The sequence below is a fragment of the Streptomyces sp. NPDC023541 genome (genome assembly GCF_055559995.1).
Genome location: NZ_JBVHJO010000004.1, coordinates 401,544 through 453,712, shown reverse-complemented (window position 1 = coordinate 453,712; position 52,169 = coordinate 401,544). Strand labels below are relative to the sequence as shown.

The 52,169-nt window shown below is 73.9% G+C and carries 39 protein-coding genes and 1 tRNA gene (1 of these 40 only partly in view); 24 read left to right on the top strand and 16 right to left on the bottom strand.

The genetic code is table 11. From position 1 onward, the window contains the following. Positions 1-605 precede the first annotated feature (605 nt). Positions 606-791 (bottom strand): DUF6104 family protein, encoded by a 186-nt coding sequence (locus ACZ3X1_RS12540; protein ID WP_010061466.1) that lies wholly within the window; start codon positions 789-791, stop codon positions 606-608. 134 nt (positions 792-925) lie between these two features. On the opposite strand from ACZ3X1_RS12540, the gene ACZ3X1_RS12535 reads away from it, so the two are divergent. The 7 genes from ACZ3X1_RS12535 (at position 926) to fxsT (ending at position 14,391) form a co-directional block, all read left to right on the top strand. Further along, the gene (locus tag ACZ3X1_RS12535; protein WP_467279149.1) at positions 926-3,100 is read left to right on the top strand and encodes a VMAP-C domain-containing protein; all 2,175 of its coding nucleotides are present in this window, start codon (positions 926-928) and stop codon (positions 3,098-3,100) included. 40 nt (positions 3,101-3,140) lie between these two features. Further along, on the top strand, positions 3,141-4,181 hold the full coding sequence (locus tag ACZ3X1_RS12530) for an AAA family ATPase (protein ID WP_467279147.1): 1,041 nt from the start codon (positions 3,141-3,143) through the stop codon (positions 4,179-4,181). Between the two features lie 6 nt (positions 4,182-4,187). Next, positions 4,188-7,547 (top strand): SAV_2336 N-terminal domain-related protein, encoded by a 3,360-nt coding sequence (locus tag ACZ3X1_RS12525; RefSeq protein ID WP_467279144.1) that lies wholly within the window; start codon positions 4,188-4,190, stop codon positions 7,545-7,547. A 77-nt stretch (positions 7,548-7,624) separates the two neighbouring features. Beyond that, positions 7,625-7,822 (top strand): FxSxx-COOH cyclophane-containing RiPP peptide, encoded by a 198-nt coding sequence (gene fxsA, locus ACZ3X1_RS12520; RefSeq protein WP_030658913.1) that lies wholly within the window; start codon positions 7,625-7,627, stop codon positions 7,820-7,822. 695 nt (positions 7,823-8,517) lie between these two features. After that, positions 8,518-9,999, top strand: coding sequence for an FxsB family cyclophane-forming radical SAM/SPASM peptide maturase (locus tag ACZ3X1_RS12515; protein WP_467279137.1), 1,482 nt, complete (start codon positions 8,518-8,520; stop codon positions 9,997-9,999). Then, positions 9,996-11,252, top strand: a complete 1,257-nt coding sequence (locus ACZ3X1_RS12510; RefSeq protein ID WP_467279135.1) for an HEXXH motif domain-containing protein — start codon at positions 9,996-9,998, stop codon at positions 11,250-11,252. The genes ACZ3X1_RS12515 and ACZ3X1_RS12510 overlap by 4 nt, the downstream gene beginning before the upstream one ends. Before the next feature lie 64 nt (positions 11,253-11,316). Continuing rightward, complete coding sequence (gene fxsT / locus ACZ3X1_RS12505; RefSeq protein ID WP_356815516.1) at positions 11,317-14,391, top strand: FxSxx-COOH system tetratricopeptide repeat protein; 3,075 nt, start codon at positions 11,317-11,319, stop codon at positions 14,389-14,391. Between the two features lie 228 nt (positions 14,392-14,619). Here the strand turns inward: fxsT and ACZ3X1_RS12500 are convergent. The 5 genes from ACZ3X1_RS12500 to ACZ3X1_RS12480 all read right to left on the bottom strand — a co-directional run bounded on the left by ACZ3X1_RS12500 (position 14,620) and on the right by ACZ3X1_RS12480 (position 22,440). Next, positions 14,620-14,738: transfer RNA gene (locus tag ACZ3X1_RS12500), tRNA-Gly, on the bottom strand. Between the two features lie 639 nt (positions 14,739-15,377). Continuing rightward, a complete protein-coding gene (locus ACZ3X1_RS12495; RefSeq protein ID WP_467279130.1) occupies positions 15,378-19,247 on the bottom strand; it encodes a multifunctional oxoglutarate decarboxylase/oxoglutarate dehydrogenase thiamine pyrophosphate-binding subunit/dihydrolipoyllysine-residue succinyltransferase subunit in 3,870 nt (1,289 codons plus the stop codon). 271 nt (positions 19,248-19,518) lie between these two features. Next, on the bottom strand, positions 19,519-20,559 hold the full coding sequence (locus ACZ3X1_RS12490) for a HAMP domain-containing sensor histidine kinase (RefSeq protein WP_356815250.1): 1,041 nt from the start codon (positions 20,557-20,559) through the stop codon (positions 19,519-19,521). A gap of 47 nt (positions 20,560-20,606) precedes the next feature. Continuing rightward, entirely contained in the window at positions 20,607-21,347 is a 741-nt protein-coding gene (locus ACZ3X1_RS12485) for a response regulator transcription factor (protein WP_030028984.1), read from the bottom strand. Positions 21,348-21,864: 517 nt separating this feature from the next. Further along, positions 21,865-22,440 (bottom strand): hypothetical protein, encoded by a 576-nt coding sequence (locus ACZ3X1_RS12480; RefSeq protein ID WP_467279123.1) that lies wholly within the window; start codon positions 22,438-22,440, stop codon positions 21,865-21,867. Positions 22,441-22,458: 18 nt separating this feature from the next. Between ACZ3X1_RS12480 and ACZ3X1_RS12475 the strand changes: the two genes are divergently transcribed. Continuing rightward, complete coding sequence (locus ACZ3X1_RS12475) at positions 22,459-23,847, top strand: glycosyltransferase family 39 protein (RefSeq protein WP_467279121.1); 1,389 nt, start codon at positions 22,459-22,461, stop codon at positions 23,845-23,847. A gap of 150 nt (positions 23,848-23,997) precedes the next feature. Continuing rightward, the gene (locus ACZ3X1_RS12470) at positions 23,998-24,933 is read left to right on the top strand and encodes a sulfurtransferase (RefSeq protein ID WP_467279118.1); all 936 of its coding nucleotides are present in this window, start codon (positions 23,998-24,000) and stop codon (positions 24,931-24,933) included. On the opposite strand, the gene ACZ3X1_RS12465 is transcribed toward ACZ3X1_RS12470, so the two are convergent. Continuing rightward, positions 24,895-25,239 carry a hypothetical protein gene (locus ACZ3X1_RS12465; RefSeq protein WP_362624892.1) on the bottom strand — a complete coding sequence of 115 codons (345 nt, stop codon included), beginning with the start codon at positions 25,237-25,239 and terminating at the stop codon, positions 24,895-24,897. The genes ACZ3X1_RS12470 and ACZ3X1_RS12465 overlap by 39 nt on opposite strands. A 226-nt stretch (positions 25,240-25,465) precedes the next feature. On the opposite strand from ACZ3X1_RS12465, the gene ACZ3X1_RS12460 reads away from it, so the two are divergent. The 3 genes from ACZ3X1_RS12460 to ACZ3X1_RS12450 all read left to right on the top strand — a co-directional run bounded on the left by ACZ3X1_RS12460 (position 25,466) and on the right by ACZ3X1_RS12450 (position 29,526). After that, positions 25,466-26,224 carry a DUF4097 family beta strand repeat-containing protein gene (locus ACZ3X1_RS12460; protein ID WP_467279113.1) on the top strand — a complete coding sequence of 253 codons (759 nt, stop codon included), beginning with the start codon at positions 25,466-25,468 and terminating at the stop codon, positions 26,222-26,224. A gap of 326 nt (positions 26,225-26,550) precedes the next feature. Continuing rightward, positions 26,551-28,947: an endopeptidase La gene (gene lon / locus ACZ3X1_RS12455; RefSeq protein ID WP_467279109.1), complete on the top strand. Its 2,397-nt coding sequence runs from the start codon at positions 26,551-26,553 to the stop codon at positions 28,945-28,947. Positions 28,948-29,085: 138 nt separating this feature from the next. Beyond that, entirely contained in the window at positions 29,086-29,526 is a 441-nt protein-coding gene (locus ACZ3X1_RS12450) for a MarR family winged helix-turn-helix transcriptional regulator (protein WP_356815241.1), read from the top strand. A 29-nt stretch (positions 29,527-29,555) separates the two neighbouring features. Here ACZ3X1_RS12450 and ACZ3X1_RS12445 read toward each other — a convergent pair whose 3' ends face one another. Continuing rightward, positions 29,556-30,329 (bottom strand): hypothetical protein, encoded by a 774-nt coding sequence (locus ACZ3X1_RS12445; protein WP_356815240.1) that lies wholly within the window; start codon positions 30,327-30,329, stop codon positions 29,556-29,558. A 399-nt stretch (positions 30,330-30,728) separates the two neighbouring features. Here ACZ3X1_RS12445 and ACZ3X1_RS12440 point away from each other — a divergent pair, with 399 nt between their 5' ends. From ACZ3X1_RS12440 to ACZ3X1_RS12420, 5 genes are read left to right on the top strand one after another with little or no spacing between them, the layout of a single operon-like run. Further along, positions 30,729-33,836 carry a sensor histidine kinase gene (locus ACZ3X1_RS12440; protein ID WP_467279104.1) on the top strand — a complete coding sequence of 1,036 codons (3,108 nt, stop codon included), beginning with the start codon at positions 30,729-30,731 and terminating at the stop codon, positions 33,834-33,836. Beyond that, complete coding sequence (locus ACZ3X1_RS12435) at positions 33,833-34,321, top strand: roadblock/LC7 domain-containing protein (protein ID WP_356815238.1); 489 nt, start codon at positions 33,833-33,835, stop codon at positions 34,319-34,321. Before ACZ3X1_RS12440 ends, ACZ3X1_RS12435 begins: the two co-directional genes overlap by 4 nt. After that, entirely contained in the window at positions 34,318-34,707 is a 390-nt protein-coding gene (locus tag ACZ3X1_RS12430; protein ID WP_356815237.1) for a DUF742 domain-containing protein, read from the top strand. The genes ACZ3X1_RS12435 and ACZ3X1_RS12430 overlap by 4 nt, the downstream gene beginning before the upstream one ends. Beyond that, positions 34,688-35,317 (top strand): GTP-binding protein, encoded by a 630-nt coding sequence (locus tag ACZ3X1_RS12425; RefSeq protein ID WP_356815236.1) that lies wholly within the window; start codon positions 34,688-34,690, stop codon positions 35,315-35,317. Before ACZ3X1_RS12430 ends, ACZ3X1_RS12425 begins: the two co-directional genes overlap by 20 nt. Before the next feature lie 3 nt (positions 35,318-35,320). Further along, positions 35,321-36,580, top strand: a complete 1,260-nt coding sequence (locus ACZ3X1_RS12420) for a styrene monooxygenase/indole monooxygenase family protein (protein WP_467279100.1) — start codon at positions 35,321-35,323, stop codon at positions 36,578-36,580. Here ACZ3X1_RS12420 and ACZ3X1_RS12415 read toward each other — a convergent pair. From ACZ3X1_RS12415 to ACZ3X1_RS12405, 3 genes are all read right to left on the bottom strand, one after another. After that, positions 36,532-37,689 carry a C40 family peptidase gene (locus ACZ3X1_RS12415; protein ID WP_467279098.1) on the bottom strand — a complete coding sequence of 386 codons (1,158 nt, stop codon included), beginning with the start codon at positions 37,687-37,689 and terminating at the stop codon, positions 36,532-36,534. The genes ACZ3X1_RS12420 and ACZ3X1_RS12415 overlap by 49 nt on opposite strands. Positions 37,690-39,268: 1,579 nt before the next feature. Beyond that, the gene (locus tag ACZ3X1_RS12410) at positions 39,269-39,658 is read right to left on the bottom strand and encodes an SHOCT domain-containing protein (protein ID WP_356812426.1); all 390 of its coding nucleotides are present in this window, start codon (positions 39,656-39,658) and stop codon (positions 39,269-39,271) included. After that, the gene (locus ACZ3X1_RS12405; RefSeq protein WP_356812425.1) at positions 39,658-40,065 is read right to left on the bottom strand and encodes a DUF6325 family protein; all 408 of its coding nucleotides are present in this window, start codon (positions 40,063-40,065) and stop codon (positions 39,658-39,660) included. The genes ACZ3X1_RS12410 and ACZ3X1_RS12405 overlap by 1 nt, the downstream gene beginning before the upstream one ends. A gap of 106 nt (positions 40,066-40,171) precedes the next feature. Between ACZ3X1_RS12405 and ACZ3X1_RS12400 the strand changes: the two genes are divergently transcribed. Further along, positions 40,172-41,542, top strand: a complete 1,371-nt coding sequence (locus ACZ3X1_RS12400; protein ID WP_362624874.1) for an FtsW/RodA/SpoVE family cell cycle protein — start codon at positions 40,172-40,174, stop codon at positions 41,540-41,542. Beyond that, entirely contained in the window at positions 41,539-42,999 is a 1,461-nt protein-coding gene (locus tag ACZ3X1_RS12395; protein WP_356812423.1) for a penicillin-binding transpeptidase domain-containing protein, read from the top strand. Before ACZ3X1_RS12400 ends, ACZ3X1_RS12395 begins: the two co-directional genes overlap by 4 nt. Before the next feature lie 96 nt (positions 43,000-43,095). Here the strand turns inward: ACZ3X1_RS12395 and ACZ3X1_RS12390 are convergent, their stop codons facing one another. Further along, positions 43,096-44,211, bottom strand: a complete 1,116-nt coding sequence (locus tag ACZ3X1_RS12390; RefSeq protein ID WP_467279089.1) for a ferritin-like domain-containing protein — start codon at positions 44,209-44,211, stop codon at positions 43,096-43,098. Positions 44,212-44,379: 168 nt separating this feature from the next. On the opposite strand from ACZ3X1_RS12390, the gene ACZ3X1_RS12385 reads away from it, so the two are divergent. From ACZ3X1_RS12385 to ACZ3X1_RS12375, 3 genes are all read left to right on the top strand, one after another. Further along, positions 44,380-45,309, top strand: a complete 930-nt coding sequence (locus ACZ3X1_RS12385; RefSeq protein WP_467279087.1) for an AurF N-oxygenase family protein — start codon at positions 44,380-44,382, stop codon at positions 45,307-45,309. 132 nt (positions 45,310-45,441) lie between these two features. Beyond that, positions 45,442-46,155: a TetR/AcrR family transcriptional regulator gene (locus ACZ3X1_RS12380; protein WP_030834079.1), complete on the top strand. Its 714-nt coding sequence runs from the start codon at positions 45,442-45,444 to the stop codon at positions 46,153-46,155. A gap of 10 nt (positions 46,156-46,165) precedes the next feature. Next, positions 46,166-46,432 carry a hypothetical protein gene (locus tag ACZ3X1_RS12375; RefSeq protein WP_356812420.1) on the top strand — a complete coding sequence of 89 codons (267 nt, stop codon included), beginning with the start codon at positions 46,166-46,168 and terminating at the stop codon, positions 46,430-46,432. Positions 46,433-46,672: 240 nt separating this feature from the next. On the opposite strand, the gene ACZ3X1_RS12370 is transcribed toward ACZ3X1_RS12375, so the two are convergent. From ACZ3X1_RS12370 to ACZ3X1_RS12360, 3 genes are all read right to left on the bottom strand, one after another. Beyond that, positions 46,673-47,959, bottom strand: coding sequence for a HAMP domain-containing sensor histidine kinase (locus tag ACZ3X1_RS12370; protein ID WP_362624865.1), 1,287 nt, complete (start codon positions 47,957-47,959; stop codon positions 46,673-46,675). After that, positions 47,956-48,837 carry a hypothetical protein gene (locus ACZ3X1_RS12365; protein WP_467279077.1) on the bottom strand — a complete coding sequence of 294 codons (882 nt, stop codon included), beginning with the start codon at positions 48,835-48,837 and terminating at the stop codon, positions 47,956-47,958. Before ACZ3X1_RS12365 ends, ACZ3X1_RS12370 begins: the two co-directional genes overlap by 4 nt. A 161-nt stretch (positions 48,838-48,998) precedes the next feature. Next, positions 48,999-49,643 carry a hypothetical protein gene (locus ACZ3X1_RS12360; RefSeq protein WP_467279073.1) on the bottom strand — a complete coding sequence of 215 codons (645 nt, stop codon included), beginning with the start codon at positions 49,641-49,643 and terminating at the stop codon, positions 48,999-49,001. A 186-nt stretch (positions 49,644-49,829) separates the two neighbouring features. Between ACZ3X1_RS12360 and ACZ3X1_RS12355 the strand changes: the two genes are divergently transcribed. Continuing rightward, positions 49,830-50,669 carry a nuclease-related domain-containing protein gene (locus ACZ3X1_RS12355; RefSeq protein WP_356812417.1) on the top strand — a complete coding sequence of 280 codons (840 nt, stop codon included), beginning with the start codon at positions 49,830-49,832 and terminating at the stop codon, positions 50,667-50,669. A 230-nt stretch (positions 50,670-50,899) separates the two neighbouring features. Here ACZ3X1_RS12355 and ku read toward each other — a convergent pair whose 3' ends face one another. Beyond that, a complete protein-coding gene (ku, locus tag ACZ3X1_RS12350) occupies positions 50,900-52,036 on the bottom strand; it encodes a non-homologous end joining protein Ku (RefSeq protein ID WP_467279067.1) in 1,137 nt (378 codons plus the stop codon). Between the two features lie 31 nt (positions 52,037-52,067). On the opposite strand from ku, the gene ligD reads away from it, so the two are divergent. Then, positions 52,068-52,169, top strand: the beginning of a protein-coding gene (gene ligD / locus ACZ3X1_RS12345; RefSeq protein WP_362624857.1) for a non-homologous end-joining DNA ligase. The gene runs 795 nt beyond the window's last position; 102 of the gene's 897 nt are visible here — the first part of the coding sequence; its start codon is at positions 52,068-52,070; its stop codon lies off the right edge, out of view.

The following is a 52,169-nucleotide window of genomic DNA, read 5'->3' as shown; positions in this document are numbered from 1 at the left end:
AACCCCCTCCACCACAGCGCCTATATCCACCCCATCTTCTGGGACACAAAGGCCGCACGAGCCACCCCGCATTGCGCTGAGGGCCCCGTCCGCGATCGCGGACGCGCCCCTCTGGCGTACTCGTACTCGTGCTCATCGACTGGCTGCCGGCCGCGGCATCCGGGCAGCTCGTCTCCGACGCGGCCCGGATGCGGCCCGTCCCCGACGTCCTGGCAGTCGGTGCCCATCCGGGTGCCGCCGATTCGGCCAAAAACCAGACCGCCCTCATCGAAGGGCCGGCGGCCCGGCGGTCACCGGGCGAGCCGGCGCGGGTATGCGGAGCACGGGCCGCTCTCCCCCGGGACGGGTCGACACTCGCCGACCGGGCCCTCGCCGCGGCCGTGCGCGCGACGAGTTCGCCGGACGCTTCCTGCCGGGGCTGCTCGACCTGGAACCCGACGCGCGGACGGCAGTGGGCCGGGCCATGGCCGCCCGCACCTCGGCTGCGAGCGAGGGGTTCGAGGGCAGGCTCCGGAGCGAGACCCACTCGACTCACCTGAGGAGGGCCGTCGCCCGATGGAGCCGCGCCCGCCCTGCGGCCCGGCCCTGATACCGGACCGCCCCGACTACTCGTCCTCGTCGTCCTCGTCGTCCAGCCGGGCCAGCCAGGTGGCCAGGCGTTCCACCGGGACCTCGAAGTCCGGGTTCAGGTCGACGAAGGTGCGCAGCTGCTCGGCGAGCCACTCGAAGGTGACCTCCTCCTCGCCGCGCCGCTTCTCCAGCTCCTCGATGCCGCGATCGGTGAAGTACAAGTCGGGCTCCGTGCCGTGATGTGGATGTGCAGGGAATGTTTCCCGCCAGGATAATCCGCGGCGCCCGCGAGACCTCCCGTCGCCGGCGCCGCCGACGCTAGCCTGGTCGTCTCACCAGCGGGCGGGGGGCGCGGATGACCGACGGGCGCACGACCGGGACGGCGCGCGCCTTCGAGCTCCTCGAACCCCTCGTCCAGGCCGCGACGGTACGCGTCCACGCCCCGCCGGGCGGGTATGACACCCCCGGCAGCCATCGGACCGGTCCCACCTGGGGGAGCGGTTTCTTCATCGCCCCCGGCTGGGTCCTGACGTGCGCGCACGTGGTCGGCGAAGGGGGTGCCGCCGTGCGTCTGACTGGTCGCGAGGTCGGCATCACCTTCCACTCCGGCAGACCCCGCCAGGGCGCCCCCGACGCGCAGGGAGCCGTCACCGGGACCGTCACCGGGCGCGTGGAGTGCGTACTGCCCGAGCGCCTGGAGGAACGGCGGCCCGGCCGGCACGCCCTGTGGGACCTGCCCGACCTGGCACTGATCAGGGTCCTGGCCCCCGTCTCGCACACCTGCGTCTGGCTCACCGACCGCTCCAGGCCGCGCTTCGACGAGGCCGCCTACTTCGGCTGCACCGAGGACCTCGGCACTCCCGAGATCACCGGCCGCACCACCCGGCTGCGCGGCACCGCCGGGAACGGCGCCGCGATCCGTCTCGCCGACGAAGACGAGATCGACCCCGGCATGTCCGGCGGGCCCGTCGTGGACCTGGCCCGCGGGGAGGTCGTCGGCGTCGTCAAGGCCCGGCGGCACACGGGAGGCGGCGGGCTCGCCGTCTCCGTCGTGCAGCTGCGCACCCTGCCGATGGCCGCGCGGGGCCAGGTCGGGCTCTACCGCCGGATCATGCAGGCCCACGACCTGTACCACTACGACCAGCACCTCAGCGACCTCGACAACCGCCGGACCTGGACCGACGTGCACGGCGAACTCCCGCCGCAGGAGCGCGACCCGTACGGCGGCCGCGGCCGGCTCACCCCCGGCGAACGCACCACCCTGTGCGGACTCCTGGCCGAACTGCCCCCGCCGAGCTCGTCCGAGGCCGTACGGGCCCTGGTCGAGGCGGTCCGCGGCGAGGAGCCGGACCCGCAGCCGCCGGCCCCGCTGAGCTGGCGCGACGGGCTGGGCCTGCTGCACGACCCGCCGGGCGGGACCGGCGAGGCCGCGGCCATGCTCCGCTACGCCACCGACGTCAGCGTCGCCGAGTACCGCGAGCCCCCGACGCCGGGCGCCGACGAGGAACTGTGGGACTGGGTACGGGCCACCGCCGAGCGGCTGTGGCGGCCCCTGCGCCGGGAACTCGGCGAGCGCCACGAGCGGGGCCTCGCGGAACGGGAGCGCCGCCGCCGGGCCTCGGCCGGGCGGGCGGCGGGCGGCCCGGCCCGGCGGGCCGGCGGACTGCCGCCCGGGACCTCGGTCCTGCTGGAGGTGTGGGCGCACGGCTGGGAACACCTCTACGACTGGCGGGTCTCCGTGCTGGCCGGCCCGGCCCACCCCGGGCGGCTGACCCCCGTGGACTCGGGCGTACGGGCCACCGTGGCGGGTCTGCCGGAGCGGTTACGGGCCCCGCTCGCCGAGGCGTTCCGGCGGTGCGACACCCACGTCGCGGCGGCCCTGCTCGAAGTGGCCGTGGCCCCCGAGCTGTTCGGGCTGGCGGTGGAGGACTGGGTGGTGGCCGGCGGAGTACCGCTGGGCGTACAGCGGCCGGTGGTGCTGCGCCACCCCGGAGGCCGCAGCACCGCCCCCGCCCCGGGCGTCGACCCGGGCGGTCCGGACATCCCCGGAGGTCCGCAGGCGCACCCGGCGGACCACGAAACCGGCCGGGCCGCCGCCCGGTGGGCCCGCGTACAGGCGGGGCCGCTGCAGGACGAACGGGCCGACTGCGCGGGGGGCCGCCCGCGCGCACCCTCCGCCGAGTGGCTGTCGGGCCTGCCGGACACCACCGTCCCCGTGCACTGCCGGGCGGCCGACCAGGAGCCCACGCTGGGGTCGCTGCACGCGGTACGGGACGCCGGCTACGGGGTGGCCGTGACCCGCAGGCCGCCGCCCGACCCCCGGGTGTCGTGCGCGCCGTTCCACCGCGGGCTGCGGGAGGAACTGGCCGACGCGGGACGGGCGGAGGTGCTGCCGGTGCGGCTGCAGACGTTGCGGGGCCGGGCGTACGGGGCGGACCCCGACGCGTACTGGGCGGCCGGGGCGGGACTGGTGTGGGAGGACCCGGCGCGGCCGCTGCCGGACGTCGAGCCCCTCCACGGCGACCTGTGACGGCGCCGGGCCCGGCGGATTCGAGGGAGGGACACGCACCATGAACGACGAGTGGCTCATCTACCGCGGGGCCGGCGAGCCCCACGACGGGATCGACGCCCTGCCCGACCCGCCGCCCTGGCGGGACTTCGACGGCGGGCCGGTCGTGGACCCGGGCCGTGCGGCCGTGGCCGTCGAGGGCAATGTCGCCCGGCGGCTCGGGGCCCACCGGCAGGCCGCCGAACTGCACCGGCCGGAAACCGAGGAACTGGAGGCCATCAACGCGGCGCTGTACCTGCGGCGGCCGCTGCTGGTGACCGGCTTCCCCGGAACGGGAAAGTCCACCCTCGCGCACTCCGTCGCCCACGAGCTGAAGCTGGGGCGGGTGCTGCGCTGGCCGGTGGTGTCGCGGACCGTGCTGCAGGACGGGCTCTACCGCTACGACGCCCTCGCCCGGCTCCAGGACGTGCAGCTCGCGGCCGGCGGCGCGGCGACGGCGGGGGCTCCGGCGCCGGGTGGAACGACCCCCACCGTCCCGGGCATCGGGAAGTACATCCGGCTCGGGCCCCTCGGCACCGCCCTGCTGCCCACCGCACGGCCCCGCGTGCTCCTGATCGACGAGCTCGACAAGAGCGACATCGACCTCCCCAACGACCTCCTGAACGTCCTGGAGGAAGGGGAGTTCGCCCTCCCCGAGCTGGAGCGGGTCACCGACACCGAGCCCGAGGTCGAGGTGCTCACCGACGACGGGACGAAGGTGACCGTACGGGGCGGCCGGATCCGCTGCCGATCCTTCCCCTTCATCATCCTGACCAGCAACGGGGAACGCGACTTCCCCGCCGCCCTGCTGCGCCGCTGTATCCAGCTCAAGCTCGGGCAGCCCGGCGAGAAGCGGCTCGCCACCATGGTCCGTGCCCACCTCGGCGAGGAGGCGGCCCGGCTCGGCGGTGACCTGATCCGCGCGTTCCTGGGCCGCTCCCAGTCCGAGCTGGTGGCCGCCGATCAGCTCCTCAACGCCGTCTACCTCACCCACTACGCCTCCCCGGCGACCCGGGAGGACCTCGCGGACCTGCTCATCCAGCGCCTCGACCGCCCGAGGTGACCGGCCGTGCCCGAACCCGCCGTGCCCGACCCGGCCGCGCCACAACCCGCCCCCCAACCCGCCGTGCCGCCGTGCTCCACCCCGCCGCCGACGCCGCCGCCCGCGCCACCCGCCGCGCCCGGAGTGCGGGAACTGGCCGCGCTGCTGCGCGCCGCCGGGCTCGACCCGTCCGCCGAGGAGCTCGCCGACGCCCTGTGGCTCGCCGGGCACATCCGCGGACCCGGACCGGCCCTGCCGGTCGCCCGGGGAGCCGGCACCGAAGCGGACCCCGAAGATCCGGCCGCGGAACCCGTGGAATCCGTACGGACGGACACGGAGACAGAGGACCCGGTACGGCTCTACGCCCCCGGGGCACACCACACGGGCGACGCCGAGGGCGGGACGCCGGACGAGTCGCCCGAGGAGTACGGAGTACCCGTACGCGTGCCCGGCGCCGCCGCCCTGCCCCGCATCCTCGACGTCCAGCGGGCCCTGCGCGCCCTCCAGCGGCACCGCCCGCCGGCCCCGCCCACCCGGCTGGTCATCGACGAAGGCGCCACCGCCGACGCCAGCGCCCGCGCCCTCGGGCTGCTCATCCCGGTGCTCCGGCCGGAGGGCCGGCGCGAGGCGACCGTACGGCTCGTCATGGACGCCTCGCCCTCGATGGCCGTCTGGCAGGACATGTTCGAAGAACTGCGGTCCGTCTGTGAGCGGTTGGGGGCCTTCCGGGACGTCCAGGTCCACTACCTGCACCGCCGCCCGGACGGCACGGCGGCGCTCGGACGCGGCCCCGTACCGGGCGCCGGGCTGCGCTCCGGGGACCAGCTGCGGGACCCGACCGGCCGCGCCCTGACCATGATGGTCTCCGACTGCGCCGGGCCGCTGTGGCGCGAGGGGGCGGCGCAGCGGCTGCTGCACCGCTGGGTCGAGTGCACGCCGTGCATGGTGGTCCAGCCCCTGCCGCAGCGGCTGTGGGGCCGCAGCTGGCTCCCGACCGAGCGCGGCACCCTCGCCCGCCTGGAGGGCGCCGGGCACAAGCTGCGGTTCCGGCCGGACCGTCCGGCGCTGCCCGGGCGGCCCACGGGCGGGCTCGCCGTGCCGGTCCTGCCGCCGAGCCCGACCGCCCTGGGGGCGTGGGCCCGGCTCGTCGCCGGCCTCGGCACCGGGCCGGTCGCCGCCGAGGTGGGCCGCGTACTGGCCGACCACCCGGCGGCCCCCCTCCCGGCGCCGGCCGCCGTCCGGCCACCGCGGGAACTCGTCGCGCGGTTCCGCTCCTCGGCCGCGCCCCGCGCCGTACAGCTGGCGGTGTACCTGTCGGCGGCTCCGCTGACCCTGCCCGTGATGCGTCTGGTGCAGCGCACCATGCTGCCCGACTCCGAACCCTCGGACCTGGCGGAGGTGCTGCTCAGCGGGCTGCTGAGACGCAGCGGACCGGGGCCGGGGCACTGGTACGAGTTCGTCCCCGGGGTACAGGACGTGCTGTTGGGGCCGCTGGGGCGGGACGAGGCGGCGCTGGTGCTCAAACACTGCTCGGAGTACGTACGGGCGCACTTCGGGTCGGGCGTACGCAACTTCCCCGCGCTCGCGGTCGCCCAGCTGACCGGCGTACCGCCGACGGCGACGACCGAGGGCCCCGGGGCTGACGACGAGGAACCCGATCCGGAGGGGCGGCTCCCACAGGCCTTCGCGCAGGTTTCGGCCAAAGTCGTACGGCGCTACCTGCCCGGGATGCCACCGGACGGGCAGCCGGTACGCGAACCCCGGGCGGCACCCCTGATCGCACGGTCCGGGGCGGTGCGCGCCGCCCGCGACCGGCTCGCCGACGCGGACGCCGACGGCGGCGCTGGAGCACGGGCCCTGCACGAGGCCGTGGCGGTCCTGCGGCGGGCCGTGCGGGCCCCGGCCGGGCCCGCGGACCCGCCGGAGGAGGCCGAGACGGAACTGGCGGGAGCACTGCTGCGGCTGTGGGCGGCCGAGCGGGACCCGGAACTCCTCGCCGAGGCGGAGCGGGCCCTGACCGGGCTGCGGACGGCCGCGGCATGGGCGGTACGCGGGCGGGTGCTGTACGAGCGGGCGCTGGCCGCCGGTCCGGACCCCGAACTGCTCGCGGCGGCGGACCGCGAGTTCGCGGCGGCCGCCGCGGCCGCCACGGCCGAACCGGAACTGCGGCGGGACTGCGCGGTGCGGCGGGCCGAGACCCTGATCCGGCTCAGCGGGCTGCGTGAGGACCCGGGCGCGCTGCGCGAGGCGCGCGCCGCCCTCGAACCCCTGGCGGGTCCGGTTCCGGGCGGTCCCGGCGGGGCCCCCGGCGCGGACCAGGAGGCGGGCCCGGTGGCTTCCACCGGGCCGTTTCCCGAGCTGCAACTCGCCCTCGGCCGGGTCCTGCTGGCGCTCCTGCCCCGCACGCCCGACCCGGCCGAGCGCGCCGCCCTGGCCGAACACGCAGCGGCCCGCCTCACGGCGGTCCTGGCCGCCACCCCGACGGGCACCGCGCAGGTGCGCGTGGAACTGGCCGACGCGCTGAGGTACCTGCCCGCGCGGCTGGAGGACGCCGCCGCCCAACTGGCCGCCGCCTTGGAGGAGACGGGCGGGGAACCGGAGCTGCGGGTGGCCGCCCTGCTGTGCCTGGCCCGCGTGCACCGCGAGCGGTACGCGCGGGACGCCGACCCGGCGGCGCTGGAGGACGCGGCCGAGGCGTACGCCCGCGCCCGGCGGCTCGTACCCCGCGACGGGGAGGCCTTCGGGGAACTCCTCCCCGAGTGGGGCGACGTACTCCTGGACCGGGCCCGGAGCGCCGGTGGACGCCGGTTCACCGGGGCGGCCGTGCGCGTCCTGCGCGAGAGCCGGGCAGCCGTCCCGCAGTCCGACCCGGGAGCCGCGCACCGGCTGATGCGGCTGGCGACCGGGTTGCGGCTGCGGCACGGCTACGAGAACGACGCGGTGGACCTGCGGGAGGCGGAGTACCTGCTGGAACTGGCCGTCCGCAACAGCCGCGGCCCGCTGGAACGGGCGCGCGCCTGGCGGGACCACGGCGACGTGCAGCAGGAGATCCACGGCCACACGCGGGCCGCGGACCGCCTCGACCGGGCGGCCGAGTCCTACCGGCTGGCCTGGCGGGCCGCCCTGGAGGCCGACCGCGAGGGCCGAGACGACCACGAGGGCCGCGAGGAGCACGACGGCCGGGCGGGCCGCGAGGACACCGCCCTCCGGCTGGCCGCGCGCGTGCAGCAGTCCCGGGGCGAGGTGCTGGAACGGCTCGCCCGGCCCAGGGCCGCCCTGGAGGAGTACCGCGCGGCACTGCAGCTCTGGAAGCGGATCGGCACCGACCCCGACGGCCGCTCCGAGGGGCTCCGCGCGCGGGTACGGGCCCTGGAGGCGGGGCAGTGAAGGACCGGCCGCTGTTTCCGCCGACCGGCCGGAGGGAAAAGGCAGTGGATGCGACGCGACAGGGGGAGCGGCGGCACATGGTGACGAAACGTCGGGACACGGCACCGGCCACCGCCCCGGGATGCCCCGGCCGGCTCCCGGACCTCTCGGGCCTCGACCTGGCCGCTCTTCGCGGGATCGACCACCCGGTACTGGCCCAGGTGATCGAGGGCCTGGTCGAACGCGTCACCCACCCGGCGGAGATCCTCAACGCCTTTGACTCCAGCGCCGCCTGACGGGCCGCGCGGCCGGGGTCCCTGCGGTTCGGTTGCGGCGGGTGGGTGGTGCTGGGGCGCTGCCCCGGGCGCCGCGCCTCAATCGCCGGCGGGGCTGGTGGTGTGGGGCGGTGCCCCGCCGGAGTGTCTCCTCGGCTCGGCGCCCGCGGGCATGTCGCGGTGGTACCCGGTGGTCGCGCCTCGTCCTGCGGGGACACTCCGCCGTGTCCCCGCCCCACGGCAGGGCTGCGACAGTGCCCCGAAAACGCCCGGGCCGACTGGGCGGTTCCCGGAGCGGGGCCCGACGCGTGGGGAGCGGGGACGGGGAGGGGTGTCCCCGCAGGACGAGCGCGCAACCACCGGGTACAGCCGAGACGCCCCGCACGCGCCGAGCCGAGGAGACACCCCTGCCCGGCCCCGCGGACCGGCCCGCACCGTGCCCGGATCCCGGTGAGGGGGCCGGTCCGCAGGACGATCCGAACCCGCCCGCCCCGCCGCAGGAAGGGCCCCGCGGACCCGCCCCCACCGCGCCCGTATCCCGACCCGCGAACCGGCCCGCAGGACGACTCGAACCTGCCCGCCCCGCTGAGGGAAGCGCAAGGGCGCCCCCGCGTGGGCGGGTTGACCACTTTCCGCCGTTAGCCGGGACCGGCGGAAGGGCAGGGATGGACCGTCCGCCGGGGCGCCCCGGCGGTGGGGCGGGGAGGGGTGCGGCGATGCGGCGAGCGATCACGAGCGGCTCCCCGCTGCCCGCGCCCGCCGGCCCCGGGCCGGACCCCGACCGGCGATCCGGCCGCATGCCGCACACGGACTCCGCTCACGGCCCGGCCCCCGACCGGCAGCCGGGCTCCGCCCAGGGCCCGGGACCGGGCCGGCCGGAGGGGGCCGCGCGACACCCCGCGGGGCACGCGCACGCGGCCCGGCACGCCCGCAACGCCCCCTGGCCGTACACCCGGCTCGACGTCGCCGCCGCGCGGGCCGCAGGCCATGCGCCCCATCCCATCCGGCAGTTCGTGCTCAAAACCCGCAGCCGCTGCAACCTCGCCTGCACCTACTGCTACGTCTACGAGATGGCCGACCAGGGCTGGCGCGACCAGCCCGTCGCCATGACCCCCGCCACCGCCGCCCGCGCCGCCCAGCGGATCGCCGAACACGCCGCCGCCCACGACCTGCCCCGCGTCGACCTGGTCCTGCACGGCGGCGAACCCCTCCTCACCGCCCCCGCCGCACTCGCCGCACCCGTCGAAGCCGTACGGGCCGCCCTCGCCGCGACCGCCCCCCGCACCCGGATCACCGCCACCGTCCAGACCAACGGCACCCTGATCACCCGCGGCCGCCTCACCGCCCTGGCCGCCGCCGGGATCCGCGTCGGCGTCAGCCTCGACGGCGGGCTGGCCGCGCACAACACCCGCCGCGTCGACCACGCCGGACACCCCGGCTTCGGCGCCGCCGCCCGCGGCCTGCACCTGCTGGCACGCCACCCGGACAGCTACGCAGGGGTGCTCTGCGTCGTCGACCTCGACCACGACCCCGTGGAGACGTACGAGTCCCTGCTCGCCTTCGCCCCGCCCACCGTCGGGCTGCTGCTCCCGCTCGCCAACTGGAGCGCCCCGCCGCCCCGCGGCCCCGGCCGGCGGCCCGGCGCGCCGGGGACCCCGTACGCCGACTGGCTCCTCGCCGTCTTCGAGCGCTGGTGGCACGACGGGGAACGACGCACCCGCATCCGGCTCTTCGAGGAGATCATCGCCCTGCTGCTCGGCCTGCCCGCCACCACCGAGACCCTCGGGCTCGCGCCCGCCGCCACCGCCGTCATCGAGACCGACGGCTCCATCGAACAGGCCGATTCACTGAAATCCGCGTACGAGGGGGCCGCCGCCACCGGCATGGCCCTCGACACCCACAGCTTCGACCAGCTCCTCGACCACCCCGGCTTCGCCGCCCGCCAGCTCGGACGCGACGCGCTCGCCGCCGACTGCCGCGCCTGCGAACTGGTCGAGGTGTGCGGCGGCGGCCACTACCCGCACCGCTACCGCGCCGGCGAGGGCTTCCGGCAGCCGTCCGTCTACTGCGCCGACCTCCAAGTCCTGATCCGGCACATCGCCACCGCCGTCCAGCACGCCGCGGCCACGGCCGCCGGCCGCCGCCGCGCCGGCGCCGCCCACCCCACGGCCGCCCACCCCCCGGCGGCCGCCTCATGACCGCCGCCCTCGCCGCCTTCACCGTGTCCTCCCACACGCTGCGCGCCCTCGCCTCCACCGAGCCCTCCCCCGAAGGCACCCGCCTGGTCCGCGACGTGCGCCGCTCCAAGCGCCTGGTCCTGCTCCGCGCCGTCCTCGACGCCGCCCCCTGCGGCCGGTCCGGCCGGACCGCCGACCACTGGGCCCTGCTGGAGGAAGCCGAACGCCACGACCCGGCCGCCGTACGGGACGTACTGCACTACCCGGCCACCGGCGTGTGGGCCGAGGAGACCCTGCGCCGGCTGCACGCCCCCTTCGGCCCGCCGCCGGACCTCGCCCACCTCGGCGCGCTCGCCGCGGCCGCCGCCCTGCGCTCCGGGATCCCCTTCACCCACACCCTGCGGCCGGTGCACGGCCGCCTCGCCCTGCCCACCCTCGGCCTGCTGCGCCCCGACCGCCCCGGCCCGGTCGTCCTCACCGAACGCTCCTGGGACCCCGACGACCCCGCCACACTGCCCCTGCACGCACTGCCCGGAGGCCGCACCGCCCTCGACGACCTCGACCCCTACCGGGCCCCCGGCCCCGCACAGCCCGCCCCCCTGCGCCCTGCCCGCCGCCTCACCCCCAAGGGCCACAAGCGGTGGGACACCCAGTGGTCCGGGGCCCTCACCCTGCTCCAGCGCTATGACACCGTCCGCGCGGAGGAGACCGTACAACTGCTGCGCTCCCTCGTACCGCTCGCCGGAGGCTCCCGCTCCAACGGCGCCACCCTCCCCGCGGCCGCCGGCTCCGTACTGGCCCGCGCGCAGGCCCCGCCCGCCCTCGCCGCGACCCTCGTCCACGAGGTCCAGCACGGCAAACTCACCGCCCTCGCCGACGTCCTGACCCTGCACACCGCCGACGCAACGCCCCGCCACTGGGCCCCCTGGCGCAGGGATCCCCGCCCGCTGGAGGGGCTCCTGCACGGCACCTACGCCCACCTGGCCCTCGCCGGCTACTGGCAGCGGGCCGCCCTCTACGGCGCCCGCGGCGCCTGGGCCCAGCACGCCCGGATCCGCGCACAGGTCGCCGCCGTCCTGCCCGCCCTGCGCGCACACGACCGACTGACCTCCGTCGGCCGGGAGTTCACCGACGCGATGGCCGCCGCAGAACGGGCCATGGACGACCTCCCGCCCCCCGGCGACCAGCACGCCGCGGCCCGCCGAGCCGTCGACCGCGAGCGCCGCGCCTGGTGCGAGGCACACCCCCAACTCGCCCCGTTCGCGCAGGTCTGACGGACCGTCCGCTGCGGTACCTTTTCAGTCCCGTCCACTGCCCGCAGCCCAGGGAGACGGCCGCATGACCACCGGTAGCCGGCAGGACCGCGAATCGGCGCAACAGCCCCAGCAGCCACTGCAGCCGTCCCAGCCCCAACAGTCACCGCAGCCGTCCCAGCCCCAGCCCCAGCGGCCGCAGCGCTTCGTCATCAGCTTCGCCGGCTTCAACCGCCCCTGGGCCGTGTGGATCGCCCACCGCCTGGAAGAACACGGCCACCGCGTCACCCTCCAGCGCTGGGACCCGCAGAACAGCCCCGGCCTCACCCAGGCCCTCGACGACCTCGCCCGATCCGGCAGCCGCGTCCTCCTCGTCCTCAGCGAACGCTACTTCTCGGCCGGCACCCACACCGACGAGGAGTGGAACACAGCCCTTCGCGCCGTCACCGACGACCACCCGGACCGGTTCGCCGCCGTCTGCCTCACCGACGCACCCCTGCCCAGTGCCGTCGCCGTCCTGGAGAAGACCGACCTGTGGGGCCTCGACGCGTACGAGGCCGAATACCGGGTACTGCGCCGCCTGGAACTCCCCACCGAGCGCATCGGCACCGAAACCGGCCGCCGCGGCCCCCGCTTCCCCAACGACCCGCCCGAGATCTGGGGCCGCGTCCCGCGCCGCAACCCCCGCTTCACCGGCCGCAACGACGTCATCGGCACCCTGCGCCAAGCCCTCGCCGAAGCCCCGCCCGGCGCGTCCACCGTCACCCTCCTCGGCCTCTCCGGCGTCGGCAAGACGCAGGTCGCCACCGAGTACGCCTACCGCTTCGCCTCCGAGTACGACGTCGTGTGGTGGGTCCCCGCCGAAGACCGGCCCACCCTCCGCGAGCGCCTCGCCGACCTGGCCCCGGCCCTCGGCCTCCCCCGCGGCGCCGGCAGCTACGGCGAGCAGATCCGGGCCGTCCTCGAAGCGCTGCGCCGCGGAGCCCCGTACGGCCGCTGGCTGATGGTCTTCGACGGCTGCGACAACCCCGACGACCTCATCGACCTGCTGCCCGCCGGCGGCGCCGGCGACGTCATCATCACCTCCCGCAACCGCGAATGGGCCGCCCGGCACACCAGCCTCGTCGAGGTCCCCCTCTACGCCCGCCCCGAATCGATCACCTTCATCCGCCGCCGCGCCCTGCGCCTCACCGCCGACGAGGCCGACCAGCTCGCCGAGGCCCTGGAGGACTACCCCCTCGCCCTCGACCAGACCGCCGGCTGGCTCGCCGACTCACCGCTGCCCGTCGGCGACTACCTCGCTCTGCTCCAGCGCCGGATGGACTCCCGCGAGGCCGTCACCCTCTCCGAGGACTACCCGCTGCCCTTCCCCACGGCCCTCGCCATACTCCTCAACAACGTCCGGGAGAACTTCCCCGACGCCCTCGCCCTGCTGCGGCTCTTCGTCTTCTTCGCCCCCGGCCCGGTGCCGCTGCGCCTGCTGCGCGAGTTCCCCGCCGACGACGTGCCCGAACAGCTCGCCGGACTCATCAACGACCAGATCCGCTGGAACGCCGCCCTCAACAAGCTCGTCCAGTTCTCCGTCGTGCGGCTGGAGTACTCCGACCTCCCCGTGGAGGAGGGCGGTGGCGGGCTGGAGACCGTACAACTGCACCGCATGGTGCACGGCATCGTCCGCGAGAACCTCTCCGAGGACGAGGCCGAACCCCTCGCCCGGGCCGTCCGCCAGGTCCTCGCCGCCGCCGACCCCGGCCGGCCCTCCGACTCCCGGCTCTGGCCCCGCTACGCCGAACTCGTCCCCCACCTCACCCCCTCCGGGGTGATCACCAGCAGCAACCCGCGCATCCAGAACTTCCTGCTGCACTGCCTGCGCTACCTGATCCTCGCCGGGGAGTACCGCACCTGCCTGCGCCTCTGCGAGGAGACCGACCAGATCTGGCGGGCCCGGCTCGGCGAGGACCACCCCAAGGTCCGCGAGCTGAGCTACCAGTACGGCAACTCGCTGCGAAACCTCGGCCTGTTCCGCCGGGCCGAGATCCTCACCAGGGCCGTCGCCGACCGGCTCACCGGCGAACGCGGCGACCAGGACCTGGAGAGCCTGCGCGCCACCAGCGCCTACGGCGGCGTCCTGCTGTGCATCGCCAAGTTCGAACCGGCCCGCGAGATCTTCGAGCACTGCCTGGCCACCTACCGCGAGCTCCTCGGCGAGGACGACTCCATCACCCTCGACGCCCAGAACAACCTCGCCGCCACCTACCGGCTGCTCGGCCGCTACCAGGACGCATACGACCTCGACCTCGACACCCTGCGCCGCCGCGAACGCGTCCTGATGCCCCTGCACATCTCCACCCTCGCCTCCGGCATCGCCTGCGCCATGGGACTGCGCCTCATGGGCCGCTACCGCGAGGCCCAGACCCGGCAGGAGCAGGGCGTCAAGCTCAACACCCAGGTCCTGGGACTCGGCCACCCGCAGACCCTGCGCGCCGAACACAACCTCGGCCTGTGCCTGCGCCGCTCCGGCGACATCCCCGGCGCGGGCCTGCGGCTGCGGACCGTCTGGGAGCGGGCGACGCGCGTCTTCGGCGTGGACTACCCCTGGACGCTGATGGTCGCCTCCGACTACGCCACGTACCTCAGGGAGTACGGGGACATCGGCGAGGCACGCCGCATCTCCGAGGACGTCGTCCGCGGCTACCAGTCGCAGCTCGGCCTCGCCCACCCGTACAGCATCGGAACCGTCGGCAACCTCGGCCTGGTCCTGCGCGCCCAAGGCGAACGCGCCGAGGGCCTGTCCCTCGGCGAACAGGCCCTCGTCGGCATGCGGGGCGCGCTCGGCGCCCGCCACCCCTGGACGCTGGGCTGCGCCCTCAACGCCACCGGCCACCGCAACATCACCGGGCGGCTGGAGGACGCTCTGGACCTGAGCCGCGAGACGCTGCGCACGGCCGAGCGCGTCCTGGGCCCCGACCACCCGATGACGCTGAGCGCCCAGATCGCCCTGGCGGCGGACCTGCGGTCCGTACGGGAGGACACGGAGGCGGGCAAACACGAGGAGGCCGGCATCAAGGGCCTGACCCGCACCCTGGGCCCGCAGCACGTCCACACGGTGTCGGCGAAACAACGTGCCCGCCCCTACTGGGACTTCGAACCGCAGCCGTAGGACGGGGAGGTAGGGGCCGCACGCGGGCAGCGCCTTCACCCCAGCGGCCCACCACCCCGGGCCGGCGGCTGCCCACCCGCCCCCTCGGGAGTGGGGCGCGAGACGACGGCACGGCATCGGGGCCGAGGATCTGACGCGCGAGCAGTACACGGCAGCAGTGAAGGCCCGCCGCCGGACGAGCGCGTGACGGATATTCACCAGAGCTCCTGGCCAAGTTCAGGTTGGTTGTGGTGCCGACGGGATTCGAACCCGTGGACAGATGGGAGCAGGTCCGCCCCGTCTCCGTCAGTCGCCGTGGAAGGGACCTCCGCCACGTCGATCGCAATGGGCCGCTCTGCCACGGCGCCGCAACCTGCGGAAATGCGCGCACTCCCGCTGCGACTCAGCGTAGAGAAGCCGCCGCATGCGGACGAATCCTTTTCCGTGCTCCTCCCAGCCCCGAACGAGGGGCGGACGCGGTCAGGGAGAAGCGCGTAGCGATCGAGGGCGGCCTATGTCCAGCCCAAGAGGCCGGCAGACGCCTTTCGGCAGGAGCGCGTGGCGATTTGGGGCGCTGCCCCGACCGCCCCGCGCATCGCTGATGTGGCCGTCTCTCTTTTGAAGGCCCGGCCCGTTCCTTTGGGGGGTTCCCGGCTGTCCTCGTATGTCCGGGGCGGGACGGTCGGTCAAGGGTGGCCGGAGGCCATCGCGTAGCGACGCGACCGCAGGGAGCGCCCTTGAGGGGCCGGCGCGAACCGGAGAGACGATGGGACTGGCGGGAAACCCCCAAGACAGCTCTGATGCCGCCCCGCACGGACACCGTCCCGGTACCGCGCCGTACTTCCTGGCTCGCCGCCATCGGCCCAGCCGCGCTCCGACCCCGCCGCGCCCCGGGGGTGGGCAGCCACCGGCCGGCAGGCCGGGGCCGCGGGGTGAAGGCCCCGGGTGCCGGGGGAAGCCGGAAGGCCCGGCCCCCTTGGGGGCCGGGCCTTCCGGGTGCTGCGGGGTTACGCCTCGAAGACCTCGTTCAGGAGGAGCTGCTGCTCCGCCTGGTGGCGCTTCGCGGAGCCCACCGCCGGGGACGAGCCGTGCGGGCGCGAGATGCGCCGCAGGCGCTCGCCCGCCGGGACGTCCGCACCGACCGCCAGGTCGAGGTGGTCGATCAGGTTCAGCGCGATGAACGGCCACGCACCCTGGTTCGCCGGCTCCTCCTGGGCCCAGATGTACTTCGCCGCGTTCGGGAACTTGGCGATCTCGGCCTGGAGCTCCGCACCCGGGAGCGGGTACAGGCGCTCGATGCGGATGATCGCGGTGTCCGTGATGCCGCGCTTCTCGCGCTCGGCCTCCAGGTCGTAGTAGACCTTGCCGGCGCAGAAGACGACCTTGCGGACCGCGCTGGGGTCCACCGTGCTGTCGCCGATGACCGGACGGAACGAACCGGTCGTGAACTCCTCCGCCTTCGACGCCGCAGCCTTCAGGCGCAGCATCGACTTCGGGGTGAAGACGATGAGCGGCTTGTGGTGCGGGTTGTGGACCTGCCAGCGCAGCAGGTGGAAGTAGTTCGACGGCAGGGTCGGCATCGCGACCGTCATGTTGTCCTGCGCGCACATCTGGAGGAAGCGCTCGGGACGCGCGGACGAGTGGTCCGGGCCCTGGCCCTCGTAGCCGTGCGGGAGGAGCAGCGTGACGCCGGAGGTCTGGCCCCACTTCTGCTCGGCCGAGGAGATGAACTCGTCGACGACGGTCTGCGCGCCGTTGACGAAGTCACCGAACTGGGCCTCCCAGAGCACCAGCGCGTCCGGGCGGGCCAGCGAGTAGCCGTACTCGAAGCCCATGGCCGCGTACTCGGAGAGCAGCGAGTCGTAGACGTTGTAGCGGGCCTGGTCGTCGGAGAGGTAGAGCAGCGGCGTGTAGTCCTCGCCGGTCTCCCGGTCGATGAGGACCGCGTGGCGCTGGCCGAAGGTGCCGCGGCGGGAGTCCTGGCCGGACAGCCGGACCGGGGTGCCCTCCATCAGCAGCGAACCGAAGGCCAGGGTCTCGCCCATGCCCCAGTCGATGGTGCCCTCGTCGATCATCGCCGCGCGGCGCTGCAGCTGGGGCAGCAGACGCGGGTGGACGGTGACGCCCTCGGGGATGGTGACCTGGGACTCGGCGATCCGCTTGACGACGTCCTGGGAGATCGCGGTGTTCACGGCGACCGGGAAGACGGCGGACGTGCCCGGGGCGGCCGGCGCGGAGACCGCGGGCTGCGTGGCGGCCTCGCGGACCTCCGCGAAGACCTTCTCCAGCTGGCCCTGGAAGTCCTGGAGCGCCTGCTCGGCCTCTTCCAGCGTGATGTCACCGCGACCGATGAGGGACTCGGTGTACAGCTTGCGCACCGAGCGCTTCTTGTCGATCAGGTCGTACATCAGCGGCTGCGTGAAGGCCGGGTTGTCGGACTCGTTGTGGCCGCGGCGGCGGTAGCAGATGAGGTCGATGACCACGTCCTTGTTGAACGCCTGGCGGAACTCGAAGGCCAGACGGGCAACGCGGACGACGGCCTCGGGGTCGTCGCCGTTCACGTGGAAGATCGGCGCCTCGATCATGCGGGCCACGTCGGTCGCGTACATCGAGGAACGCGAGGACTCCGGGGCGGCGGTGAAGCCGACCTGGTTGTTGATGACCACGTGCACGGTGCCGCCGGTGCGGTAGCCGCGCAGCTGCGACATGTTCAGCGTCTCGGCGACGACGCCCTGGCCGGCGAAGGCCGCGTCGCCGTGGAGCGCGAGCGGGAGGACCGTGAAGTCCGTGCCGCCCTTGTTGATGACGTCCTGCTTGGCGCGGGCGACACCCTCCAGGACCGGGTCGACCGCCTCCAGGTGGGAGGGGTTCGCGACGAGCGAGACCTTGATCTGCTCACCGTCGAGGCCGGTGAAGGTGCCCTCGGCGCCCAGGTGGTACTTGACGTCGCCGGAGCCGTGCATGGACTTCGGGTCGAGGTTGCCCTCGAACTCGCGGAAGATCTGCGCGTACGACTTGCCGACGATGTTCGCGAGGACGTTCAGGCGGCCGCGGTGGGCCATGCCGATGACGACCTCTTCGAGGCGGGCCTCGGCGGCCGAGTCGATGACGGCGTCGAGCAGCGGGATGACGGACTCGCCGCCCTCCAGGGAGAAGCGCTTCTGGCCGACGTACTTCGTCTGCAGGAAGGTCTCGAAGGCCTCGGCGGCGTTCAGGCGGCGCAGGATGCGCAGCTGCTCCTCGCGCTCCGGCTTGGTGTGCGGGCGCTCGATGCGGTCCTGGATCCAGCGGCGCTGCTTCGGGTCCTGGATGTGCATGAACTCGACGCCGGTGGTGCGGCAGTACGAGTCGCGCAGCACGCCGAGGATGTCGCGCAGCTTCATCATGGACTTGCCGGAGAAGCCGCCGACGGCGAACTCGCGCTCCAAGTCCCACAGGGTGAGGCCGTGCTCGGTGATGTCGAGGTCGGGGTGCTTGCGCTGCTTGTACTCCAGCGGGTCGGTGTCGGCCATGACGTGGCCGCGCACCCGGTAGGAGTGGATCAGCTCGAAGACGCGGGCGGCCTTCGTGACGTCGTCGTCGTGGCTGGCGTCGATGTCGCGGTTCCAGCGGACCGGCTCGTACGGGATGCGCAGCGACTCGAAGACGGAGTCGTAGAAGTCGTTCTCCCCGAGGAGCAGGTTCGCGACGATGCGGAGGAACTCGCCGGAGGCGGCGCCCTGGATGACCCGGTGGTCGTAGGTCGAGGTCAGGGTCATGACCTTGGAGATGCCCAGCTTGTTCAGGGTGTCCTGCGAGGTGCCCTGGAACTCGGCGGGGTAGTCCATGGAGCCGACGCCCATGATGACCGACTGTCCGGGCATCAGGCGGGGCACGGAGTGGACGGTGCCCAGGCCGCCGGGGTTGGTGAGGGAGCACGTCACGCCGGTGAAGTCGTCCATCGTCAGCTTGCCGACGCGGGCGCGGCGGACGATGTCCTCGTAGGCCTGCCAGAACTCGAAGAAGTTGAGGGTCTCGGCCTTCTTGATGCCGGCGACGACGAGCTGGCGGTCGCCGTTGGGCTTCACCAGGTCGATGGCGAGGCCGAAGTTCACGTGGTCGGGCTTGACCAGGGTCGGCTTGCCGTCCTTCTCCGCGAAGGAGTAGTTCATCGACGGCATGGCCTTGATGGCCTGCACCATCGCGTAGCCGATGAGGTGCGTGAAGGAGATCTTCCCACCCCGGGCCCGCTTGAGGTGGTTGTTGATGACGATGCGGTTGTCGAACAGCAGCTTCACCGGGACGGCGCGGACGGACGTGGCCGTCGGGACGTCGAGGGAGGCGTTCATGTTCTTCGCGACGGCAGCCGCCGGGCCGCGGAGCGTCACCAGCTCGGGGCCCGCGGGGGCCCCAGCGGTGGGCGCGGCCTTTTGCGGGGCTACGGAGGCGGGGGCGGGCGCGGCCGGTGCGGCGGCCGGGGCCTGGGAGGTGACAGTCACAGCAGGGGCACCAGAGGGGATGGCAGGAGCAGGGGCAGGAGCTGACACAGGCGGAGGAGTCGGCGTCGCGGTGGGCGCGGGCGCGGCGTCCGCCGCCCCCGTGGCGGCGTCGGCGACCTGCGGGGTCCGGGCGACGGCGGTGGCGGCCTGTGCGGAGGCGCCGTCCGTCGGCGTGGACTTCTCGGAACCGGCCGACGTCACCGGAGCGGCGGCGCCCCCCGGCTTGTAGTCGGCGAAGAAGTCCCACCAGGCCCGGTCGACCGATTGCGGGTCCTGGAGGTACTGCTGATAGATCTCGTCGACGAGCCACTCATTCGCGCCGAAGCCTGAGGCAGGGTTCTTCCCGCCCTCTGCTGCTTCGGTCGTGGTGCTCGAGTTACTGGGGGACTGTGGCGACACGGCGGCAACCGCCCTCTTCCGCTTCACAAGGTATGGACAGCGGGAATAAAGGCTACGCCTCCTGGGCCGCTGCATGCAGGCCGGGCGGGACTTACGTCGTGTAGGTCACATCGAACGGCGGGTTTCATGACGTGGAATGGCGGGAAACCAGCCTGGTTCGGGTAGGGGGCACCCAGGTTGCGGCCCCCTTGGCTTCGCACCCCTGACGGACCCCGGCTACGTGTGGCCGAGATCATGTCCTTCCCAGTCGAACCCTACGTCAACGCGGCACCTATGAGCTGCCCGGAAGGGTGACGTGGATCCGGCAGCCGCGTGACGATTCGGCCACCCCGATCCTGCCGCCGTGCAGCTCCACGGCCCAGCGGGCGATCGCCAGGCCCAGTCCGGTGCCTCCGTCGCCGCCACGGGCGCTGCCCCGGTTGAACCGCTCGAAGACCCGGTGCCGCTCGGCCTCCGGGATGCCGGGGCCCTCGTCGCGGACCTCCAGCACCAGCCCGCCCGGCGCCTCGCCCGCCCGGGCCCGGACCGTGACCCGGCCGTGCGGGGGGCTGTGCTTGACCGCGTTGTCGATCAGATTGGCCACCACCTGGTGCAGGCGTTCGGCGTCCGCGTAGGCGCACAGCTCCGGCGGGAACACGTCCAGGTGCAGGTGCACGTCGTTGCGGGTGTGCCCGCCGGAGCCGGAGAGCAGCCCGGGCCGGCCGGCGGCGGCCAGCCCCGACTCCTTCAGCACCCCGGACAGGTACGGCCACACCTCGAAGCGGCGGGCCTTCAGCGGCACCACGCCGTTGTCCACCCGGGACAGGTCCAGCAGGGTCTCCACGAGCCGGCCGAGGCGCTCGGTCTGCTTGAGCATGGTGCGCATGGTCTCCGGGTCGGCGGCCGAGACGCCGTCGACGACGTTCTCCAGCACCGCCCGCAGTGCGGCGATCGGGGTGCGCAGCTCGTGCGAGACGTTGGCGACGAGCTCCTTGCGGTGCTGGTCCACGGCCTCCAGGTCGTCCGCCATGAGGTTGATCGTGGAGGCCAGGTCGCCCAGCTCGTCGCGGCGTCCGGCGCCCCGCACCCGACGCGTGTAGTCGCCGTGGGATATCGCCCGGGCCACCGTGGTCATGTCGTCCAGCGGGGCCGTCAGGCTGTGCGCCACGAACTGGGTGATCAGCATCGAGGCGATCACCGAGAAGACGGTGATGAACCGCAGCTCGGTGTCGGTGCGCAGGGCCACCAGCAGCAGGCCGGTGGTGATGAAGACCGAGACCACCACGAGCGTGCCGAGCTTGGTCTTGATCGAGAACGGCGAGAAGGGCCGCAGCCCTCCGGTGGGCCGCTGTCGCTGGCGCTGCCCCTCCGCCCGGCCGTTCACGGCTGGGCCGGGGTCTCCAGGGCGTACCCGACGCCGTGGACCGTACGGATCCGCTCGGCGCCGATCTTGCGCCGCAGGGCCTTGATGTGGCTGTCGACCGTACGGGTCCCGGACGCGTCGGCCCAGTCCCAGACCTCCGCCAGGAGCTGCTCCCGGGAGAGCACCGCCCGCGGGGTCCCGGCCAGGCACACCAGCAGGTCGAATTCGGTGGGGGTCAGGTGGACGTCCTCGGTCTGCACCCGGACCCGGCGCTGCGCGTGGTCGATCTCCAGGTCGCCCAGGCGCAGGGTGGCGCCGCGCGGGGTGTGCGCGGCGATCGTCGCCCGCTCGACCCGCCGCAGCAGTACGTGGACCCGTGCGGCCAGCTCGCGCATGGAGAACGGCTTGGTCATGTAGTCGTCGGCGCCGACGCCCAGTCCGACCAGCATGTCCGTCTCGTCGTCCCGGGCGGTGAGCATCAGCACCGGCACCGGGCGCTGCGCCTGGACCCGGCGGCAGACCTCCAGCCCGTCGAAGCCGGGCAGCATGACGTCGAGGACCAGCAGCTCGGGCAGCCAGCTCTCCGCCGCGGCGACGGCCGCAGGACCGTCGGTGGCCGTCTGTACCTGGAAGCCCTCGGCGCGCAGCCGGGCCGCGATGGCCTCGGCGATGGTGCGGTCGTCCTCGACGACGAGCACACGCCGCTGGGCGCCGGGTGTTGCCGCGGCGCCGGTGTGGGTGGTGTGTGTCTGTTCCATGTCCGCCCCTGAAGATCCCGCTGAATGGGGTGCAGCGTAGAGGAGGCTCCGGCCTGCGGCTACGTGGGGTTCGGACACGGCATATGCGCTGGACCTGAGTAAATGGAATGGGATGTACCGGGTGTCGGACCCCCCGCGGGACCGGCACCCGGCGGGTGGGACGGTCAGCTGCCCCACCGGCTGTGACCTCGTCGGATCCTTGTTGGAGGGGACCTACAAGGCCGGTCCGCGGCCGTGCGGGAAGACCGGCTCGTGAGTGTCGTTCGGCACATCCGGCCGGGAGGCGGCGACGGCGGCCGTGGAGCGGGCAGCCCGAAGGGCAGCCGGCCCCCGCCTGCGGCCCGGCCGGAGGCCACGTCGAGCAGTGCCGTGTCCGAGGCGCCGTAGTCGGCGATCAGCGCCGCCGCCCGTTCGGCGATCTCCGCGTGTGCAGGCGCCGCGTACGAGCTCGCCGGTCAGGCGGGCGTCGGAGCCGGAGGTGCCGGACCGGCGGGGCTCGCCCGGCTGGGCCCGGAGCTCAGCGTGCCGTGAACGGCGGCAGCGCGTCCGCGACCCGCTCCAGGGCCGGCGGCAGGGACCCCTGCTCACCGGCGACCTCGTACCCGCCGTGCGCGAAGGTGTAGAAGAACCCGTCGTAGATCTTGGGACCGCCCGTCGCGATCCTGGGCAGACGGGCGAAGTCGGCCTCCCGGAGCGCCGTGCGCAGGGCCGTCAGCTCCTGCTCCGACAGTTTCCCGGTGCCCTCCGGCTGCGCCTTCCCGTCCAGCCGGGACCACGAGCCGTCGCCCTTCACGACCAGGGTGTGGGTCTCGCCGGCGAAGCCCCCGCTGCGGGTGACCCGGACCAGGGTGTCGGCGGGGGCGGGAACCGCGCTCGGGCCGGTGCTGGTGCCGGTGCCGGGGCCGGTGCTGGGGGCCGGGCTCGCAGCGGGGCCGGCGCCCGTACCCGTACTCGCGGCCGGTTCCGCGGAGCCCCTCGGCGGCGCGTCGTCGCTGCCACCGGAACCGGACGGTCCGCACCCCGCCAGGACCACCGCACCCAGAAGTACCGAAACCACCGCCCGGAACGCGCGCACACCCACCTCCGCAGCCACTCGGGTCCACCCCCGAGTATGGAGTCCGCACCCCCGATCCGACAGCTTCAGGAGGCCGCCATCCGCCGCATCGCGCCATGGCGCCTGCTCCCGCCGCTGCTCGCCGCGGTCCTCGGCCTCTGGGGCCTGGAGCGGGGCGGCGGCATGTGGCGCGACGAGTCCGTCACCTGGCAGGTGGCGCACCGGTCGCTCGGCGGGATGCGGAACCTCCTCGGCCAGGTCGACGCCGTGCACGGCCTCTACTACGTGATCATGCACGGCGTGTTCCAGGCCTGGGACGGCGGCCTGTGGGCACTGCGGCTGCCCTCCGTCGCCGCCACCGCCCTCGCCGCCGCGGGCGTGGCCGCCGTCGCGCACCGGCTCGCGGGGGATCGGGCGGCGGTCGTCGCCGGCTGCGTGTACGCCGTGCTGCCCCCCGTCCAGATGTACGCGCAGGAGGGCCGCTCGTACGCGCTGGTCGCGGCCGCCGTGGTGTGGGCGACGTACCTGATGCTGCGCGAGCGGTGGGCGGCCTACACCGCGGTGCTGCTGATCGGCTGCTGGCTGCACGAGTTCGCCGCGCTCGCGCTGCTCGCCCACGCCTTCACCGCCCGGCGCTCCCGCGGCTGGCGGCGGAGCGCCGCGACCGTCGTCGTCCTGCTGCTGCCGCTCGCCGTGGTGAGCGTGCGTCAGGCGCACCAGCAGCTCGGCTGGCTGGGCAGGCCGAGCTGGCAGGACTGGGCCGCCTACGCGGTCGTCGCCGCCGCCTCCCTGCTGCTCGCGCGGGGCGCCCCGAAGGACCTCGTACGGGTGGCGCTGCCCCTGGTCCTGCTGCCGCCCGGACTGCTGATGGCGATCTCACTGCTCAACCCCTGGTACGTCGACCGGTACGTGCTCTACGCCCTGGCCGGGACCGCCCTGCTGGCCGGTGCACGAGCGGCCGCCGCCCGCGGATGGCGGCCGTGGGCGGCGGCGGTCGCCCTCCTCCTGCCGTTCGGCCTGTGGTCGGCGTGGCTGCGCACTCCGGAGAGCCGCAAGGACGACGTCCTCGCGGTGGCCGCCGCGGTACGGGAGCGGGCCCGCCCGGGGGACGCGGTGGTGTTCATGCCCTCCCGCAGGCGCGAGTGGCTGCTGTCCTCGCCGGACGTCTACGCGGGCCTGCGCGACCCCGCCCTGGCCGCCTCCCCGGCGGCCTCGCACACCCTCCAGGGCACCGAGCTGCCCCCGGAGCGGATCCGCGCGGCCCTGCTCGCGTCGCCCCGCGTGATCGCCCTGCTGGACCCGGAGGGCGAGCCGCTGGACCCGTATCCGCGCGAGGCGGTCAAGCGGGAGGTGCTGGCGGGCTCGTTCGACCTCTGCTCGGTCACCGGGGTGCGCGGTGCCCGGGTCGCGGTCTACGCCCGCCCGGGCGGCTGCCCGGCCCCCTGACACGGACGGGGCGAACCCGCCCCGCGGCGGGGGCGGTCGCACGCCGGGCGGGGCCGCGCCGGAGGATGGGGGCGACCGCGTCGCACAGCCGGCGGGCCGCGCCGCCCAGGCGGGGCGGGTGCGGCCCGCCGAGCCTCCAGGAGGTGCCGTATGCCCACGCCCGACCGCCCCGAGTCCCGCCCGCCCGGGCCCGCGAACCCCGGACCGCTGGTCGGGGCCGACTGGCTGGCCGCCCGATTGGGCGCCCCCGGACTGGTCGTCTTCGACGCCTCCGTCGGCGCCCACCGCGCCGCAGGCCGCCGTATCCCGGGCGCCCGCCCCTTCGACCTCGACGGAGCCCTGTCCGACCACGCGGCGCCCGCCCCGCACACCATGCCCGGGCCCGCCGAGTTCACCGAGGCGCTGCGCTCCCTCGGCCTCGACGACACCGACACCGTCGTCGTCTACGACGGCGCCGGCGTCTACTCCAGCGCCCGCGCCTGGTGGATGCTGCGCGCCATGGGCTTCGACCGGGCCGCCGTCCTCGACGGGGGACTGCCCGCCTGGACGGCCGCCGGCCTGCCCGTCGAGGCCGCCGCCCCGGAGTACGGGGGTCCGCACGGCACCTTCACCGCCCGGCCCCGCGCGGGGCTGCTCGCCGACGCCGAGGACATCGCCGCGGCCCTGTCCGACCCGGCCGCTGCCGTCCTCGACGCCCGGACCCGCGAACGCTTCGAAGGCACCGCCCCCGAACCCCGTCCCGGCCTGCGCGGCGGCCACATGCCGGGCGCCGTCAGCCTGCCGTTCGGCGAACTCCAGCGCCCCGACGGCCTCATGCGCCCGGCCGGGGAACTCCGGGCGGCCTTCGCGGCGGCCGCGGGCGGACGCGAACGCCTCCGCTTCAGCTGCGGCTCCGGAGTGACCGCCTGCGTGCTGGCCCTCGGCGCCGACCTCGCCGGCTACCGGGACCTGGCGGTGTACGACGGCTCCTGGAGCGAATGGGGCCTGCCCTCACCGCTGCGCCCGGTCGCCACCGGCCCGGGCGCGGGTGTGGACACCGCCCCGGGATCAGCCGAAGACGACCGACCGCACCTTCAGGCGCTCTGACGCCCCGCCGGTGTACGGCCGCAGGCGGAAGGAGGGCCCCTCGCAATTGGTGTCGGCGAAGACCGTGGCCCAGGCGTCGGTGCGGTTCCTCGGCGAGTGACCGGGCTCGGGGTTCTCCTGACCGACGCCGGGCAAGTTGATGCACTGGCCGTCCGCCGGGTCGTTGAGGAAGCCGGAGGCGTCGTAGCCCTCGACGGTCACGTACTCGTAGCTGAACCGCCCCGAGGCGGCTGAGGCGGAGGCCGGGACGGCGACGAGGAGCAGGGCGGCGCCGAGAACGGCGGTGAAGGCGGAGCGGAGACGCATCAGCTGGTCTTTCTGCGAGGGGGAACACTGCCGCAGCCACCTCTGCCCGTACGCGTGGCCCGCATCCGCGCATCACGCGTACGGATGAGGAGGAAACGACGCTGCTCCGCCCGAACGGCCGACGCCGGCCGCACGCCGGGGGCCCGGGGGCCCGGGGGACAACCCGACACCGGATCCGGGTGCCGGCCCCATCGGCCGCGCGGCGCCGGCGCCGGAGGATCGGTGCATGACGTCCCACACCACGGCCCCCCGGGCCGCCCGCGCCGCGGCCGTCGCCCTCGCGGCCGGCCTCGTCCTCGCCGGATGCTCCTTCGTCGACGGGCCGCGCAGGACGGCGAGCGCCGACACCACGGTCACCGAGGCGGTCTCAGCCGTCGAGGTGACCGGCACCCGGGCCGGGTCGATCGAGATCACCCCGGGGGCCGGTCCCGGCGTCACGGTCCGCCGCACCGTCCACTACCGCGGCGACACCGCCCCCACGCCAGGCCATCAGGTCAGCGGGGGCGTGCTCACCTTCACCAACGGCTGCTCCGCAAGCTGCTACATCGACTACCGCCTGGAGGTCCCCGCCTCCGCGAAGGTCACGCTGGAGAGCGACAGCGGCGACATCACCGTGACGGGCGTGGCCGCCGTCGAGGTGGAGGCCGACTCCGGCGACGTCCGGGCCGAGGACATCGCCGGCCCGCTGAAGATCCGTACGACCTCCGGAGAGATCACCGCCACCGGGCTGGCCGGCCCCGCCACGTCGGTGCGCTCCGACTCGGGCGACGTCCGCCTGCACTTCGCGAAGGCCCCCTCCTCGGTGCTCGCCGAGACCACCTCCGGCGACGTCGGCCTGAAGGTGCCCGCGGCCCCCTACCGGCTCGCGGTCTCCACCACCTCCGGTGCCCGCGACGTCACCCTCCCCGACGACGCCTCGGCCCCCTCCCGCCTCTCGGCGAGAACCACCTCGGGCGACGTCCGCATCTCCCCCCTGAACCGCTGAACGGCCCCGGTGGGGGGCGCCGCCGGCCCTTGCACGCGTCCTGGCGCCCTGCGCGTCCGTGAGGCCGACGGCGACGCCCTCCCACCGCCTCCGCCGGCATCTGCCCGGTGACCCGCACACCGGCGAGACGCTCGGTCAGTGCGAATACCGCCGCCTTCCCGTCGAGGCCGGGAGCCTCGTCACCCATCGGGTGAACGCCCTGTGCGGAAGGACGAATCCGGCTGTCCCGAAGTGCGTTCGCCCCGGGCGAACGGGGGTTGGGGAACATCGGCAGGCGCACATGCATTGAGTCGGCATAGCTCAACTTCACTGCCGAAGGGAAGATCATGGCTTCGACGTCTCTAACGCTCACCCTGCCCGTGCTGCCGCTCGACGACGAGGTCGTGCTGCCCGGAATGGTCGTTCCGCTGGACCTGTCCGACGCCGAGGTGCGCGGGGCCGTCGAGGCCGCCCAGGCCGCGGCGGGCAGCGGGAAGCCCCGGGTGCTGCTCGTGGCGCGGATCGACGGGAAGTACGCCGCGACCGGTGTGCTCGGAACCGTCGAGCAGGTCGGCCGGCTCTCCGGCGGCGACCCCGGCGCGCTCATCCGCGGCCTCGGGCGCGTCCGCATCGGTGCCGGCACCACCGGGCCCGGAGCGGCGCTCTGGGTCGAGGGAGAGACCGTGGACGAGACCGTCCCCGATCCGCTGCCGGGCGCCGTCGCCGAACTCGTCAAGGAGTACAAGGCGCTCGCCACCAGCTGGCTCAAGAAGCGCGGGGCCTGGCAGGTCGTGGACCGCGTCCAGCAGATCGAGGGGGTCTCCGCCCTCGCCGACAACTCCGGATACTCGCCGTTCCTGACGGCCGAGCAGAAGGTCGAACTCCTGGAGACGGCCGACCCGGTCGCCCGCCTCAAGCTGGCCGTCAAGGCGCTCAGCGACCACCTCGCCGAACAGGACGTCGCCGAGTCCATCGCCAAGGACGTCCAGGACGGCGTCGACAAGCAGCAGCGCGAGTTCCTGCTGCGCCGCCAGCTGGAGGCCGTGCGCAAGGAACTGCGCGAGCTGAACGGCGAGAAGGACGGCGAGGAGTCCGACGACTACCGCGCCCGCGTCGAGGCCGCCGACCTCCCCGAGAAGGTCCGGGAGGCCGCGCTCAAGGAGGTCGACAAGCTGGAGCGGTCCAGCGACCAGAGCCCCGAGGGCTCATGGATCCGCACCTGGCTCGACACCGTCCTCGAACTGCCCTGGAACGAGCGCACCGAGGACCGGTACGACATCCAGGGCGCCCGGGCGGTACTGGACGCCGAACACGCGGGCCTCAGCGACGTGAAGGACCGCATCACCGAGTACCTGGCGGTGCGCAAGCGCCGCAGCGAGCGCGGCATGGGTGTCATCGGGGGCCGCCGAGGGGGCGCCGTCCTCGCTCTCGTCGGCCCGCCCGGTGTCGGAAAGACCTCGCTGGGTGAAAGCGTGGCCCACGCCATGGGGCGCAAGTTCGTCCGGGTCGCCCTCGGCGGCGTCCGGGACGAGGCCGAGGTGCGCGGCCACCGGCGGACCTACGTCGGCGCCCTGCCGGGCCGCATCGTCCGGGCCATCAAGGAAGCCGGGTCGATGAACCCCGTGGTGCTCCTCGACGAGATCGACAAGGTCGGCTCCGACTTCCGCGGCGACCCCGCGGCCGCCCTCCTGGAGGTCCTCGACCCCGCCCAGAACCACACCTTCCGGGACCACTACCTGGAGGTCGAACTGGACCTGAGCGACATCGTCTTCCTGGCCACCGCCAACGTCCTGGAGGCCATCCCCGAGGCACTCGCCGACCGCATGGAGCTCGTCCGCCTCGACGGATACACGGAGGACGAGAAGGTGGTCATCGCCCGCGACCACCTGCTGCCCCGCCAGCTGGAGCGCGCCGGGCTCGCCGCCGACGAGGTGGTCCTGGAGGAGGACGCCCTGCGCAAGCTGGCCGGGGAGTACACCCGCGAGGCGGGCGTACGCACCCTGGAGCGGGCCGTCGCACGCCTGCTGCGCAAGGTCGCCGCCCAGCACGAGCTGGGCGAGCGGGAACTGCCCTACCGCATCGGGGCCGACGGCCTGCGGGCTCTGATCGGACGCCCGCACCACGTGCCGGAATCCGCCCAGGACCCGGCCGAGCGGCGCACCGCCGTCCCCGGCGTGGCCACGGGCCTCGCGGTGACCGGCGCGGGAGGCGACGTGCTGTTCGTGGAGGCCTCGCTGGCCGACCCCGAGACGGGTGCCGCCGGACTGACGCTCACCGGCCAGCTCGGCGACGTGATGAAGGAGTCGGCGCAGATCGCCCTGAGCTTCCTGCGCTCGCACGGCGCCGAACTGGAACTCCCGGTCGCCGACCTCAAGGACCGGGGCGTGCACATCCACTTCCCGGCCGGCGCGGTGCCCAAGGACGGCCCCAGCGCGGGCATCACCATGACCACCGCCCTCGCCTCGCTGCTCTCCGGGCGGCAGGTGCGCACGGACGTGGCCATGACCGGCGAGGTGTCACTGACCGGGCGGGTCCTGCCGATCGGCGGGGTCAAGCAGAAGCTGCTCGCCGCCCACCGGGCGGGCCTGACCACCGTCATCATCCCCAAGCGCAACGAGGCCGACCTGGACGATGTCCCGGCCGAGGTGCTGAAGGGGCTGGAGGTGCACCCGGTGACCGATGTGCGCCAGGTCCTGGAGCTCGCCCTGGACGGGGCGCAGGTGCCGGTCACGGCCGCCGCCTGACCCCTGGCCGAAGGGCCCGTTCCGGCTTCCGGACGGCCCGGGTCCCCGCTCCGGCGGGGCCCCGGGCCGTCCGCACACCCGCTGCGAAATACTGGGCCCCACCCACCGGGGTGCCACACATCGAACGAGGAGCGGGACGTGCACGGGAGTGAAGACCAGGAGTTCCTTGCCCTGGAGCGGGAGCTGTCCGTCTTCCTCCGGCGGGCACGCGCCTCCTCCGGGGAGATGGCCCGCGAGCTCCACCCCGAGCTGGAGCCCGCCGCGTACGGGCTCCTCGTACGCCTGGAGGCGGCCGGCCGGCAGCGGGCCACCGACCTCGCCGCCTACTTCGGGGTCGGCAAGGCCACCATGAGCCGGCAGCTGCGGGCCCTGGAGGTCCTGGGCCTGGTGGCCCGTGAGCAGGACCCCGCCGACGGGCGGGCCTTCCTCGTCGGGCTCACCCAGGAGGGACGCGAGCGGTTCCTGCGGGTACGGGGCGCGCGGCGCGAGCAGTACATGCGCAAGCTCGCCGGGTGGGACCGCGGCGAGGTGGCCGAACTGGCCCGCCTGCTGCACCAGTTGAACGCCGGCGCCGAGTAGGGCGACCGCCGGCGCCGGGCGAGGGCGCCTCAGAGCTCCGCGTAGACCGCCGACGCGTCGTCGTGCCGCTTGTACCGGGCCGACGGGCGCGCCGGGTCGGACTCGATGGTGCGGACCCGGCCGATCAGCCCCTGCGCGCCCTCCTTCCGCAGCACCGTCATGCACTCGGCCCAGTCGCCCTCCCCGAACGTGTCCGTCCACCGGCTCGCCCCGTCCGTGAGCGCGGCCACCGACCGCACCCGGGAGCGCGGCGTGCGCCCCGTGACCGCCCGGGCCGCCACCGACGCGTCCGCGGCCGCCGTGAAGAAGCCGCCCTCGGCGTTGCGCAGGGCGTCCGTCGCGGCCACCGAGCGCAGCACCTCCCGCGGCACCCGGTCCAGCCGGTCGTCGAGCACCGCCGTCACCTCGCCCCCGGGCGCCTGGAGGAGCAGTACGGAGTCCGACAGCACGAGGTGTTCCACGTACTCCGCGTCCCAGCGGACCACGACGACCGTCGCCTGCGGGGTGCGTGCGTGAGAAAGGTCACACGTGCCGCGGTGGACCTCGGCCGTGGCGCGGACGGCTTCGGCCAGGATCCGGTCCAGCGGCATGTCCCGTCGCGATCCGGACAGTTCGGTCAATCGGCCGCCGAGCCGGGCCGCGAACCACGGCACGCCGTGCACGCACCCGTCCCCGTCCGCGGGCGGGGTGACTCCGTCCAGGACCACCAGGACCCCGCCTCCCGAAGCGGGCGCCGACGCCGACACCCAGTCCTCATTGGGGCGTTCCTGACTGCCGGGGGCCGTGGCGAGGTCGATGCGCATACGGGCATTCTGTCCGGCGCGGGCCTGCGGACCCGGGTAGGTACGGACCAGAGGGGGGAGTGGCGGGCGGCCTGCGCGCGCAGCCTCCGGGCCCCGGCCCGGCAAGGCCCCGGCGCGGGACCGGCGATGTGGGCGGGGCATACTGCCAAAGGCCGCATCGATCTTTCAACCAGCTGTCCACGGAGCCGCTCTGGGGCCGGGTGCCCGAGTTGGTCGCCAACTCATCCGTGATGTTCACTCGTTCGAGTGGCCGGGTGGGCGATGTGCGGCTCTCTCCCCAACACGCTGCAAAGGTCTGAGGCGGTACGAGGGGGCAGGGGGCGTTTACTTGTTGACCGGCCGTTACCTCGGCCACACGAGTAGACGAGCAAAAGCACACGTACAGGATTGCGAGCACCGGTGCAGAAGAAGCGGTCTCGGAAGAACGGCACCGCCGCCGAAGGCCCGGCCCCCGCAGGACGCCGCGTCCGCGTGCGCAGCCGGCTGGTCGTCGGCGTCGCCGTCGCAGGGCTCACCGTCCTCGCGGCCGGCACCCCCGCCGTCGTCACGGCCGCGAGGGAGCTGAACGACTCCCAGCGGCTGGTCACCCTCGCGGAGCAGACCGGCCAGATCCTCACCCTCACGCACGTCCTCGCCGACGAGCGCGACGCCGTGGTCGAATACGCCGCCAAGGGCCGCCCCGGCGCGGCCAAGGCCGGCCTCCAGGACCGCGTCCTGCGCACCGACCGGCAGATCGCCGAGGCCGCGACCGAGGTCGACGAACCCCTCGCCATGGCCCTTGCCCGCGTCGCGGCCGTCCGCACCGAAGCCATCGACGGCAAGGGCACCGCCCTCGCCGCCCACCAGGCCTACACCGGCGTCATCACGGAACTCCTTGCCCCGGGCACCCGGCTGGCCGAGCTGACCCCGCCGCGCGCCGAGTCCGCCCTCGCCGCCACCCGCCCGCTGGCCCCCCTGGGCCAGGCCGTGGAACAGGCCTCCGCCACCCGCGGACTGCTGCTCGGGGCGCTGGCCGTCCCCCGCGGCGAGCAGCCCCCCGGCTCGGTCTCCGTCGACGAGCTCACCACCGCCGCCCAGCGCACCCGGGTACGGGAGCAGGCCGCCCTCGACGACTTCGCGCGCGTCGCCCGGCCCGACGTGCGCCAGACCCTCGCCGCCACCGTCACCGGCCCCGAGGTCAAGGCGGCCGACGACTACCTCAAGCGGCTCACCGACCGGCCCACCCTGACCGTCCCCGACCGCAAGACCGACGGCGCCGCCGTCAGCGCCGCGCTCACCGCCCGCATCGACCGGATGCGCACCGTCGAGGCCACCCTCGCCGGCCAGCGCGCCTCCGCCCTCGCATCCCTGCGCGACGACGACGTGACCCGGCTGGAGATCCTGGTCGCCCTCCTGGGCCTGCTCTTCATCGGCGCCGTCGGCTTCTCCACCGCCGTCGCGCGCTCGCTCACCCGCCCGCTGTCGGTCCTGCGGCGCGGCGCGGAGCGGCTCGCCACGCCCGAGGGCTCCGTGGAGCCGGTGCGGTTCACCGGCCGCAACGACGAGTTCGCCGAGGTCGTCCGGCACCTGAACGCCGTACGCGACCAGACGGTCTCCCTCCACACCCGGATCGCCGGGCTCGACGCGGACCGGCGCCGCATCATCGGCCGCAACGAGGCGCTCGCCTCCGGCCGCGAGGTGCTCGAAGAGGAACTGACGAAGCTGCGGGCGGGGCTGGAGGAGCACCGCCGCGTCATGTCGACGACCTCCGTCTCGCTGTCGCTGCGCACCCTGGGCCTGGTGGAACGCCAGCTCGCCGTCATCGAGGAGCTGGAGTCCAAGGAACAGGACCCGGACCGGCTCGCCACCCTCTTCAAGCTCGACCACCTGGCGACGGTGATGCGCCGCCACAACGAGAACCTGCTGGTCCTCGCCGGGCAGGAGCACGGCACCGGGCAGGGGCTCCCGGTGGCGCTGGTCGACGTGATGCGGGCCGCCGTCAGCGAGATCGAGCGCTACGAGCGCGTCGACCTCGCGGCGCTGCCCTCGTACACGCAGGTCGCCGGACACGCCGCCGACGACATCTCCCACGTGCTGGCCGAACTGCTGGAGAACGCGACGACGTTCTCGCCGCCGGACGTCAAGGTGAAGGTGTCGGGCTGGACCCTGGACTCCGGCGACGTGGTGCTCTCCGTCATCGACGAGGGCATCGGCGTCACCGACGACCGCCTCGAAGCGCTCAACGCCCGGCTGGCCACGCCCGAGGCGTACGACGAGGAGCCCGAGGAGGAGCACGGCCTGGGCCTCGGCCTGTACGTGGCCGGGCGGCTCGCGGCACGGCACGGGGTCACCGCGGAGCTGCGCGGCGCGCGGCACGGAGGGACCGAGGCCCTGGTCGTCATCCCCGCCACGCTGCTGCCCGCCACCCCGTCGGCCTCGCCCGTCCACACCCTGGCCGCACCGGGCGCGCCCTCGCTGCACCTGCCGGGCGTGATAGCGGAGGCGAACGAGAACACCCTCCACGCCCGCCCGCGCGGCGCCCACGCCGCCCCCGAGGCCGAGGCCGAGGCCGAGGCCGAGGCCGCGGTCCCGGTCGCCGACGCCGCCGAACCGGTGGCCGTCCCGGCCGAGCCGGTCACGCCGGTCACCCTGGCCGAGGCCCTGACACCCCCCGCCGACCCCGCGGCCGGCGACCCGTCCACCACCACGCTCGCCCCTCCGGCTGACGAGGTCTTCCAGGCGACCCATGCCACGGACACGCCCGCGGACGAGGTCTTCACGGCGTCCCCGGCCGCGGACGCCCCGCCCGCGGAGCAGGTCTTCACAACCGAGCCCCCCGCAGGGGATCCGGCCGACCAGGCGTTCACCGCGGCGGCCTCCGACACCCCGCCCGCGGACCAGGTCTTCACGGCGTCCCCGGCCGCGGACGCCCCGCCCGCGGACCAGGTCTTCACGGCGTCCCCGGCCGCGGACGCCCCGCCCGCGGACCAGGTCTTCACGGCGTCTCCGACCGCGGACGCCCCGCCCGCGGACGAGGTCTTCACGGCGTCCCCGGCCGCGGACGCCCTTCCGGCGGAGCAGGTCTTCACAGCCGAGCCCCCCGCAGGGGATCCGGCCGACCAGGCGTTCACCGCGGCCCCGGCCGCCGACACCCCGCCCGCGGAGCAGGCCTTCACTGCCGAGCCCCCCGCAGGGGACCACGCACACGCCCCCGCCGAGGCCGACTGGCTCCCCCGCCAGGGCAGCCACCCCGCCGAGCCGTCCGACGGCGGCCCCGTCACCGACAAGGGCCTGCCGAAGCGCACCCCGCGCACCGTCGCCGCCCCGCGCACGGAGGACGTACGACCCCAGCCGCCGCGCCGGGTCGACGCCGAAGAGCTGCGGCGCCGGCTCGGGGGCTTCTACCAGGGAGCCCAGGACGGCCGCCGCGTCGTCGCCGCCGAGCTCGCGCAGGACCGGGAACCGGACCGGGGGCAGGGACAGAGCAAAACCGACCAGGGGGACAGCGCACAGGAGGCACGCACATGACCGCGCCCAGTACGTACGGACTGAGCACCCAGGCCCGCAACCTGCAGTGGCTGCTGACCGACCTGGTCGAGGAGGTGCCCGGCGTCAACTCCGTCGCCGTCGTCTCCTCGGACGGGCTGCTGCTCCTGTCCTCCGACCCCGGAGCGGGCGGCGCGGGCGAACCCCAGGCGACGCCGCGGCCCAAGGGCCCACGGGGGGCGTCCGCCGACCTCGCCACCATCGTCTCCGGCCTCGGCAGCCTCACCACCGGGGCGGCCGCCCTCATGGAGTTCGGCGCCGTCAAGCAGACCATGGTGGCGATGGAAAACGGCTCCGTCTTCGTCATGGCCATCAGCGACGGCTCACTGCTGGGCGTGCACGCCACGCCCGACTGCGACATGAGCGTCGTCGCCTACCACATGGCCCTGTTCGTCGGCCGCGCCGGCCACGTCCTGACCCCCGAAGTCCGCAGCGAGCTGCGCCAGTCGATGGAGAACACCCCGTGAGGAGACCGGCCGCCGACCGACTCCCGATACGCGGAGCCGACCGCCGACCCGCCCGCGTCCGCCCGTACTCCCTGACGGGCGGACGGACACGGTTCACCCAGGTCCTGCACGTCGAGACCTTCGTCGCCGCCCTGGACACCAAGGCGTCCGAGCCGCAGAAGCCCGACCGCATGCCCGAGATGCCCGCCATCGTCGAGGTGTGCCGCCGCATGCGCACGATCGCCGAGATCGCCGCGCTGCTGAAGCTCCCGCTCGGTGTGGTCCGCGTCCTCGTCAGCGACCTCGCCGACCAGGGCAGGATCCGTGTCTACGCGACGGGACACGGCACCGGCCGACCCGAACGCGCGCTGCTGGAAAGGGTGCTCGGTGGCCTTCGCCGTCTCTGACAAGCCCGTGGTCGACGACGAACCGGCACAGCCCTGGCAGTACGACCGCTCCCGCGCGCCCGTCGCCGTCAAGGTGCTGGTCGCGGGCGGCTTCGGCGTCGGCAAGACCACCTTCGTCTCCTCCGTCTCCGAGATCACCCCGCTGCGCACCGAGGCGGTGATGACCCAGGCCAGCGTCCCGACCGACGACCTGTCCGGCACCCCGGACAAGCACACCACCACCGTCGCCATGGACTTCGGCCGCGTCACCCTCGACGACGACCTCGTCCTCTACGTGTACGGGACCCCGGGCCAGGAACGCTTCTGGTTCATGTGGGACGACCTGGTGCGCGGAGCCATCGGCGGACTCGTCATGGCCGACACCCGCCGCCTGCGCGACTGCTTCCCCGCCCTCGACTACTTCGAGAGCTCCGGGCTGCCGTACGCCGTCGCCGTCAACCACTTCGAGGGCTCGCAGTCGTACGAGCCCGAGGACGTGCGCGAGGCCCTCAGCGTCCCGCCGCACATACCCGTGGTGATCATGGACGCGCGAGAGCGCCGGACGGTGATCGAATCCCTACTGGCGCTGGTGGGCCACGCCCTCGACAGCACTCCCGAACAGAGGACTTGAGAGATGCGCAGGATACTTGTCGTCGGAGCCGGCCAGTCCGGTCTCCAGCTCGCCCTCGGACTCCAGGCCAAGGGGTACGAGGTCACCCTCATGTCCAACCGGACCGCGGACGAGATCCGCACCGGACGGGTCATGTCCACGCAGTGCATGTTCGACACCGCCCTCCAGCACGAGCGCGACCTCCAGATCAACTTCTGGGAGCAGCAGGCGCCGAAGATCGAGGGCCTCGGGGTCTCGGTCGCCGCCCCCGACGGCAGCCGCCCCATCGACTGGCTCGGCCGGCTCAAGGGCCACGCGCAGTCCGTGGACCAGCGCGTGAAGATGGCCGGCTGGCTGGACACCTTCACGCAGCGCGGCGGGCAGCTCGTCATCCACGGCGCGTCCGTCGCCGACCTCGACTACTTCTCCCGCACCTACGACCTGGTGCTGGTGGCCGCCGGCAAGGGCGAGCTGGTGTCGATGTTCGGGCGGGACGCGGCCCGTTCCCCGTACGACACCCCCCAGCGCGCCCTGGCCGTGTCGTACGTGCACGGGCTCGGTCCGCGCCCCGAGCACCCGGAGACGGAAGCGGTCCGCTGCAACCTCGTCCCCGGCGTCGGCGAGCTGTTCGTCATGCCGACCCTGACGACCTCGGGCCGGGCGGACATCCTCTTCTGGGAGGGCCTGCCCGGCGGCCCGCTGGACGTCTTCAACGGCGTCAACGACCCGGCGGAGCACCTCGCGCTCACGCTGGGGCTGATGGAGAAGTACACGCCGTGGGAGTACGCCCGGGCGACGAAGGTGGAGCTGACGGACGCGGGCGGCACCCTCGCCGGCCGGTACGCGCCGGTCGTCCGCAACCCGATCGGACGCCTTCCCGGCGGCGGGCTCGTCCTCGGCGTGGCCGACGTGGTCGTCGCCAACGACCCGATCACGGGCCAGGGCTCGAACTCCGCGGCCAAGTGTGCGGCCTCGTACCTCTCCTCGATCCTCATGCACGGGGACAACCCGTTCGACGAGGCGTGGATGAAGGCGACCTTCGACAAGTACTGGTTCACCACGGGCAAGCCCGTGACCCAGTGGACGAACGCGATGCTGGGCGCGCCGCCGGAGCACGTGCTCAACCTGATCGGCGCGGCCGCGCAGCTCCAGCCGGTGGCGAATCGATTCGCCAATGGCTTCGACAACCCGGCCGACTTCGACGCGTACTTCTACGACCCCGAGGACACGGCCGACTACCTGGCCGAGGTGGCCGCGGCCGCGGGAGCCTCCTCGGAGGAGTAGCCGGCATCGTCCCCCGCCGCGGTCCCCGATCCCTCGGGCAGCGGCGGCGGGGCGAAGGCCGCGAGCGGTCTCCCGTCGGGGTCCGGCCGCACCGCCCCCAGCAGCGGGTTCGCGGCGACCGGGGAGACCTTCACGACGGACCCGGGCCGCGGCGCCTGGATCACCTTGCCGTCACCGACGTACAGGCCCACGTGCGTGGCCTTGGGGAAGTACACCACCAGGTCCCCCGGCCGCAGCTGGTCCAGCGGCACCTTCGGAAGCCGCGCCCACTGCTCCTGACTGGTCCGCGGGATGGTCCGGCCCGCATGCGCCCAGGCCTGCGAGGTGAGACCGGAGCAATCGAAGGACCCGGGCCCCTCGGCGCCCCAGACGTACGGCTTCCCGATCTGGGCCGCCGCGTACCGCAGCGCCGCGCCGCCGGCGGCCGTGGGGGTGCCCGTGCGGGTGGGCAGGGCCCCGGAGGTCACCAGGTCCCGCTGCGCCGCCGCGGTCTGCTCCTCCTCATGCGCCCCGAGCCGGGCGAGCTGCTCGGGGGTCAGCGAGGCCAGCAGCCGCTCGACCTGCTTGAGCTGCGACGCGACCTCCTCCCTCTGCGCCTTCTGCCGCTCGGCCAGCGTCTGCCGGGTGTCCAGGGCCTTGCGTGCCCGTACGGCGAGTGCGTCGGCCTCCTTCTCGCCCTTCGCGAGGCGGCCCAGCGCCGCCGCCCGGCGGGCGCCCTCGCGGGCGGCGAGCCGACGCTGCTCCAGGGCCGCCTGCGGGTTCCCGGCCAGCAGCATCCGGGCGTAGGGGGACAGGCCCCGGCTGCCCTGGTACTGCTCGCGGGCGAGCCGCCCGGCGAGGACGCGCTCGGAGTCGAGCGCCGTACGGGCCCTGCCGAGCGCGGCGGTACGCAGCCGCTCCTCCTGTCGGCCCGCCTCCAGGGCGTCCTCCGTGGACTTGTACGCCTCGGAGGCCTCCTCGGCCTTTTGGTACAGACCCTGCAGGCGGGTGAGCAGCGCACCCACGTTCTCCCCTTCGGGCAGACCGGGTTCGGCGCCGGCATCCTGGACGGGTCCGGCGACGAGGAGCGCTACGGCGACAAAGGCAGCGCGAAGCCCCCGATATGACATGAAATCACCTCCGAGACCACCGATGCTGCCACGCCCGGTATGACAAATCGCCCCACGGGGTCGGCCGGTCGCGGGGGGCCACCCGGTTGGGGGGTGGGGGCGGAGGTGGGGGGCGTGGGGATCCACTCGGGCGGGGGCCGGAAGGGCGCGGCGGCGGTGTGGGGCTCCACTTGGGCGGGGGTCGGAAGGGCGCGGCGGCGGTGTGGGGCTCCACTTGGGCGGGGGTCGGAAGGGCGCGGCGGCGGTGTGGGGATCCACTCGGGCGGCGGGGGTCGGGAGGGCGCGGCGGCGGTGTGGGGGGCGGGGTCCGTGCGGGGCGGAGCCGGAAGGGCGAGGGGAGGCTTCGCGGGGGCGGGAGCCGCTCGGGCGGTGTCAGGGATGTGCTGGGGGTTTCCCGTCAGCCCCATCGTCTCTCCGTGTCGGGCCGGTCCCTCAAGGGCGCTCCTTCGTCGCGTCACTTCGTGATGGCCTTCGGCCACCCTTGACCGACCGTCCCGCCCCGGAAATCCGAAAGACTGCCGGGAAGCCCCCAGAGGAACGGGCCGGGACCAGTTTTCAGGGACGGGGCGTCGGATGCGTCCGGGCGGAGCCCGGTGCGCATCCGATCGCTACGCGCTCCTGGCGGACGGCGGCTGCGAGCCCCTGTGGCTGGGCATAAGCCGCCATCGATCGCTACGCGCTCCCCGACGACCGCGTCTCGCCCTTGTCTGGGGCTGATGGGGGCGATATCGGGGGGCGGAGGGGTGATCCATCGGCTCAGCCGAACCCAACCCCCGTCAAGACCGCCATGGGATCTCAGCCGTCGGTACAGACAGGGGCAATTGGGGCGAATTGACGGCTCTTTGGGGCGCGCAGTCACCTAGACATGGATTGGCATCGCTCCAGCCGTCATCTGACGCTTTTCCACCCCACACAGGGGGCCGGACGCCGTTCGTGAAGAGCGGAGGAAGCTTCCTGCGGCCCGAGACCAGCCCCAGACGGATCGCAGACGCCTGATAGAGAAGCGGGTGGCGATCTGAGGCGGCCTATGTCCAGCCCAAAGGGCGCGCTGACGCCGTCTCGCAGGAGTGCGTAGCGATTTGGGGCGGCTTATGACCAGCCCAAGGGGCTCGCAGGCGCCGTCTCGCAGGAGCGCGTAGCGATTGGTGGCGGCTTATGCCCAACCCAAGCGGCTCGCAGGCGCCGTCAGGCAGGAGCGCGTAGCGATTGGATGCGCACCGGGTTCCGCCCGGACGCATCCGACGCCCCGTCCTGAAATCTGGTCCCGGCCCGTTCCTTTGGGGGTTTCCCGGCTGTCCTCGTATTTCCGTGGCGGGACGGTCGGTCAAGGGTGGAGCGCAGCGACATCGCGAAGCGACGCGAGGAACGAGCGCCCTTGACGGGCCGGCCCGACACGGAGAGACGATGGGACTGACGGGAAACCCCCAGCACATCCCTGACACCGCCCGAGTGGCTTCCGGCCTCCCGAAGCCGCCCCCACACATTCCGGGCCCGCCCGACTGGATTCCTCCGTTCGCCGCCGCGCCCTGCGGGCGGGCCTCGCCGGGGTCGGCCCCCGCAGCCCCCGCCCCCGCCCCCCTCAGCCGTTCAGTAGGCGGGCCTTCGCCGTCGTGAACTCCTGGGGGGTCAGCAGGCCCTCGCGGGCCAGATCGGCCAGTTGGCGTAGCTCCGCCGCCAGGCCCGCGGGGGGAGTCGGGCCGGGCTCCGGGCGGGTGTCCGTGTCCCAGTACAGGGCGTCGATCGGCTCCGGCTCGTCCATCGGGTCCGGCTCCGGTTCGTCACTCGGCTCCGGTTCCGCCGCCCGGACGGACCGGGCCGGCAGGACCCTGTGCGGTGGTTCGTCCGGGCGTACCGCGCCCGCTGTGTCCTGCGCCGTCCCCGAGGCCCTGGCCAGCAGGCCCCGGAGCAGCGGGGCTCCCGCGGGGCGGTTCGCGGCGTGCACCGTCACTCCCATCGGGCGGATGAACATCAGGCCACCCCCGCCCGGGGGTCCGCCGGCACCCGGTCCGGCGGGATGCGGACCGAGCCCACGATCCGCCCGCCCGCCGCCCGTACGGCCACGGCGGCGTCCTCGGCCCATACGTGTTCGACCACCAGGAGCAGCGCGCAGCTTCCGCGCTCCAGCAGGTCCGCCGCCTCGTGCACGTCTTCCGGGCCGATCAGCCGGGCCGCGTCCCGCCCCGTCAGCAAGCCGTGCAGCTCCACGAACTCGTCGAACTCGGCCGCGAGGACCTCGCCCGACGCGGTCTTCGTGGCGACGAGGCCGTCGATCAGCCGGACCACCCCCGCCTTGCGCAGCCCCATCACGGCCTCGACCGCCGGCACCCGCAGCTGCTCCTCCGGGAAGGCGAGGACGATGAATTCCACAGGTCCCATGCGCCTCGGCTCCTCACTTTCGCTAGTTTCGACCGTTTGTGACGACTCTTCGGCACACTATGACATAAGCGGACATACCATCCGTCTGCTTGCTACGTTTCGGGGTATGACCGCTCTGACGGCGAAGGTGGCGGAGCCAACCCCGCCCCCGCCACCCGCAGCCGGCGCGCCCAAACGCCGCGGCGTCGAGCTGGCGCTCCTCACGGGTGCCGTCCTGATCTCCGTGCTCGGTCACCTCCTCGTCGGCCTCGCGACCACCGGCCGCATCCCCGACCCCACCGACCGCTATGCCGCCGGCCTCACCGCGGCCGCACTGTTGGCGCACCTGGCCGTCCGGCTCGGGGCCCCGTACGCGGACCCTCTCGTGCTTCCCATCGCGGTGCTGCTCAACGGCCTCGGCCTGGTGCTCATCCAGCGCCTCGACGCGACCACCCCGGGCCACCCCACCGCGGACGACCAGCTCCTGTGGTCCGCCTTCGGCCTGGTGCTCTTCGTCCTCGTCGTCGCGCTGCTCCGCGACCACCGGGTCCTCCAGCGCTACGCGTACTTGTCCGTCGCCACCGCGCTGGTGCTGATGCTGGTGCCCGTCTTCTTCCCGGCGGTCAACGGCGCGCACATCTGGATCCGCTTCGCCGGGCTCTCCTTCCAGCCGGGCGAGTTCGCCAAGATCCTGCTCGCCGTGTTCTTCGCCTCCTATCTCGCCGCGAACCGCACGGCCCTGGCCCTGACCGGCCGCCGGCTCTTCTGGAAGCTGCGCCTCCTCCCCGGCCGCGTCCTGGGTCCGATCCTCGCGATCTGGCTGCTGAGCGTCGGTCTGCTCGTCCTGGAGCGGGACCTCGGCACCTCGCTGCTCTTCTTCGGCCTCTTCGTGATCATGCTGTTCACCGCCACCGGGCGAATCGGCTGGATCGCGATCGGGCTCCTGCTCGCCGCCTTCGGCGCATACGCCGTCGCGACCTTGGAGCCGCACGTCAACAGCCGCGTGGACGACTGGCTGAATCCTTTCGCCTCCATCGAGCGCGGCGAGGGTCCAGGCCAGCTCGCCCAGTCCCTCTTCTCCTTCGGCGCCGGCGGCCTCCTCGGGGCCGGGCTCGGCCACGGCCATTCCTTTCTCATCGGATTCGCCGCCAAGTCGGACTTCATCCTCGCCACCGCCGGCGAGGAGCTCGGACTCGTCGGCCTCACCGCGATCCTGCTCCTCTACGGGCTCCTCGTCGCCCGCGGCTTCCGCGCCGGGCTCGCCCTGCGCGATCCCTTCGGCCGGCTGCTCGCCACCGGCCTCGCATCGATCATCGCGCTGCAGGTGTTCGTCATCGCGGGCGGTGTCACCGGGCTGATCCCGCTCACCGGCATGGCGATGCCCTTCCTCGCCCAGGGCGGCTCGTCCGTCGTCACCAACTGGATCATCGTCGCCCTACTGGTCCGGCTCAGCGACAGCGCCCGCAGACCCCGTCCCGCGCAGGAGGCGGCCGAGTGATCCGCTACATCCGCTGGTGCGCGTACTTCTGCGCGCTGCTGCTCCTGGCCCTGCTGGTCAACATCGCCCGCGTGCAGGTCTGGGAGTCCGCCGCCTACGGTGCGAATCCGGCCAACAAGAGGACGGCCATCGAGCGCTACGCCGAACCGCGCGGGGACATCCTCGTCGACGGGCGGCCCGTCACCGGCTCCCGCGACAGCGGCCAGCTGCTGCGGTACGAGCGTTCCTACACCGACGGCCCGCTCTACGCGCCCGTCACCGGCTTCTCCTCCCAGACGTACGGGACCAGCTTCGTCGAGCGCGCAGAGGACGCCGTCCTGTCGGGCACCGATCCGGGGCTGTCGGCGTTCCCGCTCTGGTACGACCTGGCGCGCGGCCGCCCGGCCGGCGGGAACGCCGCCACCACCGTCCGCGCCGCCGTGCAGCAGGCCGCGTACGCCGGACTCGGCGGCAAGCGCGGTGCGGTGGCCGCCCTCGAACCGGCCACCGGGAAGATCCTCGCGCTGGTCAGCAGCCCGTCCTACGACCCCTCCGTGCTGTCCGGCACGGGTGCCAGGGCGAAGGGTGCCTGGGCGGCGCTGAACGCGGACCCCGCCAGGCCGATGCTGAACCGGGCGCTGCGCGAGACGTACCCGCCCGGCTCCACCTTCAAGATCGTGACGGCGGCGGCGGCGCTCGACGCGGGGGTGGTCACCGATGTCGACGCGCCGACCCGGACCCCGGACCCCTACCCGCTGCCCGGAACCAGCACCCTGTTGCCGAACGCGGCGACGGGCTGCGAGGACGCCTCCATGGCCGAGGCCGTGCAGTGGTCGTGCAACACGGTGATGGCGAAGATCGGGGTGCAGGTCGGGCTGCGCCGGATGGTGGACGCGGCGCGCCGCTTCGGCTTCAACACGGAGGGGCTGCGGGTGCCCTCGTGGGTGTCCCGGTCGAACTTCGACACCGACATGAGCCTGGACCAGCTGGCCCTGTCCTCGATCGGGCAGTTCAACACCACGGCGACACCGCTGCAGATGGCGATGGTGGCCGCGGCCGTCGCGAACGGCGGTGAGCTCGCCTCCCCGTACCTGGTGGAACGGACCACCCAGGACGACGGTTCCCCGGTGCGGCGCGGCGACCGGCGCAGCCTCGGGCGGGCGATGAACCCGGCCACCGCGCTGCGGATGCAGGAGCTGATGGTGAAGGTGGTGGAGAACGGCACCGGCAAGAACGCGGCGATCCCGGGCGCGGTGGTCGGCGGCAAGACCGGCACAGCCCAGCACGGTGTCGGCAACGCGGGGACCCCGTACGCCTGGTTCATCTCCTGGGCCCGCACCGAGGGTGCGGCCCTGCCGGCGGTGGCCGTCGCGGTGGTCGTGGAGGACGCCTCGGCGGACCGGGGCGACATCAGCGGCAACGGCGCCGCCGCGCCGATCGCCCGGGCGGTGATGCAGGCCGCGCTGGCCACCCGGTGATGCAGGCCGCGCCGGCCACCCGGTGAGGCTCCGCGCCGGCCACCCGGTGACGCTCCCACCGGGTGTCCCGCTCCTGTGCCCGGCCGGATCCCGGCGTCACGGCTGCGGCAGGCCCCCGCCGTCGGCGATGGCGGCCGCGACCTCCGCCACGCGCGCCGACTCCTCGGCCGCGAAGCGCTCGCGGTCGAGGGCCTCGGCGACCTCCTCGTCCTGGCTCATCAGCAGGTCCAGGTCGGAGTCGCCCATGTGGAAGACGCCCAGGTCCACGTACGCCCTCTGCAGCCGTTCGCCCCACAGTCCGATGTCCTTCACGCACGGCACGATCCGGCTGAACAGCAGCTTGCGGAACAGGTGCAGGAACTCCGACTGCTCGCTGAGCCGCTCCGCCTCCTTCGGCGGGATGCCGAAGTTCTCCAGCACCTCCACCCCGAGCAGCCGGTCCCGCATCAGGTAGCAGCCCTCGATCACGAATTCCTCGCGCTCGCGCAGCTCGGCGTCCGTCAGCTGCCGGTAGTAGTCGCGCAGCGCCATCCGCCCGAAGGCCACGTGCCGGGCCTCGTCCTGCATCACGTACGCCAGGAGTTGCTTGGGCAGGGGCTTCGCGGTCGTGTCCCGGATGAGGCCGAAGGAGGCCAGCGCCAGCCCCTCGATGAGCACCTGCATGCCCAGGTACGGCATGTCCCAGCGGGAGTCGCGCAGGGTGTCGCCGAGCAGCCCCTGGAGGCTGTCGTTGACCGGGTAGAGCATCCCGACCTTCTCGTGCAGGAAGCGCCCGAAGATCTCGGCGTGCCGGGCCTCGTCCATGGTCTGCGTGGCCGAGTAGAACTTCGCGTCGAGGTCCGGAACGGACTCCACGATGCGCGCCGCGCACACCATCGCGCCCTGCTCGCCGTGGAGGAACTGGCTGAAGTTCCAAGCGGTGTAGTGCCGGCGCAGCTCGCCCCTGTCCTTCCCGGTGAGCTTGGGCCAGTGCCGGGTCCCGTACAGCGGGAGGGCCTCGTCGGGCGTCCCCAGCGGATCGTACGGGTCCACCTCGATGTCCCAGTCGATGCGCTTGGCGCCGTCCCACTGCTTGTCCTTGCCCTTCTGGTAGAGGGCGAGGAGCCGCTCGCGGCCGTCGTCGTACTCCCAGTTGAAGCGGGCGGAGCCGGAGGCGGGGATCTGCCAGACGGCCTCGCCCGGGTCCTCGGTGTAGAGCTCGTGCGTCGACACTGACGCCCCCTCGTCTCGCGTACTGCGGTGCAGGACCGGACAGTTGGCAGGGTCACACGTTGGTAGACGCGGGGTCAACAAGTCGTGCGCGGGGGATTGACGACCTTGCTGACAAGCAGTCTCATAACCAATGACCGCCGGTAACTCGACGACGAGGTGTCCGAAGCCATGACGACCGTGACCGAACGAGCCGCGCTCAGGGACGCCCTCGGCCTGCTCAAGGACCGGGAGCAGATAGCCGAGCGCCTGCTGGAATCCTCGGCCAAGCACTCCTTCGACCCCGACAAGGAACTCGACTGGGACGCCCCCATGATCGAGGGCAAGTACTTCTGGCCGCCCGAACTGCTCTCCCTCTACGACACCCCGCTCTGGAAGAAGATGGGCGAGGAGCAGCGCATCGACCTCTCCCGCCACGAGGCGGCGGCGCTCGGCTCCCTCGGTATCTGGTTCGAGATCATCCTCATGCAGCTGATGGTCCGCCACATCTACGACAAGTCGCTGACCAGCAAGCACGTGCGCTACGCGCTCACCGAGATCGCCGACGAGTGCCGGCACTCGATGATGTTCGCCCGCATGATCCAGAAGAGCGGCAGCCCCGAGTACCCCGTCTCCCGCCTCAACCACAACCTCGCGCGGATCCTGAAGACCGTCTCCACCACGCCCGGTTCCTTCGCGTGCACGCTGCTCGGCGAGGAGATCCTCGACTGGATGCAGCGCCTGACCTTCCCGGACGAGCGCATCCAGCCGCTGGTCCGCGGCGTCACCCGGATCCACGTCATCGAGGAGGCCCGGCACGTCCGGTACGCGCGCGAGGAACTGCGCCGCCAGATGCTGACGGCCCCGCGCTGGGAGCAGGAGCTCACCCGGATCAGCTGCGGCGAGGCCGCCCGCGTCTTCTCCCTCGCCTTCGTCAACCCGGCCGTCTACGACAACGTCGGCCTGGACCGCCGCGAGGCGGTCGCCCAGGTCCGGGCCAGCGGCCACCGCCGCGAGGTCATGCAGACCGGCGCCAAGCGGCTCACCGACTTCCTCGACGACATCGGCGTACTGCGCGGCGTCGGCCGGAGGCTGTGGCAGAGCTCGGGACTGCTGGCGTAGGGCAGCCCTTCCCGGGCCGGCAGCCCCGGCCCGGGACACGGAAGCAGAAGGGGCAGAGGCGCGGAGGTGCGATCGGGCCGGGACTTCGCCGACGCCGGCCGCGGCCGGCCGCTCGCGGGCTACCCTGCGGTCATGACCGTACGCGCGTACCGCAGGCTGAGCGTCGAGGAGCGGCGGGCCCAACTCCTCGACGCGGCCCTCTCGCTGTTCGCGCACCGGGCTCCGGAGGAGGTCTCGCTGGACGACGTGGCGGAGGCCGCCGGAGTCTCGCGCCCGCTCGTCTACCGCTACTTCCCCGGCGGCAAACAGCAGCTCTACGAGGCGGCCCTGCGCTCGGCGGCCGACCTCCTCGAACTCTGCTTCGCCGTACCCCAGGAGGGCCCCCTGACCCGGCGGCTGTCCCGGGCCCTGGACCGCTACCTCGCGTTCGTCGACGAACACGACACCGGCTTCGCGGCCCTCCTCCAAGGCGGCAGCGTCGTGGAGACCTCCCGGACGACGGCGACGGTCGACGGCATCCGGCGGGCCGCGGCCGATCAGATCCTCCTCCACCTGGGAGTCCCGGCGCCCGGGCCCCGGCTGCGCATGATGGTCCGCACGTGGATCACGGCGGTCGAGGCCGCCTCCCTCATATGGATCGACGAGGGCAAACAGCCCGAGGTCGACACCCTCCGGGACTGGCTGCTCGACCAGTTCATCGCCCTGCTGACGGCCACCGCCGCCACGGATCCGGAGACCGCGGCGGCCGCCCGGGCCGCCCTGGCCATGGAATCGGCGGACGGCCCGGTCGGGGCTCTGGCCCGGCGCGTCATGCCGGTGGTCTCCGAGGCCGCCCACCTGCTGTGACACTGGTGGGGTGAGAAGCGAACCGACCCCGTTCGAGGGCGGCCCGATGGACGGCCGGGTCCTCCCGATCCTGCTCGGCCCGACCGGCCACCCGCCGAAGTGGTACGAGATCCCCGTCCCGACCCCGGACGGCCCGCCGACGGTGCTGCTGTACGAACGCGTCCCGTCGGGCTACTCGAAGCGGCTGGGCCTGCAGAAGGGCTGGAAGTACGCCTTCCGCCCCTCGGGCACCAAGCCCCGCCCCCGCTGGCCCTGGACCAGGACCCCCCGCGCCTAGGTCGTGTCGTCAAAGTCCCGCCTGGCCGGCGGGGCCTGGTGCGCACGCTCGCCGCGTTGTCGTCGGTCACCGACGCTCCCTTGCGGGCCCGGGGAGGCCCCATGACCCCAGACCCCGCCCCCTGATCCGGCCTGATCGACAAGACATCCCCGAGGGGGGCGTCTCGGGCGCGTCCGCGTAGTGGCGCCGGCCCCTCCGCCTGCGGCCGGGCCGACGCCACAGGGCCCGGCCGGGGCGTCGCTACGAGCCCGGGAGGGAGAGGGCCGCCAGGCCGCCGCCGGTGTCCGCGGCGTGGAAGCGCAGCGTCGCGCCGATCGCCTCTGCCTGGCCCACGGCGATGGTCAGGCCCAGCCCGTGGCCCTTCCCGCCGCTGCGGAAGCGCTGCGGGCCGTGCGCCAGCAGGTAGTCGGGGAAGCCGTCCCCGTGGTCCCGCACGGTCACCACCGGTCCGTCCACCGTCAGCACCACCGGCGGGCGGCCGTGCTGATGCGCGTTGGCCACCAGGTTCCCCAGGACCCGTTCCAGCCTGCGCCGGTCCGTCTCCACGTGGGCGTCCCGCAGGACGACCACCTCCGTGTCCGTCCCCGACGCCCGCACCACGCGGCGGGCCAGCCTCCCCAGCTGGTGCAGGTCCGTCTCCACCGCCTCGCTGCCCGAGTCCAGCCGGGAGATCTCCAGCAGGTCCTCCGTCAGCTGCCGCATCGTCCGTACCCGTTCGCGCACCAGCTCCGTCGGCCGCCCCTCCGGCAGCAGCTCCGACGCCGCCTGCAGCCCGGTCAGCGGCGTGCGCAGCTCATGGGCCACGTCCGCCGTGAACCGCCGCTCGCTCTCCAGCTTCGACTGCAGGCTCCCCGCCATCGTGTCCAGCGCCCCGGCCACCGTCGCCACCTCGTCCTGGCGCCGCGACGGGTCCTTCGTGCGCGGGTCGTCCACCCGGGCGTCGAGATCGCCCTGGGTGATCCGCCGCGCCACGGTCGCCGTCTGGTGCAGCCGCCGGGTCACCCGGGTCACCGAGAAGGCGCCCACGAGCAGCGTCCCGCCGATCGCCAGGACCGACGACCCGATGATCGCGTTGTCCAGGCCGCTGATGGTGCGGGCGCTCTGCCCGTAGTCGACGGCGGTCGCCAGCGCCCGGCCGTCCGCCGGGGCCGCCGCCCACATCGTCGGGCGGCCGCGGTGCTCGGCCACCACCGTCCCCCGGTGGCCGCTGACCGCGAGGGCCCGCAGTTCCGGCGGCAGCCCCACCGGGTCCAGTCCGGAACCGGGAGGCAGGTTCTCGCCCGCCTCGTAGGCGCTCACGACGTCGTCCAGTTTGCCCAGCGCCTTCTCACGCGCCGTGGCCACCGTCTGGCGGGTCACCTCCACGTGCACGAGCGCGCCGAGCACGGCCGCCAGCGAGCAGCACATCACCACGATGAAGCACGCCGACTTCCAGGTCAGCGTGGCCGTCCAGGAGGGCAGTCGGAGCCGTAGCCGGAGTCGGAGCGGCAGCCGCCGCCCGGCCCGTCGCCCGCGGTCCTCGCTCACGGCCGGTCCGGGGCGGGCCCGCGACCGGGGCCGGACCCGGTCCCCGGACCGGGGCCGGATCCGGATCCCGGACCGGACCCGGGGCCCGGACCGGACCCGGATCCCGGACCGGACCCGGGGCCCGGGACGGGGCCGCGGTCCGCCGGGCCCTGCGGATTCGCGGGCACCCGTACGATCTGCTCGCGCGTCGGCAGCATGGTGCGCTGCTTCTCCTCCCAGGACCAGGCGGTGATCAGCTCGTAGCCGCGGTTCCCGCTGGGCACCCGCAGGACCACGTCCCGTCCGGCCAGTTCCACCGAGACGACGGTCTGCGTGGTCGCCATGATCCGGTTGAGCCGCCCGTCACGGTCCGCTGTGTAGACCCGTACGGACATCCTCCGGTCCGGGAACTCGATGCCCACGATCAGCTCGTCCTTGCCGTTGCCCGTGAGGTCCCGGTAGTACGGCGCCAGCACCGGGCACGCCCCGGGCTCCGCGGCACCCTTCCTGCACGCGTTGATCGCGGCCGCGGTCTCGGCCGGTATCCCGTCGGCCCCGGCCCCGGTCTTCGGGTGGACCCGCAGCTCCGCCTGGACGAGGGCCACCGGGTCGACCGCGTGCACGTCCTCGTCGCGGACGGGCGGGATCCCCTTCACGTACTCGGGCGGGGCCCCGGCCGGATCGGCCGGCGGTACGGTCGCCCCCTGGCGGTCGGGCCAAAGGTGTACGGGACCGCTCGCGGTCGCGGTCGCCCCGGCGGCGACCAGCCCGCCCGTGTCGCCGCACCCCGCCAGCAGCGGAAAGGCGGCGAGGACCAGCAGCGGGGCGACGGCGGGAGCGGGGGAGCGGCGGTGGCCGGAGCCTGCGAAACCGAACCTCTTGACGGCCCCCCTGTCCACAGTCCCCGTGCCCTTCTGCCCGCGTTGCGCCGTCGGTCGATCACGCCCACCATATGCGGAGGTGCGCCCTTTTTGCCCATGCGGGTCTCGATGCCGATACGGGTACCGCCCCCCGGCACGCGGGCGCGCCGGTCATCGATACCCCGGTACCCCGGCCCCGGTCAGCCGTCCGTGCGTCCACGGCGCAGCATGGCGAAGCCGAGCCCGGCCGCACCGACCGCCGCGATACCGCCGCCCGCGGCGAGCAGCAGTACGCCGTCGCCCGGTCCGTCCGCCAGCGTACTCAGCCGCCGCCCCTCGGCGGACGCGGCCTCCAGGGCGCGGGTGTCGCCGGAGGCGGCCCGCTGTTCGCCCGAGACCGGGACGACCTGCCCGCTGCGCGCACCGTCACGAGTGCCGGTCTTGTGTCCGGCGCCCGCGACGACGTGGCCGGCGCCCTGCGCGGGGGCGTCGCCCACCCAGGAGGTCACCCGGCCCGCCGGGTCCAGGGCCGCGTGCAGTTCGCCGGCCGCGCCGAAGTCGGTGACCCCGTCACGGCTGGTCAGGGTGGTTGCCTTGGTGCCGTCGGCGGCCAGGATGTCGGCCTGGTAGACGCCTTGGGCGGTGCGGTAGACCTTCGCCGTGGACACCCCGTCGGCCAGCGACAGGCTCTTGACCAGGATCCGCCGCGGGGCCGCCGAGTGCGCGGACGAGGCCGCCGGTACCCCTTCGGCCAGAGCGGCGGCAGTGGGCAGCGCCAGCAGGCTGCCGGCACAGGCGGTCACGGCGGCGGCGCGAACGAGAGTGCGGCGGCGGACGGTACTCACGGGAAGTCCTTCGGTGCTGGTCACGGCCTGGCGTCTCCAGGTGCGACCAACCTAGGGGGCGGCCGTTGCGGCGACACCCCGTTCGTGTAACAGCGAAGTCGCAACGTTCCGTCGGAGTCGTTACACAGTCGAGGGATTGCCGTGCGGCGCCCCGGCTGCTCCCATGGACGGCGGGGGTGAGGGTGAATGCGCGGACTCAAGGTACTGCCCAGCGGCCGGCCCGGCCGCGGCCGGCTGTACGTCAACCTGCCCGACGGACAGGCGGTCGCCTGGTACGACCGCCAGGCCAACCGGATCAGCGTCCTCGCGGACGGCCATCGCGAGGCCGTCCTGGCGGTGCTGCGCCCCTTCCTGAGCGGCACCGTGTCCATCGGGCCGCCCCCGGTACCCACCGCGGCCGACCTGCGCCGCCTCGCCCTGCCGCCGGACGCCGACCTGGCACCGAACCGCCCCGCCGAGATCCTGTCGGGGGAGCTGGAGCACGGCGCCGCGGGCGCCCGCGCCCGGCACCGGCTGCGCCAGGACCTGACCGCGCAGCAGCGGATGGGCGACGCCTTCGACGCCCTGGAGCCGGACGGCTGGCGGACCCTGCACTGCGTCCCGCTGCCGGGCTTCGGCCACATCGACCACCTGGTCATCGGCCCGGCGGGGATCTTCTGCGTGCGTACGGTCCCGGGGCGCCGTCAACGCGCGGTCGTCGGCGACCTGTTGCTGACGGTCGGCCGCGCGGAACCCCGCCCGGACCCCCGCTGGATCCGCGGTGCGGCGGCCCGCGCGACGGCGCTCCTGGCCGCGAAGGTGACCCCCGCCCTGGCGGTGGTCGACGCCTCCCGCCTGGACACCGCCCCGACGGTGCGCGACATCCGCATCCTCCAGCCGCCGACGGCGACCCCGGACCTCGTCGCGTCCCCGACTGTCCTCAAAACCCCGGACGTCGAAGCGCTGTTCGCCCAGGCCCGAGACACCGGAACCTGGCTGCCGAACCCCGGCTTCGCCGGACCCCATTCCAGGCACGCCGGCGTTTGAGGCGCGGGGTCCGGGGCGGAGCCCCGGGAAACGGCGAAAGGGCGGGGCGGGGAAAGGGCGCGCCGCAGGCCCGCCCGCACCCCTGCCCCGCCCCAACGGGCCTCACCGCAACGGCGCTCGCCGCTCCGGGCGCTCACCGCAACGCGCTCGCCGCAACGGGCGCTCACCGCAACGGCGCTCGCCGCAACGGACGCTCACCGCTACGGGCGCTCGCCCCAACTCCAGCCGCCTCAGGCAGAACTCCGCTTCCGCGGCGTCGCGGCCTTCTTCGCACCTGCCGCGGCCTTCTTCGCGCTCGCCGCCGAAGTCGACTTGGTCGCACCGGACTTGGCCGCCGCCCCCGACCTGCCCACCGCCCCCGACTTGGCGGTGGTCGCCTTCTTCTTCGACGCGGCCGACGCGGTCTTCGCCGCCGCCGCGGTCTTCTTCGCCGAAGCCGCCGTCGACTTCTTCCCGCCCACGGACTTCGGCGCGGTCGACGCCTTGCCCCCTGCCCCGCCCCGCCGCATCGGCGTGACCTCGGCCCCGCCGCCCGCCGCGGAGTCCTGCGCCGCGTCCACCCCGCCGTCCGCGCCGCCGCCCGCCTCGCCCCGCGAGGCCTTCGCCGCCCGCACGCTCTTCTCCAGCGCCGCCATCAGGTCGATCACCTGTCCACCGGCCGGCTTCCCCGGGGCCTCCGCAGGTTCGAACGCCCCACCCGCCTTCGCCGCGATCATCGCCTCCACCGCATCCCGGTAGTCGTCGTGCAGCGAGGTCATCTCCACCTCGCCGAGCGTCGCCATCAGCGCGTCCGCCAGGTCGAGTTCGGCGTCCCGTACCGTCACCTCCACGTCCGGAGCGACCCCCTCCGGCACCCGGATCTCGTCCGGCCACAGCAGCCCGTGCATCGCGATCACGTCGTCGACGACCCGCAGCATGCCCAGCCGCTCCCGCCCCCGCAGCGCGTACTTGGCGATCGCGACCTTCCGGCTCCGCTTCAGCGCCTCCCGCAGCAGCGTGTACGGCTTCGCCGCGGTCGCCCCGTTCGCCGCCAGATAGTACGCCGCGTCCATCTGCAGCGGATCGATCTCCTCGGCGGGTACGAACGACATGATCTCGATCGTCTTCGCGGTCGCCAGCGGCAGCTGCGCCAGGTCCTCGTCCGTGATCGGGATGACGGACCCGTCCGCCTCCTCGTACCCCTTGCCGATCTCGGCACCCGGCACCTCCTCGCCGTCCAGCTCGCACACCTTGCGGTAGCGGATCCGCCCGCCGTCGGCGAGGTGGATCTGACGGAAGGAGATCGAGTGGCTCTCGGTCGCGTTCACGAGCTTGATCGGAATGCTGACGAGGCCGAAGGAGATCGCTCCGTTCCAGATGGATCGCACGTTTCCTCCTGTTTCGTGGCAATCTCATCGTATGACGCCGATCACATTGGTGGAGGGCCGTCGCATCTCGCTCAGCAACCTCGACAAGGTCCTCTACCCGGAGACCGGCTTCACGAAGGGCGAGGTGCTCCAC

What these genes read in the sequence shown, in the direction of transcription:
- ACZ3X1_RS12355 (WP_356812417.1), top strand. Translation starts at nt 49,830, where the DNA reads ATGCGCGGACTCAAGGTACTGCCCAGCGGCCGGCCCGGCCGCGGCCGG.
- ACZ3X1_RS12380 (WP_030834079.1), top strand. Translation starts at nt 45,442, where the DNA reads ATGACCGTACGCGCGTACCGCAGGCTGAGCGTCGAGGAGCGGCGGGCC.
- ACZ3X1_RS12515 (WP_467279137.1), top strand. Translation starts at nt 8,518, where the DNA reads ATGCGGCGAGCGATCACGAGCGGCTCCCCGCTGCCCGCGCCCGCCGGC.
- fxsT (WP_356815516.1), top strand. Translation starts at nt 11,317, where the DNA reads ATGACCACCGGTAGCCGGCAGGACCGCGAATCGGCGCAACAGCCCCAG.
- ACZ3X1_RS12385 (WP_467279087.1), top strand. Translation starts at nt 44,380, where the DNA reads ATGACGACCGTGACCGAACGAGCCGCGCTCAGGGACGCCCTCGGCCTG.
- ACZ3X1_RS12420 (WP_467279100.1), top strand. Translation starts at nt 35,321, where the DNA reads ATGCGCAGGATACTTGTCGTCGGAGCCGGCCAGTCCGGTCTCCAGCTC.
- ACZ3X1_RS12470 (WP_467279118.1), top strand. Translation starts at nt 23,998, where the DNA reads ATGCCCACGCCCGACCGCCCCGAGTCCCGCCCGCCCGGGCCCGCGAAC.
- ACZ3X1_RS12445 (WP_356815240.1), bottom strand. Translation starts at nt 30,329, where the DNA reads ATGCGCATCGACCTCGCCACGGCCCCCGGCAGTCAGGAACGCCCCAAT.
- ACZ3X1_RS12510 (WP_467279135.1), top strand. Translation starts at nt 9,996, where the DNA reads ATGACCGCCGCCCTCGCCGCCTTCACCGTGTCCTCCCACACGCTGCGC.
- ACZ3X1_RS12400 (WP_362624874.1), top strand. Translation starts at nt 40,172, where the DNA reads ATGACCGCTCTGACGGCGAAGGTGGCGGAGCCAACCCCGCCCCCGCCA.
- ACZ3X1_RS12530 (WP_467279147.1), top strand. Translation starts at nt 3,141, where the DNA reads ATGAACGACGAGTGGCTCATCTACCGCGGGGCCGGCGAGCCCCACGAC.
- fxsA (WP_030658913.1), top strand. Translation starts at nt 7,625, where the DNA reads ATGGTGACGAAACGTCGGGACACGGCACCGGCCACCGCCCCGGGATGC.
- ACZ3X1_RS12460 (WP_467279113.1), top strand. Translation starts at nt 25,466, where the DNA reads ATGACGTCCCACACCACGGCCCCCCGGGCCGCCCGCGCCGCGGCCGTC.
- lon (WP_467279109.1), top strand. Translation starts at nt 26,551, where the DNA reads ATGGCTTCGACGTCTCTAACGCTCACCCTGCCCGTGCTGCCGCTCGAC.
- ACZ3X1_RS12465 (WP_362624892.1), bottom strand. Translation starts at nt 25,239, where the DNA reads ATGCGTCTCCGCTCCGCCTTCACCGCCGTTCTCGGCGCCGCCCTGCTC.
- ACZ3X1_RS12475 (WP_467279121.1), top strand. Translation starts at nt 22,459, where the DNA reads ATGGAGTCCGCACCCCCGATCCGACAGCTTCAGGAGGCCGCCATCCGC.
- ACZ3X1_RS12485 (WP_030028984.1), bottom strand. Translation starts at nt 21,347, where the DNA reads ATGGAACAGACACACACCACCCACACCGGCGCCGCGGCAACACCCGGC.
- ACZ3X1_RS12535 (WP_467279149.1), top strand. Translation starts at nt 926, where the DNA reads ATGACCGACGGGCGCACGACCGGGACGGCGCGCGCCTTCGAGCTCCTC.
- ACZ3X1_RS12435 (WP_356815238.1), top strand. Translation starts at nt 33,833, where the DNA reads ATGACCGCGCCCAGTACGTACGGACTGAGCACCCAGGCCCGCAACCTG.
- ACZ3X1_RS12415 (WP_467279098.1), bottom strand. Translation starts at nt 37,689, where the DNA reads ATGTCATATCGGGGGCTTCGCGCTGCCTTTGTCGCCGTAGCGCTCCTC.
- ACZ3X1_RS12405 (WP_356812425.1), bottom strand. Translation starts at nt 40,065, where the DNA reads ATGGGACCTGTGGAATTCATCGTCCTCGCCTTCCCGGAGGAGCAGCTG.
- ACZ3X1_RS12410 (WP_356812426.1), bottom strand. Translation starts at nt 39,658, where the DNA reads ATGTTCATCCGCCCGATGGGAGTGACGGTGCACGCCGCGAACCGCCCC.